Here is a 57,671-nt window from a genome sequence, read left to right as displayed (position 1 = left end):
AAAAGGTCATAAGGTGGGCTCAAATAGGGTACTATTGCGACGATTGAGTCGAAGGAAACGAACATGGCGATACAAGCGAGAGACAAGCGGCCGCGGAGTGTGCACGCTTGGGTGGCTTACGAATTGGGTACACGGATAGTCAGCGGAGTCTATGCTCCGGGCGAGTATATTCCCAATGAGGCCACCATTGGTGAAGAGCTGAAGGTCTCCCGGACGGCACTGCGGGAGGCGTTCAAGCTGCTCACCGCCAAGGGGCTGCTGGAGTCGCGTCCCAAGCTGGGTACGCGGGTGCGCCCGAAAGAGTCCTGGAACATGTTCGATTCCGATGTGCTCAAGTGGTGTTTTGAATCCCAGCCCTCGCCAGAATTTCTGCGCGCCCTGTTTGAGGTGCGTGAGGTCATTGAGCCCAGCGCCGCCGCCATTGCGGCGCAGCGGGCGAGCGAAGAGCAGATAGCTGCGATCGAAAAGGCCTACAATGCCATGACAGAGGCGGAAACCGAGACCGAAGATCACATTCTTGCGGATATTGATTTCCATATGGCCATCCTGCGGGCCACCAACAATGAATTCATGGTTTCCCTCGGCGAGTCCATCAAAACCGCGCTCACCGGCCTGTTCCGCATCAGCAGTTCACAGGAGTCGGAGTATGTCGGCTCGCTGCCCGGGCACAAAGCGGTCTATCTTGGTATCCGCGACCGCGACCCGGAGCGGGCCCGGTTTGAGATGAAGTCCCTGCTGTCCAAGTCTGTGCGCGGCGCCCTTGAGAGCCTGGGGCAGGAAAACCAGAATATGGATGTTGCGGTATAGATTTACCCATCCCTTCGGATTCCCTTGCTGTTATATGTAGGAGCGGCCGCTGGCCGCGATCGATCTGGGCTGCGAAGCGAGATCGATCGCGGCCAGCGGCCGCTCCTACAAAAAGCACACGTTACCTGAATCCCGCTACAGCGGCTTCACCTCGGGAATTGTTCTCTCGTCCACCACCAGCTGATTGCGCAGCGGCCGGCCAAAAACCTCGGCTTCAATTTCGAAGCGGTCGCCGGAGCGGGGCTGGATACCGTCGCCGAAACTCAGGGTGGCGGTGCCGAAAAAGTGTACGTGCACCTGGCCCGGGCGGCAGAAACCGGCGTATTTGAAGTGATGCGTCTCCAGGTTGGCGATGGTGTGCGACATGTTGTCCTCACCGCTCAGGAAGGCTTTCTCCCAGAGGACTTCGCCATCGCGCAGAATCCGCGAGACACCTTCTATATTTCCGGGCAACTCGCCGAGCAGCAGTTCGGGGCCAATGGCGCAGGGGCGCAGCTTGGAGTGGGCCAGATAGAGGTAATTCTGCCGCTCAGTGACATGGTCGGAGAGTTCGTTGCCCAGGGCGAAGCCGATGCGGTGCGGTACCCCCTCGCTGTCGTTGAGGTAAATCCCGGCGATTTCCGGTTCCTCTCCCGCGTCGAGGGCGAAGGACGGGCTCACCAGGTCCGCCTCCGGAGCGGCGATAATGCTGCCGTCGCCCTTGTAGAACCACTCCGGCTGTACGCCGATTTCCCCCGCTGTGGGTTTGCCGCCCTCGACGCCCATGCGGAACATTTTCATGGTATCGGTGAGGGATTCCTCGGTACCTTTCTGGTTTTGCGCATGCATGGCGGCGCGAGTGTCGGCACTGCCCAGGTGGGTCAGCCCGGTGCCGGCCACCAGTAGGTGGGCGGGGTCCTGATGGTCAATGGGTGCCAGCAGGCGGCCCTCTTCGATAATGCGCTGGTAGTCGAGGCGGGTGTCGGAGAGTTGCTCGCGTGCACGGTTCTCCAAAGTTGTCCCTGTCTCCAGGGCCTGCTGTGCCAACTGGTAGATGCTGTCGGCCCCGTTCAACTGGTAGATAGTGTCGGCGCTCTCGACGACACCCACTGCCCGCCGGCCGTCTTCAGTCAAAAACTGGATCAGTCTCATCTCTCTCCCTTCCTGCCTCTTGCTGTTTTTTGATGGTCTCGCACTAGCGAATTCTTATATCATACTATATGATATATTTCAATTAGCCCGATCCCAGCCTGGCTCGCCCGGGATGGTCACGGTGAATGCTTGTTTCGCAAAATATTAAGTCATACAATAATATCATTATGAATGAGAGCTGGGGCTAAGTTATGGCCAGTAATGACAAGAAAAAGACAGTGTTGCGGTCGGCCAGTTGGTTCGGGACGCGGGACAAAAACGGGTTCATGTACCGCAGCTGGATGAAGAACCAGGGCATTCCGGACCACCATTTCGAGGGTAGGCCGGTAATCGGCATCTGCAATACGTGGTCTGAACTGACCCCGTGCAACGCGCACTTCCGCAAGGTCGCCGAGCATGTAAAGCGCGGTATCTATGAGGCCGGCGGTGTACCGGTGGAGTTCCCGGTATTTTCCAACGGCGAATCCAACCTGCGCCCCAGCGCCATGCTGACCCGCAACCTGGCGGCGATGGATACCGAAGAGGCCATTCGTGGCAACCCCATCGATGGCGTAGTGCTGCTGGTGGGTTGCGACAAAACCACCCCGGCGCTGCTGATGGGTGCCGCCAGCTGCAACCTGCCCACGATCGTGGTCACCGGTGGGCCCATGCTGAACGGCAAACACAAGGGTAAGGATGTGGGTTCCGGCACCTTGGTGTGGCAGATGCACGAGGAGTACAAGGCCGGCAATATCTCCCTGCACGAATTCCTCAGTGCCGAGGGCAGCATGTCCCGTTCGGCCGGTACCTGCAATACGATGGGCACCGCTTCCACCATGGCCTGTATGGCCGAATCCCTGGGTACCAGCCTGCCGCACAACGCCGCCATTCCGGCGGTGGACTCGCGCCGCTATACCCTGGCGCACCTTTCCGGCATGCGCATCGTGGACATGGTACACGAGGACCTCACCCTGTCGAAGGTGCTCACCAAGGAGGCCTTCCACAACGCCATCCGCACCAATGCGGCGATCGGCGGTTCCACCAATGCGGTGATTCACCTGAAAGCCATCGCCGGCCGTATCGGCGTCGACCTGGAGCTGGAAGATTGGAAAGAAGGGCGCGGCGTGCCCACACTGGTCAACCTGCAGCCGTCAGGTGAGTATCTGATGGAGGATTTCTACTACGCCGGCGGCCTGCCCGCGGTGCTGCGGCGCCTGGGAGAATCCGGCAACCTGAACCGGGACTCGCTGACCGTAAACGGCAAGACCATCTGGGAAAATGTTGCCGACGCTCCCTGTTACAACGAGGATGTAATTCGCCCGCTGGACAATCCGCTGGTGGAAAATGGCGGTATCTGTATTCTCAAGGGCAATCTGGCCCCCCGCGGCGCGGTGCTCAAGCCTTCCGCCGCGAGCCCTAAGCTGATGAATCACCGCGGCCGCGCCGTGGTATTCGAGAACTTCGATCACTACAAGCAGCGCATCGTCGATCCGGACCTGGATATCGACGAGAACTGTGTGATGGTGCTGAAAAACTGTGGTCCAAAAGGCTATCCGGGTATGGCCGAGGTGGGCAATATGGGCCTGCCGCCGAAATTGCTGAAGCGCGGTATCAAGGATATGGTTCGCATATCCGACGCGCGCATGAGCGGGACCGCTTTCGGCACTGTGGTTCTGCATGTGGCCCCGGAAGCGATGGAGCTGGGCCCTCTGGCGGCGGTGCGCGATGGCGATATGATCCACCTGGATGCGGAGAGCGGCCGCCTACACCTGGAGGTTTCCGACGGGGAACTGGCTGACCGCCTGGAAACTCTGAAATCCCAGCAGGTCATCGCCTCCACCGGCGGCTACCTGGAGATCTATCGGGAGCGTGTACTGCAGGCGGACGAGGGCTGTGACTTTGATTTCCTCGTGGGTTGCCGCGGCGCCGAAGTGCCGTCGCACTCCCACTGAGTACAGACACAGATAACAAAAGTGAACGCACAATGACGCTAACCAACCAATATCCCAGCTTGAAAGGCAAAACCGTATTTATCTCCGGCGGCGGTTCCGGTATCGGCGCCAGCCTGGTGGAGTCGTTCTTTCGCCAGGGCTCCAAAGTGGCATTCGTGGACATCCAGGAGGATGTGTCCCTGGCGCTGGTGGAGCGGCTGCGCCAGGAGTCGGGCTCCCCGGGCAGTGTGCATTTCTATCCCTGCGACCTGCTCGATATTGAAAAGCTGCAGAACGCCATCGAGCGCGCGGCCGGGGAGCTCGGTCCTATTTCCGTCCTGATCAACAACGCCGCCAACGACAACCGCCACGACTTTCGCCAAGTAACGCCGGAACAGTGGGACAAATGCTCGGCGGTCAACCTGCGCCACCAGTTTTTCGCCGCACAGGCGGTCTACCCGCAGATGAAGCAGCTGGGCGGTGGCTCCATCGTCAATTTCGGTTCCATGAGCTGGCACGCGGGGCAGGGTGGCATGCCCGGCTATACCAGCTCCAAAGCCGCGATCGAGGGCCTGACTCGCGGCCTGGCCCGGGACATGGGGCCGGACAAGATCCGCGTCAACACCCTGGTGCCCGGCTGGGTGATGACGGAAAAACAGTTGCGCGAGCGGGTGGATGAGAATACGGCGGTGGAGATCGATCGCAACCAGAGTCTCAAGGAACGCTTGATACCGGAGAACATCAGTGCAATGGTGCTGTTCCTCGCCTCCGACGACAGCTGTATGTGTACTGCGCAAAACTTTATAGTCGACGGCGGCTGGATTTAAGCAGAGGAGAATCAAAAATGTCGATTACTGGTAAACAATTGATCGCCGGCGAGTGGAAAGCCGGCAACGCGGACAGCTTCCGTGCCGTGAACCCCGCCACCGGGGAGAGCCTGGAGCCGGAATTCATCGGCGCCGATGAACAGCAGGTGGCCGAGGCCGTAGCCGCGGCCAGTGCCTGCGCCGCGGAGTTTGCCAATACTGCGCCCTCGGTACGGGCGGAGTTTCTCAACCGTTGTGCCGACGAAATCATGGCCCTGGGTGACGAACTGCTGGAGCGGGTCACCGCCGAAACCGGCTACCCCCGTGCGCGGGCAGAGGGCGAGCGGGGCCGGACCTGTGGCCAGCTGAAACTTTTCGCCGAGTGGATCGTCTCCGGTGAATACCTCGACGCGCGTATCGATACCGCGCTGCCGGACCGCCAGCCGCTGCCGCGCCCGGATCTGCGCAGTTTCAACCAGGCGCTGGGCCCGGTGGCGGTATTCGGCGCGAGCAACTTCCCGCTGGCGTTTTCCGTGGCCGGCGGCGACACCGCCTCGGCCTTTGCCGCTGGATGCCCGGTGGTTGTTAAGGGGCACAATTCCCACCCGGGGACCAGCGAACTGGTGGCCCGGGCGGTCGGTCGGGCGGTGGAGAAATCCGGCCTGCCGGGCGGCGTCTTCTCGCTGATCCTGGGTGCGGGCAGCCGCGTGGGCGCCGAGCTGGTGAAGGCGCCGGGCATCAAGGCGGTGGGCTTTACCGGATCCTTCACCGGTGGCACCGCGCTCTTTAAACTGGCCAACGAACGGCTGGAGCCCATCCCGGTGTTCGCGGAAATGGGCAGCGTAAACCCGGTGGTGCTGCTGCCACAGGCGCTGGAGAATTCTGCGGAGACTATCGCCGAAGGTTTTATCACCTCCCTGAATATGGGCACCGGCCAGTTCTGCGTCAATCCGGGGCTGGTACTGTCAGTCGAAGGCGAAGGTCTGGACCGCTTTACCGCGGCGGCGGGGGAAGCCCTGTCAAAGGTCGGCGCCGGAGTAATGTTGAACAAGAATACCCTCAGCGGCTACCGCAGCGGCCTGGCCCATCTGCGCGACCAGGCGGGTGTGGAGCAGCTGGCGCAAGGTCAGGCGACGGAAGAGAGTGCCGGCGAAGACGGCGGTTTCACCTGCCAGGCTGGCCTGTTCACCGTCAGCGGAGCGGAATTCCTCGCCAATCCTGCACTGCAGGAAGAGGTTTTCGGACCGGTATCCCTGGTTGTGAAGTGCCGCGATCGCGAGGAGCTGCTGGCGGTTGTAGGGTCCCTGAAGGGCCAGCTCACCGGCACTCTCCAGTGTGCCGACGGCGAACTCGACAGCTACGGCGACCTGCTGCAACAGCTGCGCCAGCGGGTTGGCAGAATAGTGGTCAACGGTTTCCCCACCGGCGTGGAAGTGTGCCATGCGATGATGCACGGCGGCCCCTTCCCTGCGGCGACAGACAGCCGTTTCACCTCGGTGGGTACCATGGCCATCGCGCGCTTCGTACGCCCGATCTGTTTCCAGAACTACCCGGAGAACCTGCTCCCGGATGCGCTGAAAAACAGCAATCCCCTGGGCCTTTCCCGGCTGGTCAACGGCAGGAAAACCAGCGATGGCATCGGTTGAGACTTCCCTGAATTCCGCTGTTGCCCGGTTGCAGCTTGCGGTGGAAGGGCTGGAGGAGCCGCTACAGGTTTTTACCCTGGGCAACTGCCGCGGCACCCAGGTGCAGCTTGCTGACCTGGGTGCCAGCCTGCTATCGGTGCACACCGCGGATCGCGATGGCCGCCACGGTAATATCCTGCTGACTTACGGCGAACCGCGCAATTGGTTGGACAACAACTGGTTTCTCGGTGTCACCGTGGGCCGGGTGGCCAACCGGATCGGCAGGGCGCGCTTCCCCCTCGGCGAGGGGGAGGTACAGCTGCCGGCCAACGATGGCGAAAACCATCTGCACGGCGGTCCCGAAGGCCTGGGCACCCGGCGCTGGGCTGCCAGCCCGGGGCCCGGTGCCGCGGTGACCTTTCGCTGTGAGAGTGCGGACGGCGACGGCGGCTACCCGGGCCGGGTGGAAGCCGAGCTGACCTACCGGTTGAGCGAAGAGGACGAACTGACTCTCGAATACCGGGCCCGCAGTGATCGCCGTACACCGATAAGTCTTACTAACCACGCCTACTGGAATCTGGCGGCGGGGGGCAGCATTCTCGATCACGAGTTGCAGATAAACGCGGCGCAATACCTGGAATTGGACAGCGGACTGATTCCCACCGGCGAGCTGCTGGACCTGGACAGCACGCCGCTGGATTTCCGTCGGCGCAAACCGATTGGCCGGGATATCGACCGGCTGCCCGGTGGCTACGATAACTATTGGGTGGTGGAGCGGACGGGTGACAAAGCGCTGAAGTCCATCGCATCCCTGCGGGACCCGCTTTCCGGGCGATGCCTGGATGTGATTTCCAGCGAACCGGGAGTGCAGTTCTATAGCGGTAACTTTCTCGACGGCAGCCGCAACCGCGAGGACGGTTCGCCCATGGCGCACCGCAGCGGACTCTGCCTGGAAACCCACGGTTTTCCGGATGCGCCCAACCATAGCGAATTTCCTTCCATAATGCTGGAGGCGGGGGAGGAATACAGGCAAACGACCATTTATAAATTTTCTGCAAAGTAACAAAAGATTTAGTGCCGTAGGGTGCGCCGTGCGCACCGCCATGAAGGTGGCGCGAGCTTCGGATCTTTTGGTGCGCACGGCGCACCCTACGATTACTGCCGCGCCCAAAAAATAAATATAAACGAACGAACCTTTCGATGAGGAGGTTTCCATGAAAATCATCCAATCACTAACCGGTGGCTTGGCCCTGTTGTTTTGCCTGGTGCAGAGCGCCGCTGCCATTACCGTGGGTTTCTCCCAGGTGGGTTCCGAGAGCGGCTGGCGTACCAGTTTCAGCGAATCCGTCAAGGCCGAGGCCAAGCGCCGCAGTATCGAGCTGAAATTTTCCGACGCCCAGCAAAAGCAGGAAAACCAGATCAAGGCGGTACGCAGTTTTATCGCCCAGGGTGTGGACGCCATTATGATTGCACCGGTGGTGGAAACCGGCTGGAAGCCGGTGCTGCGCGAAGCCAAACGGGCGCGTATCCCAGTTGTGATCCTCGATCGCAATGTGGATGTCAAGAATGCCTCCCTTTTCCTCACCCGTATCGCCTCCGACTTTGTCGAAGAGGGTCGTCGCGCGGCCAACTGGCTGATGGAGGAGACCGGTGGCAACTGCAGTATTTTGGAACTGCAGGGCACCGTGGGGGCCACTGCGGCCATCGACCGCATGAAGGGTTTTAACGAGGTCATCGCCAAGTATCCGAACGCTAAAATCGTGCGCAGCCAGACTGGCGAATTCACTCGCACCAAGGGCAAGGAAGTGATGGAAGCCATGCTCAAGGCGGAGAACAGCGGCAAGGACATCTGCGCACTCTGGGCGCATAACGACGAGATGGCCCTGGGCGGTATCCAGGCGATCAAGGAAGCCGGCCTGAAGCCCGGCGCGGATATGCTGGTTGTATCCGTCGACGGCGTGCCGGACTATTTCAAGGCCATGGCCGACGGCGATGCCAACGCCACCGTGGAGCTCAACCCGCATCTGGGTGCGCCGGCGTTCGACGTCATCGAGCGCTACCTGAATGGCGATCGCAAGATCGACAAGCTGATCACCACCACCGGCGATCTCTTCACGCAGGAGACTGCGGCCGAGGAGTACAAGAAACGCGCGGCCAAGTAATTAGTGGCGGTAACCATGACACTGTTAAGTCTCAGTAAAGTCGAAAAGCGCTACCCGGGCGTGAAAGCGCTGGACGGTGTCGACTTCCATTTGCGCGCGGGAGAAATCCACGCGCTGCTCGGTGAGAACGGTGCGGGCAAGTCCACCCTGGTGAAGGTGATGACCGGCGCCCTGGAGGGCGACGGCGGTTCCATGACCTATCTGGGCGAGCCCCTGCGGCTGAAGAGCACCGCCCAGGCCCAGGCGCGGGGCATCAGCACCGTCTATCAGGAGGTCAACCTGCTGCCCAATCTCAGCGTGGCGCAGAACATCTACCTGGGGCGCGAGCCGAAGAAATTTGGCCTGATCGACTGGAAGCGTATCCACCGCCAGTCCGCGGAACTGCTGAAGCGTTTCGCACTGGATATCGATGTCTCCCGACCGCTGTCGAGCTATTCGGTGGCGGTACAGCAACTGGTGGCCATTGCCCGCGGCGTGGATATGTCGGCCAAAGTGCTGGTGCTCGACGAGCCCACCGCCAGCCTGGATGCCGGCGAGGTGGAGCAGCTGTTCGGGGTGATGCGTGAGCTGAAGGCCAGGGGCATCGGGATAGTATTTATCACCCACTTTCTCGACCAGGTGTACAGCGTCTGCGACCGCATTACCGTGCTGCGCAACGGCACGCTTGTCGGTGAATTCGAAACCGCCAGTCTGCCTCGGGAAGAGCTGGTCGCACATATGCTAGGCAAGGAGTTGCAGCGTGAGGCGCACCGCGGTGATGCCCGCGAACAGCGGGAGGGCGGTGAGGCGTTGTTGTCCCTGCAGGGGGTCAGCGTGCGCGGTTCCCTGGGTGAAACCGATTTGACGGTGAACCGCGGTGAGGCGGTGGGGCTGGCCGGTTTGCTCGGCTCCGGTCGCACCGAAGTTTGCCGCGCCGTATTCGGTGTGGATAAAAAATCCAGCGGATCGATAGTTTTCAACGGCCGCGAGCGGAGTTTCAAGCAGCCCGCCGACGCTATCGCCGCGGGCCTGGCCCTCTGTCCTGAGGACCGCAAGACCAGTGGTATCGTCGGCCCGCTGTCGATCCGCGAGAATATCGCCCTGGCGGTGCAGGCGCGGCGTGGCTGGTGGCGCCCAATGGGGCGGGCTGAACAGCAGAAGCTGGCGGAGCGCTTTATCGAAGAGCTTCAGATCGCCACGCCGGATGCGGACAAGCCTATCGAGCAGTTGAGTGGCGGCAACCAGCAGAAGGTGATCCTGGCCCGCTGGCTGGCCACTGATCCGCAGTTGCTGCTTCTGGATGAGCCGACTCGCGGTGTCGATATCGGCGCGCACGCGGAAATTCTCAAACTGATCAAGAAACTTTGCAGCGAGGGCATGTCGCTGCTGGTGACTTCCTCCGAGCTGGAGGAACTGGTGGCCTTTTCCGATCGCGTAGCGGTAATGCGTGATCGTCGCAAGGTGGCGGAGATCAAGGGCGAGGATATTTCCGAAAACACTATTATGCGAGCGATTGCCGAGGCCTAGCCTATTTTGGACAAAGCGCTTTCCTTGTAGGAGCCTGCTTGCAGGCGAACAGATACGAAGTCCTTTTCCATTCGCCTGGCAAATTTTTGCTCCTGCAAAATCTGCATTTCCGTTGGGCGGCACCCGCCGTCCGTGGCGGTCACAGCAGGCTCCTACGGAGTGGCATCCGGGCGATCGTGAATTAAATAAAAAAGAGGCGTGATGTGAGCGATTTACAAACCGCTGTCGTCGGAGAGCAGCCAGTTTCTCCCGCGGCCGGCCTGCGTGGCAAGCTGCCCTCTCTCTCCGGCCGATACCTGTGGCCACTGCTGGGATTGGGTCTGCTGCTGGCCATCAACCTGGTTCTGGCTCCGGAATTTTTTCATATTGAGATCAACGACGGCCGCCTCTACGGCAGCCTGATCGACGTATTAAACCGCAGCGCGCCGGTGGCGCTGCTGGCTATCGGCATGACCCTGGTGATCGCCACCGGCGGTATCGACCTGTCGGTGGGCGCCACCATGGCCATAGCCGGCGCGGTGTGCGCCAGCCTGATAGTCGGTGGTGTGGACAGCGTGTTTCTGGTGCTGGCCGCCGGTCTCGGCGCCGGGCTGATCGCCGGAGCGGTGAATGGCAGTCTGGTCAGCTACCTGGGAATTCAGCCGATCGTCGCCACGCTGATCCTGATGGTGGCCGGCCGCGGTATCGCCCAACTGATCAATGCCGGGCAGATCGTTACCTTCCAACACTCCGGCTTCGCCTTTCTGGGGACCGGCGATTTTCTCGGTGTGCCTTTTCCCATTGTGCTGGTCCTGATTGTTTTTGCCGCGGTGCAGTTGCTGATGCGCAAGACAGCGCTGGGGCTGTTTGTGGAGGCGGTGGGCTGCAACTCGGGGGCCAGCCATTATCTGGGCATCAATGCGCGCGCGGTAAAAATGCTGGTGTACTGTATTGCCGGCCTCTGCGCGTCGCTGGCGGGAATGATCGCAACAGCGGATATCCAGGGTGCCGATGCCAACAATGCGGGCCTGTGGCTGGAGCTGGATGCGATCCTCGCGGTGGTGATCGGCGGCGCCTCGCTAATGGGCGGGCGTTTTTCACTGCTGTTGTCGCTGGTGGGCGTGCTGGTGATCCAGTGCCTGAGCACCACCATCATCATGAGCGGGCTGCCGCCGAAATTTAACCTGTTGATCAAGGCCCTAGTGGTGATTTTCGTGTTGCTGTTGCAGTCGCCACGCTTCCAGGCGCAGATGGCGGCATTGTTGTCGATGATGAAACCGAAGGGGAGCCGGGCGTGATGCAATCGAAGTACACCACTCTCTATGTCACTGCGGGCCTGTTTGTACTGCTGTTCCTGGCTGGGTCACTGCAGTTTTCCGGCTTCGGCAGTACCCGTGTCTTTGCCAACCTGTTCAGTGACAACGCCTTTCTGGCGATTACCGCCATCGGCATGACCTTTGTGATTATCTCCGGCGGTATCGACCTTTCAGTGGGCGCGGTGATCGCGCTTACCGGGGTGGCCAGTGCCCTGTTGATCGGTGAGTACGGAATGCACCCGTTGCAGGTTTTCCCCCTGGTATTGGTCGGCGGTGGCCTGTTCGGCGCGGGCATGGGGGCGCTGATCCACTACTACCGGCTGCAGCCATTTATTGTCACCCTGGCGGGCATGTTCCTGGCACGCGGATTGGCCACCACATTGAGCGAAGAGTCCATTCCCATCGACCACCCCTTTTACGACACCGTGGCGGATTTCGGTCTGCTCCTGCCGGGCAACGCCTGGGTGGGAACCTCCACGCTGGTGTTATTGTTGGTGCTGGTCGCCGCGGTATTGCTCGCGCATTTCAGCCGGCTGGGAGGGTATATCTACGCCCTCGGTGGCAGTGCGCAATCGGCACAGCTGATGGGCGTGCCGGTGGCGCAAACCACTATCACCATCTATGCCATCAGTGGCTTTCTGTCGGCACTCGGCGGCATTGTTTATACTTTTTACACCTTCTCCGGCTACTCCCTGACCGGGGTGGGCCTGGAGCTGGACGCCATCGCCGCGGTGGTTATCGGTGGCACCCTGCTTACCGGTGGTTCCGGTTACGTAATCGGTACCCTGGTCGGCGTGCTGATCATGGGAGTTATCCAGACCTATATTTCCTTCGATGGCACCCTCAATAGCTGGTGGACAAAAATCGTTATCGGCCTGTTGTTGTTCGCCTTTATTGCCATGCAGCGCCTGCTGACCGGCAGCGGGAAAGGAGGGACAGCCCATGCATGAAGTACAGCTGCTCGATGCGTTCGAAGTGGGGAATACCCTCGGTGAGGGCGTTCAATGGAATAGTCAGGACCAGAGTGTCTGGTGGACGGATATTCAGGAGCGCAGACTTTACCGTCTGCACTGGCCGAGCCGGGAGCTGGAAGTTTTTGAGACACCGGAGCGGCTTTGCGCCTTCGCATTTACCGACCGGGAGGACTGTATCGTCGCCGCTTTTGAAAGGGGCTTTGCCCTCTACGACTACCGGCACAGGGAGACCCTTTGGGAGAAAGTATTACTGCTGTCCGATTCCGGTATGCGTTTTAACGATGGCAAGATAGATCGCCAGGGCCGTTTCTGGGCCGGCACCATGGTCGAAGACGACTCCCCGGATGCGAAGGCGAGTCTGTATCGCCTGGAGGGAGACGGCACTGTGACGCAAATGGCCGGTGATATCCATATTTCCAACGGCAGCTGTTGGAGCCCGGATTCCAGCCACTTTTATTTTGCCGATTCGGTGCGCAGAAGCATCTACCGCTACGATTTCGATGCGCGGAGCGGCGACATCGGCAACTGCCAACTCTTCGCCCGCACCATGGTCAATCGCTATCCCGACGGCGCTACAGTGGATACGGATGGATATCTTTGGTCGGCCCAGTGGCGCGGGGCGAGGGTCGAGCGCTACGCACCCGACGGCAGCACGGCGGGCGCTATTCCCATGCCGGTCAGCCAGCCCACCTGCGCGGCTTTCGGCGGCGAGAATATGAATCTGCTGTTTGTCACCTCCGCACGGGACTCCCTGAGCGAATGGACGTTGGACCAGGAGCGGCAGGCGGGCAACCTGTTTGTATTTCTGACACCATTTCGTGGGCTGCCCGACGGCCGGTTCGACGCGGCATCACTTATCGGATAAACCGGCGGTTTATCTCCCACGGTGTGGGCAGGGAAACCTGTCCACTGCCGCACCCCTCTTCATACCTGTCAATGATGTCATTCATAACAGCACATCCTTAGACAATTGGGACAAAAGTCTCAAATCTTTCGCTGGCGTGGTCCGGATTACTACGCTTCAGCTTTTCAGGAACATATAATAATACAAATAAACTTACGTCCCACCCATCCTTCAAAAATAAAGAAAGGTAAATGCAATGATGCTACGCACTCTAATCCGTGTGTTACTTCCCCTTTGCCTGAGTTTCCAGGCAATGGCGCTGGAGCTCACCGGCTTGGACAACTCCCACGATCCCGCCGCCCTGGTCAAAGATGGCAGTACCTATTACCACTTCACCACCGGTGACGGTATCTGGTACTCCACTTCCCAGGACCTGGTTCAGTGGACACCCGGTCCCCAGACAGTGTTTCCTCTCAACAGCTGGCCCTCCTGGATCGACAGCGCGGTGCCCGATTTCGACGGCGAGTTCTGGGCGCCGGATGTCATTTACATGAATGGCTATTACTATCTCTACTATTCGGTGTCGACTTTCGGTTCCTCGCGTTCGGCGATCGGTGTAGTGCGTACGCCGTCGCTGAACAACCCCAACTGGCAGGACCAGGGCATGGTGATCAGCTCCAATGGCGGGATCGACGAGATAAACGCCATCGACCCGGCGCTGTTCCGGAATGACGACGGCAGGGTCTACATGTCCTACGGCTCCTGGCACGGCGGCATCGGGATTATCGAAATCAATCCCTCCACCGGAAAGACCATCGGTAGCGTGACGCACCTCTACGGCGGCGGCCACCAGAGTATCGAGGCGCCCTACATCACCAAAAACGGTAACTATTACTACCTCTTCGTAAACCGGGGAGTCTGTTGCGATGGGCTGAACAGCACCTACTACATAGAAGTCGGCCGCTCCACCAGTGTTACCGGGCCTTACAGCGGCTGGCGCACCATATTGCCCAACCATGATGGCAAGTATCACGGGCCAGGGCATATCGGCCTGCTGCAGGAAGGCAGCTGCAGCTACGTGTCCACCCACTACTACGACGCCACCGACGGCGGCGCCGCCAAGCTGGATATCCTCAGCCTGACCTATTCCTCCGATTGGCCGGTCCTGTCCCGGGACTTTACCCCCGGAAATTGCCCTTCAGTCGCCGGCCCCCCCACCGACGGCACCTATATCATTGAGGCGCGGCACAGCGGCAAGGCGCTCGCGGTGGCAAACAACTCCTCAGACAACGGCGCCAATGTTGAGCAGGGCAGCTATGCCGGCTCCGCGGGCCAGCGCTGGCGGCTGAGCGACCTGGGCAACGGCTACTACAGCCTGATCAATGACCGCAGCGCCAAAAGCCTGGATGTATGGGAGGTCTCCATGGATGCCGGTGCCAATATCGCTCAGTGGGATTATTGGGGTGGTGAAGGCCAGCAGTGGCAGCTGGAAAGAGTCGGCGCCGGCTATTTCCTTATCCGTTCACGCCTGAGCGGCCATGTGCTGGACGTGAGCGCGAGGAGCCAGTCCGAGGGCGCCAATATTCTTCAATGGTCTGAGACAGACAGGAGCAATCAGGAGTGGTATTTCCGCAAGCCCTAGATCCCGTAAAGCTTTAAGGTGCTAGCTCTGTAGGAGCCCGCTTGCAGGCGAATATTTACGAAACGCCGCTGTTCATTTGCAAGCCGGCCCTACAGGGAGCACTGCACTTGTGATATCTGTGCGATAAAGGGACAGAAAATCCTTTCTGCCCTTTATCGCCGGCTGCCGTTGCGGTAGCCTCTGCCTAGCTGAGAGCAACCAACCGGCAATAGTGGGTATGAAAATATCCCGGTCAATATTCAATTCAGGTTTTCTTAATTTCCTCCCGCGTCTCTCCCTGCCAATACTGATTGGCACAAATGTCTTATTTCCCTCGGTTTCCCTTGCGTTTACAGAATCGCCGAAATGCCCGTCGTGGACAGGCGTGCAGGCGGTGGCGGAAATCAGTCAGCTTCAGCAGAAAATTGTGCAATGGGATGAGGCCTATTACTTCAGGCACAAGGCGCTGGTCGACGACGCGGTTTACGACCAGGCGCGGGCGAAGCTGGCGCGCTGGAATCGCTGCTTTCCGGAGCAGGCGCGAAGCGTAACACCGGTAAGCCAGGTGGTGGGGCGGAATGTGGCGCATCCCGTCTCCCAGACCGGCCTGGAGAAATTGGCGGACGAGGATGCGGTGGCGAATTGGCTCGCCGTACGCGAGGAGGTCTGGATACAGCCGAAGGTCGACGGCGTGGCCGTGTCGTTGGTGTACCGGCGCGGTAAACTGGCGCGAATGATCAGCCGCGGCGACGGCCGCCGCGGGCAGGACTGGACATCCCACGCCCGCAGGATTGCCGCGATCCTACCCGAGATTTCCGATACCCGAGCGCAACTGGTCCTGCAGGGAGAGTTGTATTGGCGCTTTGACGGGCACCGCCAGAAAAACGGCAGTGCCAATGCGCGCGGGCTGGCGAGTGGTGCCATGGCTTCGAAGGAGTTGTCTGAGGAGCAGGCGCAGAGACTGGCGGTGTTTGTCTGGGACTGGCCAGACGGTCCCGCGGCAGTGCCGGAGCGATTGCAAGCGTTGAAGACATTGGGCTACGACACCACGGGTTTTACCCATCGGGTGAGTGGGGTTGAGGAGGTCGCCCATTGGCGCAAACACTGGTACCGGGAGCCACTGCCGTTTGCCACCGACGGTATCGTGTTGCGCCAGGGCCAACGGCCTGCGGCTGAGCACTGGCGTGCCGAGCCGCCGGTTTGGGCCGCGGCCTGGAAGCATCCGGCGGAGACGGCGCTGGCGGAAGTGGTGGACGTGGAATTTCCTGTGGGTCGCACCGGCCGGATAGTGCCGGTGGTGGAGATACGCCCCACCCAGCTGGACGACCGGGAAATCCGACGGGTGAGCAGCGGTTCCTTCGCCCGCTGGAAACAGTGGGATATCCGGCCCGGCGACCAATTGCGCATCGCGCTGGCCGGGCAGACGATACCGAAAATTCTCGAGGTGATTTTGCCGGCTACCCGGCGTACCGAGCTGGATGTTCCCGATCCGGCCGACTACACCCCGCTGACCTGCTGGCACCCGTCATCGGGCTGCGAGGCCCAGTTTCTGGCCCGTGCCCAGTGGCTGGGCGATAACCTGGGATTTCGCGGAATCGGGGAGGGGCGCTGGCGCGCGCTGTTGGACGCAGGTTTTTTGCCTGATCTGGTGGCCTGGATGGATTTGTCTCGCGCATCACTGGGGGAAATTCGCGGTATTGGCGATAAACGTGCGGAAACCCTGCGGTGGAATTTCCGGCGCGCCGGAGAGCGCAGTTTTCGCGACTGGATGATGGCGCTGGGCATGCCGTCGGCGGGCAGCCTCAGTGAGAATTTCTGGCGCGGTGAGAATTTTGCCAGCCTGTCCGCGCGCGGCGCGGACGACTGGCGGCAGTTGCCGAATATAGGCCAGGGCCGCGCGCGGGCCCTGGTCGATTTTATGCAGCACCCGGAAGTCCTGGCGCTGCGTGACAAACTGGCCGCGCGCGGCATTGGTGGTTTTTAATCGGAGAGCGCCCTACGGATTGACGTAGCGCAACTCCCACTGCTGCCCCTCGCCGCCCCAGTAGGTCCACTGGCGGATATCGCCGCCGTCTTCCATGCTCTGTCCGTAAACGTCCAGCGATAGTTCGCTGAAGCGGGAGAGAATGCGGTAATAGCCATTGTCGAGGCTTTCGACCAGCCACTGCTGGTTGAGGTCACCGGTCCAGGGATGCTGGCGTATCTCTCCGCCCTCGGCACTGCTCCACTCGTGCACATCCATGGATTGGCCGCTATGCACCGGGCGCAGTGAGTAGTAGCCGTTGCCCAGGTGGGTGAGATCCCAGTGCTGGTTGGGTTTGTCCTTATAGCCCCACTGGATAATGTTGGCGCCGCCGTTGCGGCTGGCGGCTTCCACGTCCACGGCTTTATTGCTGAGCCGGGAGATGATGGCCACGCGGCCGTCGGTTGCTGTGGCCAAGCGGTCATAGCCGACCTTGAGGGTATAGTCGCGGGTGAAGCTGGGCCAGCCGCTGCTGAAGTCCAGCTGCAGCAGATCCAGGCGCGAGGGCCAGCCGGTATCGGTGGTGCCGTCGTAGTAGTGGATGGTGGCCAGGTCCTGGCCGTAGTTGTTGAAGTAACCGAAGTGGCCTGGGCCGATATAGGTGCCGTCGGTGGACAGTACCGTGGTACCGCCGTAATTCCACAGGTCCACGCCGTTCTGGTCCAAGTAGGGCCCGGTGGGGCTGCTGGAGCGGCCGGTCACTATATAGTAAGTGCTTTCGTTGCCGGCACAGCATTCGCCCAGGTTGACGAACATATAGTAGTAGCCGTTGATGTATTTCACCTGAGCGGCTTCGTATTCTTGCCAGTTGCCGCTGTTGCCCACTACCGGATATCGTTGGGAATCCATGCGCAGCCCGGTGTCGGGATTGACTTCCACCATGTAGATACCGCCGTAGTGGGAGCCGTACACCATCCACACCCGGTTGTCTGCGTCGACAAACAGGCCCGCGTCGATGGTATTGATTTTCCAGCCGGTGCTGGAAAGGGGTTGGGTCTTGGTGGACACCACCATACCCAGGTCCTGCCAGTTGGGATTGTTGAGGGAGTCGGTCACCGCGACGCCGATGGCGGACTCAAAGCTGTCGCTGGTCTCGGCAAAGGCAGAGTAGTAGAGGTAGTATTTGCCGTTCATATGGATCACGTCCGGCGCCCAGAAGTTGCCGGCGAAATTGCTCACCTGGTCGTTGATCCAGCTGGGCCAGCTTCCCGCGGGAAAGACGGTATCGCCGTAAGTCCAGTTCTCCAGGTCGGTGGAATAGCGGCTGACAATGCCGTCGCCGGTGCCGAAGGTCCAGTAATAATTGCCTTCTTTCTGGATGGTGGCGGGATCGTGAATGTCAGTATTGCCGCTGAGGGTAATGGCGGCGGCGCTGCAGGCGAAGGCCAGGGCGACCAGCGCGAACAGGCCGCGGAGGCATGTTTTTATCTGCTTCATTATGCTCACTAGTAGTGTTGTTTGTAGTAAAGTATTTTTAATTGGCCTAAATATAGAAAAAAATACCAATATTTAGGCCTCGCGCGCAGTATAAATACTACAAATACAGATTTCGAGCCTTTTGGTTATCAATTTCGCGGCAAGAGAGCGGGGGTCGCTGAGGGCAGTGGGCTGCCCTCTCGGGATACGGAGAATGCCTATTCCCGGGCAGTCTCCCGCAACAGTCGTACACCATAGATGCCCCCGGCCACGGAGCCGGGTTGGGCGGCAAACTTCAGCTCGATGATTCCATCGCGATTCTTCTCTCGCACCGCGTCGGGAATCGGGTAATCCACGGTAAAGAAGGTGTCGCCCTCACCGCCGTTCAGGGAGACCTGGGCCAATTCGACACCATTGGCAAGAATGTCGAAGTTGCGATTGTTGTCCAGCCCATAGTAGGTGATGCGGATTTTCGACGCCTCGCCTTTCGGGTCCTTCAGTCGATAGCTGAACCAGCCGCTGGCGTGGCGCCAGTGGCGCCCCTTGTGCACGCCCGCCTCGGTATTCTCGCCGGCAAAGAAGTGGTCCGCTTCCGGCTGTTGCTCGCCGGGCGCCACCTTGTCGATAGTTATTGTCTCCAGTGCTAGCCGGGTCTTATCGGCCTCGGCATTTTTCCGCTGGCGTTTCGCCAACTGCTGCGGCGTGCTGAAAGGCCAATAGAGCATATAGCGGGATTCGTGCAGGCGGAAAAAGGGAATCAGTTCCAGGTCGTCATCGCTTTGGGTGTGGAGTTCCTTCGGCGCGGCAAAGCGCAGCCGGGAGCCGGGCAGGCGCCGTAGTTTGTCGAGAAAATCGTGGCTGTCGCTGACGAACAGGGGCGCGGCCTCCAGGGAGCACATCGGCCCGCTGGCGATATGCCCCATGCGGCTGTCGTCGGCGAAGAAATCGAGTTTTTCGTCGGCAAAGGGCTGGGTCTTTGCCGCCAGCACCACCGGGCCGTAGAGCAGGGCATAGTAGTCCGAGCCGTCCGGCAACTGCTCCAGTTGCGGGTGCATGGGCAGTTTTATCTCAACGCGGTCGCCCGCCTTCCACTCGCGGCTGATGGGAATATAGCCGCTGGGCTTTGCGCTGTACGCAAAGGGTTTGCCGTTGATATGAATTGACAACCTGGCCCCGGATACCCAGACCGGCTGGCGTACTTGCAGGGTAAAACTGGCATCGCTGTCCAGGGTGATGGTGGTTGTGTCTTCGTCGGGGAAATGATTGGTTTGGGAGAGCGAAAGATTTTTCTCTTTCCAATTCAGGGTAGAGGGAATAAAGAGATTGACGAACAGCTCGCCGCCCCGGTGGGCGTAAATCATTTCGCCGTATTTGCTGTGGTTCTCGATGCCCGATCCCACGCAGCACCACATGGCCTGGTCCGGCTGCGAGTAGACGCGGTAGTGCTGCGGCCGCATGGGGGTAAAGTAGACCAGGCCGCCGGTGTCCGGGTTCTGTGAGGAGAGGATATGGTTGTACAGCGCCCGCTCGTAGTAGCGGATATAGCGGGTGTCCGGGTCCGTCTGGTAGAGCAGGCGGGTCAGCTTGAGCATATTGTAGGTATTGCAGGTCTCCGGCCCCTCCACGTCGCTGACCATTGAGGAAAAATCCCCTCGGTCGTGGAAGTGTTCACGCACGCTGTTACCGCCGATGGCGACAGTGCGGTGCTCCACCACCTCCCGCCAGAAATATTCCGCGGCTTCCTGCCAGTCGCTGTAGCCGGCCAGATCCCCCACGCGTTTGTAGCCGATCACCTTGGGAATCTGTGTGTTGGCGTGCAGCCCGGTCAGTGCGTCCCGGCGCTGTTCCAGCGGCTGGAGGATTTCCCGGTGGGAGAGGCGACGGGCGACGTCCAGGTATTTGCTCTTGCCGGTAATCGCCGCCACATCCGCATAGACTTCGTTCAGGCCGCCGTGTTCGCTTTTGAGTATCTGCTGGACCTGGCTGTCGGAAAGTTTCGAGACCAGGCGGGTGCCCCAGTCGGACAGTTTCACCAGCATATCCAGCGCCTGGCGGTTGTCGGTATACAGGTAGGCGTCGCGGAGGCCGGAAAAAATCTTGTGGATGTTATACAAGGGTACCCATTTTCCGTTCAGGGTAAACAGGTCCGCGTCAATTTCCCCCTCGGCGATCTGTTGCCATATCGCCGCGCCGCCAGGTATTCCGCCCAGGTAGCCATTACCGTTTTTGTCCTGTGCGCGTTTCAGTTCGTCCAGCATGTATTGGAGGCGCTCACGGGCCTGGCTGTCGCCGGTGGCCGCATAGGCGAGGCTGAGCGCAGACAGGTAGTGGCCGCCGATATGACCGTCCAGCCCAGTGGACTCCCAATTGCCGTAGCTTTCCGTGCGGGGCTCCAGGCCGGCTTCGCGCAGGAAGGGCGCGAGCAGGCGGTCCGGCTCCATGGCCATAATGTAGGCCAGGTTCTGTTCCTGGGCGTGCTTGAAGGGGCTGTCCAGCAGGCGGACGTCGGAGAGTGGGAACATCTGCACCTGTTGCTCTTGCGCTGCTGTATTACCGGCGAGCGCGAAGGTGGACAGTGCGAAGGATAGAATTATTTTTTTCATGGTTAAGTCATTTGTAGGATGGGCAAAGCGAAGCGTGCCCATCATCTGGAATTTGATGGGCACGCTTCGCTTTGCCCATCCTACGGGGTGGATACCTTTGATTGATGGGTTATTCCACCAACCGGCTTTGATAACTGTCCAACTGCGCCGCATCCACCACCGGCCACAGTTCCTTATCCCATTCCAGATCGAGAATTTTCAGCTTCTGCAGGCCGTTGTCTGCGGACTCATAGGCGTGCAGTACCAGATAGTCCCTGCCATCGAAGGTATAGGCGCTATTGTGCCCCAGGCCGGGCCAGCGCTGGTTGCCGGCGATCAGTGGGGTGCCGCCACCCCGGGCCATATCCACGCCTTCTTTGTCCAGGTAGGGGCCGGTGACCGATTTGGAGCGACCTACCGCCAGGCGATAAGTGCTGTCGTTGCCGCGACAGCAGAGGCCGCGGGAGACGAACAGATAGTAGTAGCCGTTCTTTGGAAAAATAAACGGAGCTTCCAGTTCCGCCGGGGCCGCTTCGTTGTCAGGGGTAAAGGCGGGGCGTTCCGCCCGCGCAATGGTGCGCCACTCCTGGGGTTCGGCGAGGGCGGTCCAGCTCTTGTCGAGCTTTACCAGCTTGAGCCCGTCCCAGAAGGAGCCGAAGCTCATCCACGCGTCGCCTGCTTCGTCCAGCACGATATTGGGATCTATGGCATTCCAGTTGTCGCGCCCCGGTACCGACTGCACCAGGATGCCCTGATCTTCCCAGCGATAATTCGGTGATTGGGGGTCCAGGGTTCTGTTGATGGCGACGCCGATGGCAGAGGTGTTTTTGCCGAAGGCGGATACCGAGTAGTAGAGGTAGAAGCGGCCGTTCCGGGCGATCACGTCTGGTGCCCATAAGTGCCCGTTGAAGCCGGGAATCGCATCTCTGGCCCAGTCCGGCTCGCCGGCGAAAACGCGGCCTGCGTGAGTCCAATTCACAAAGTCTGGGGAACGATAGATGGTGATTCCCGGTCCAGTACTGAACAGGTAGTAATCGTCGCCCTCCTCGGTCATCACCGGGTCGTGAATACTGACTTGCGGAGCGCGGGCGCTGATATCGGCCTGGGCGCAGGCGCAGAGCAGGGCGCTCAACAGCATGCCGGCGCCGGGGCGGACCAGTGAGGACAGGAAGTGGGGCATAGAAACTCTCTCTTCTTATATATAGATACAGACTCTTTCGGTCGCTGGTGGTCGCCAAGCATTTCCCTGTGTCCGGTTCGCTGCGCCAAATCGCTCCAGGCGATTTGGTCACCACTACCGGGGTTGTGACTCTAATAGTATTATAATAATATCGTTGAAAAGGCAGCAACAAGCATTGCCGCACCTGCCACAACAATAATCAAGGCGATGACAATGTCAGTTCAACTCCCGCGAAAAACCGCCCCCGCTCCCCGATTGGCATTCCTTTGCCTGCTGTTGGCAATAGTTTCAGGGAAAGCCATGGCCTATGACAATCCGCTGATAACCCAGCGGGCCGACCCTTGGGTTGTCCGGCATACGGATGGCTACTACTACTTCGTGGCCACAGTGCCGGAATACGACCGCATCGAGTTGCGCCGTTCCCGCACCGTCCAGGGGCTGGCCAGTGCCCGGGCCGGGGTGATTTGGCGCAAGCATGCCAGCGGACAGATGGGCGCGCATATCTGGGCCCCGGAGCTGCACTGGATCGACGGCGCCTGGTATATCTATTTCGCCGCCGGCGAGGTGGAGCGCCCCTGGCATATCCGCATGTATGCGTTGCGCAACACCTCCGCCGTGCCCACCGAGGGCAACTGGGAGGAGTTGGGGCGGATCACCACACCGCATGACACTTTTTCCCTGGATGCCACCAGCTTCTCTCACAAGGGCAAGCGCTACCTGCTCTGGGCCCAATCTGATCCCGAAAGCAACTACAACTCCGCCCTGCTGCTGGCGGAGATGGAATCCCCCACCCGTATCAAGGAACCGGTGGTCACCCTGACCAAGCCGGAGCTGGACTGGGAGACGGTGGGCTACAAGGTCAATGAGGGGGCCGCGGTACTGCAGAAGAACGACCGCGTGTTCGTCACCTACTCCGCCAGTGCCACCGATCACAACTATGCCGTGGGCCTGCTCTGGGCCGACGCGGATGCGGACCTCATGGACCCGGATGCTTGGCACAAGTCGCCGCAGCCAGTGTTCCACACCAATCCCGAGGTCAAGCGCTTCGGCCCCGGCCACAACAGTTTTACTGTGGCGGAGGACGGCGTTACCGACCTGATGGTGTACCACGCGCGGGACTACCGCGAGATAGAGGGCGACCCCCTGAACGATCCCAACCGGCACACCCGGGTTCGGGTGCTGCATTGGGATAAAAACGGCATGCCGGATTTTCGTCAGGCAGAGGGCGATTGATATTGCTCCTACAGAGCCTGTTGAAGAGCAGAGAGATTACGCGATGAAAAGAACGAGTTTTGCGAAATTAATGAGCGCCGCAGGCTCTGCGCTGCTTTCGGCTTTTGTCCACGCCGCCAACCCGGCGATCACCCACGTACTCACCGCCGATCCCGCCGCGCTGGTGCACGACGACACCGTGTATCTCTACACCGGCCACGACGAGGCGAAGGACAACAAAGACTTCTACAAGATGAACAAATGGCTGGTGTTCTCCTCCACCGATATGGTGAATTGGAAGGAACATGGCTCACCGCTTGCCGTCGGCGACTTCAAATGGGCCAAGAACAATGCCTGGGCCGGCCACGTGGTGGAAAAGGATGGCAAGTTCTACTGGTATGTGACCGTCAGCCACGCCACCATCGACGGTTTCGCCATCGGCGTTGCGGTATCCGACAGCCCCACCGGCCCCTTCAAGGACGCCTTGGGCAAGGCGCTGGTCACCAACGATATGACCACCGATACCGAAATCAGCTGGGACGACCTGGACCCGGCGGTATTTATCGACGACGACGGCCAAGCCTATATGTTCTGGGGCAATACCAAGCCCCGCTACGCCAGGCTCAAGGGCAATATGGTGGAACTGGACGGGCCCACCCACAGCCTGGACCTGCCGGAATTTACCGAGGCGCTTTATGTGCACAAGCACGGCGACTACTACTACCTGAGCTATGCCACCGGCTTCCCGGAAAAGACCGCCTACGCCATGAGCAAATCCATTGAGGGCCCCTGGGAATACAAGGGTATCCTCAACGAGCTGGCAGGCAACTCCAACACCAACCACCAGTCGATTATCGATTACAAGGGGCGCTCCTTCTTTATCTATCACAACGGCGGCACCCCTAAGGGCGGAAGTTTCCGTCGCTCCGTGTGTATCGACGATCTGCACTACAACCCGGATGGCACCATCAAGCGGGTGGTGATGACCTCCGAGGGTGTGGAGCCGGTGAAATAAAAGTTCTTTGTTCTCTCACAGGATGGACAAAAGTATGCATGTAAAGTATTGCTTTGCATGCAGGTTGGCGGACCGCCACGGACGGCAGGGCCATATCAGAATAATATTTCGGGGATAGCGATGAAAAGAATCCTTCTGATCAGCATATTGTTGCTGTTATCCGCCTGCGGTGCGAAACAGCAATATTCCCTGTCCAGTCCGGACGGAAGTCTGGCGGTCACCCTGGCGTTGAACGAAGCGGGGCAGCCGCAGTATCGAATAGAACGCAATGGCGAGGTGGTACTGAAGCCGTCGCAATTGGGTGTGGTACTGGACGGCGTCGACCTTAGCCGCGGATTGGCGGTGGAGTCCGTCGGCGAGCCCGATGCAGTCAGCGAAAACTACACCATGCTGCAAGGCAAACGCCGGCAGATTTTCTATACCGCCAAGGAGCAGGTGTTCAGTTTCCGCAATACCGGGGGCGTGGAACTGCAAATCGCCTTTCGCGTTTCCGACGACGGTGTGGCTTTCCAGTACCGCTTCCCCGGCCAGTCCGACGATATAAAAGTGGTCGAAGGGGAACTCACCAGCTTCGCCTTTCCCCCGGGCAGCAAGGCCTGGCTGCAACCGATGGCCGAGGCGCAGACCGGCTGGGCGAACACCAATCCCTCCTACGAGGAGCACTACCAGATGGACATCGACGTCGGCGAGGCTTCACCTTCCCCCGCCGGCTGGGTCTTTCCCGCGCTCTTCCACACGCCGGGTGGTTGGGCGCTGATCAGCGAGGCGGGCATGGATGGAAACTACCACGCCTCCCGCCTGCAGGCGGAATCCCCCGGCGGTGAATACCGTATCGACCACCCGATGGATGCGGAAGTGTTTACCGGCGGCGTACTCAAGGCGCAGTCCACACTGCCGTTTCACTCCCCTTGGCGTTTCATCGCCGTAGGCGAGCTGTCCACTCTGGTGGAATCCACCCTGGGCACCGACCTGGCGGAGCCGGCCGTCGCCGAAATGGACTGGGTAGATCCCGGCCTGGTGAGCTGGAGTTGGGCGCTGCTCAAGGACCCTTCAGTCAACTACGAAACTCAGAAAAAATTCATAGACTATGCGGCGGAGATGCGCTGGCCCTATACCCTGGTGGATGCGGACTGGGACCGCAATATCGGCTATGAAAAAATCGCTGAACTGGCGGACTACGCCGCGCAGAAAAATGTCCGCCTGTTGCTCTGGTACAACTCCTCCGGCAGCTGGAACAAAACCGAATTCACGCCCAAGGGTGTGCTGCTCACTCGCGAGCAACGCCGCAGCGAGTTCGCACGTCTGCAAAAAATGGGTATCGCCGGAGTCAAGATTGATTTCTTTGCCGGCGACGGCCAGTCGATGCTCGCCTACTACCGCGAATTGGCCCGGGACGCGGCGGATTTCGACCTGCTGGTCAATTTTCATGGCTCCACATTGCCCCGGGGTCTGCACCGCACCTTTCCCAACATGATGACGTCCGAGGCGGTGCGCGGATTCGAGATGATCACCTTTTTTCAGGAATCTGCGGATGTGGCGGCGACGCATATGACCATGTTGCCCTTTACGCGCAACGCTTTCGATCCGATGGATTTTACCCCCACGGCTTTTTCGGAAATTCCCAATATCGAGCGCCGCACCAGCAACGGTTTCGAGCTGGCGCTGCCGGTACTTTTCCTGTCCGGCCTGCAGCATATTGCCGAGACGGATGAGGGTATGGCCGCGGTGCCTGAATACGTGCGCGATTATATGCGTGGGGTGCCTGTCTCCTGGGACGAGAGCCGTTTTGTGGCCGGCTACCCGGGCAAATTTGCAGTAGTTGCCCGCCGCGCCGGCGACACCTGGTACCTGGCTGGCATCAACGGCGAGCCGGAGGAGCGACCGCTGACCATGGATCTGTCATTTATCGGTGCCCGAACCGGTGAACTGATTACCGACGGCGAAACACCGCGTTCGTTCAATCGCAGTGAAGTGGAAACCGGCAGCAACGTTTCCCTCAGCCTGCGCGGTCGCGGCGGCTTTGTAATGACGTTTCCAGCAGCAGGTTTGGCCAAGAACTGAACTAACACTGTAGGAGCGGCCGTTGGCCGCGATCGATTTTACTACGTAGCGCACGACGATCGCGGCCAACGGCCGCTCCTACAGCGCTCTTTCGTCATTCCGGCGAATTAATAAAGGCTTGATTCGAAACGGCAAATCTACAGGACAAATGAATCTTGCCGAACGAGGTAAATGAGTGATGAAAAGAACCAAAAATATGAAATGGCTTGGCGCCATCGCAGCCAGCTTGGCACTGACGGCTTGCAATCCCTCAGATCAAACCACCGAGGCACCGATCGCTGCGGCCAATGGAGAAAACAGCCAGCTGCCCGAAGGTACATTCGCCAACCCCCTGTTCAGTAACGGCGCCGATCCCTGGCTGGAGTACTATGACGGCAACTACTACCTCACCACCACCACCTGGACCTCCCAACTGGTGATGCGCAAGTCGCCCACCCTGGATGGACTGGCCACCGCGGCGCCTGTCAATATCTGGTCCGATACCGATCCATCCCGTTGCTGCAATTTCTGGGCGTTCGAGTTCCATCGTTTGAACGGTCCCTCCGGCACGCGTTGGTACCTGATGTACACTTCCGGCCAGCACGGCACCCTGGATCACCAGCATCTCTCGGTATTGGAGAGTGTCGGCGACGATCCCATGGGACCTTACGTCTACAAGGGTTCGCCGATGCCGGATACCTGGAACATCGACGGCTCCTATCTCGAGCACAACGGCGAACTCTACCTGCTGTGGTCCGAATGGGTGGGAGACGAGCAGCTCAACTGGATCTCCAGGATGACCAATCCCTGGACCATCGAAGGTCCGCGGGTGGTGCTTACACGCCCGGAAGAGGATTGGGAAAAGAGCGGGCGCAAGGTAAACGAAGGTGCGGAAATCCTCAAAAAGGACGGCCGCACCTTCCTGATCTATTCCGCCAGCTTCTGCAATACCCCGGACTATAAGCTGGCCATGAAGGAGCTTACCGGCGACGATCCGATGAATCCGGAACACTGGACCAAGAACCCCGAGCCGGTATTCCAGCGCGGCAACGGTGTTTTCGGTCCCGGTCACAATGGTTTCTTCAAGTCCCCCGATGGCAGCGAGGACTGGATCGTCTACCACGGCAACTCCAAAGGGACTGACGGCTGCAGCGCTACCCGCTCGGTACGCGCACAGAAGTTCACCTGGAACCCGGACGGCACCCCGAATTTCGGCGAGCCGGTCCCCGAAGGGGAACCGCAGCTGCTGCCCTCCGGCGAAAACGGCCCACTGACCGTCCAACTGCAGGGCGCCCGCTGGCAGCTCGCCGGTGCGGATGGCCGCTGTCTCACTGGCACCGGGCTGGACAGCTGTGCGGAAGAGAGCAGCTACTGGGTGCTCGACAACACTGCCGACGGCGCCTACCGCCTGGCCCACGCCGCCAGCGGCCAATTCCTCGGCGCCGAGGGTGAACTGGCTCCCTGGATCAACGGCGGCGCCCAGCGCTGGCAATTGAGTCAGGGTGAAGACGGCTGGGTAGGTGTGGCCAATATGCAAACCGGCGAGCCTCTGGCGGCACCGGGTTGCGAGGGTGATTGCACCCGCTGGTCCCTGCGTCCGACGGAAACCGTGGCCATCGCCAGCGTACAGAGTGGCCGGATGCTGCAGAGTTGTGGTGAAACCATAGACCAGGGAGCCTGGCGCGGTGACGCCTGCCAGCGCTGGGACTTCACCGCCGCCGATGACGGCTTCCTGCGTATCCGCGCTGGTGATCGATGCATGACGATAGAAAGCAATGCGGTAGTGCCGGGTGCCGGCGCAGTCCTCGGCAGCTGCGATTCCCCCAGCAGCCAGTGGCGGCTGGAGCCGCTGGCGGACGGCAGCCTCAATATCATCAACCGCGAGAGCAAACTCAGTCTCGACCTGGCCCACTGCGGCCTGGCCGAAGGCACGGAGCTCGCCCAGGCTCCTCGACAGGAAAATGACTGCCAAAAATTCCAGCTGCGACGGATACCGGTACGGTTATGATCAATAGGTTGTAGGAGCGGCGGGGCGGCCACCCGCCCATGGCCTCGATAGATCCTGGAAAATGGTTCCACATCTATCGGCTATCGACCAGTGGCCGTTCCCACAAGGTGAATGGAAAGATTGTATTGCGTGCGCCTGTTGTTATCGGGCTTGGGTGGTTGCATCATGAATGTATACCACCTTTTTTTTATCAAAATTCTAATAAATGATAGAGAGGAAACCCATGAAAGCGTCAATAAGAAGATGGTTGGCACTTGCCGCCTGCGGTTTGTCCCTGCCGCTGTCTGCGGCGGAAATCAGCCGGATTGAAATCGATAGTACACAGCCGGGCCCACGCATCCACCGGGATATCTACGGCCAGTTCGCCGAACACCTGGGGCGCGGTATCTACGAGGGCATCTGGGTGGGTGAAGATTCGGAAATCGAAAACATCCGCGGCTTCCGCACCGATGTGATTGAAGCGCTGCGGGAAATCAAGGTGCCATTGGTGCGCTGGCCAGGCGGCTGCTTCGCCGACGAGTACCGCTGGCGCGATGGCATAGGTCCGCGGGACCAGCGCCCCGTGCGAGTCAACACCCACTGGGGCGGCGTACCCGAAGACAATGCCTTCGGCACTCATGAGTTTTTCGAACTGGTGGAACTGCTCGGCGCCGAGGCCTATGTCAACGGCAACCTGGGCACCGGCACCCCGCGGGAAATGGCCGAGTGGCTGGAATATATGACCGGCGACAGCAATTCGGCTGTGGTGGAAGAGCGCCGCAAAAACGGCCGCGACAAGCCATGGAAAGTCACTTACTTCGGTGTCGGCAACGAGGCCTGGGGTTGTGGCGGCAATATGCGTCCCGAGTACTACGCCGATCTCTACAACCACTACGCCACCTTCCTCAAGAGCCCGCACGGCACGCGCCCGAAACTGGTGGCCAGCGGCGGCACCGATGTCCGCACAGACTGGACCGAGGTGCTGAGTGCGAATATCCGCGATGCGGGCGGTATCAGCCACCACTTCTACACACTGCCCACTGGCAATTGGAACGACAAGGGCGAAGCCACCGGTTTTGGCGAAGACATGTGGATCTCCACCCTGTGGCAGACCCTGCGCATGGATGAATTTATTCGCAAGAACAAAAAGGTACTGGACAAGAACGATCCGGAGAAAAAACTGGACTTCTATGTGGACGAATGGGGCACCTGGTACAACCCGGAAAAGGGTCGCGAGCCCGGCTTCCTGTACCAGCAGAACACCCTGCGCGACGCATTGGTAGCAGCGCTCAACTTCAATATTTTCCACGACCACGCCGACCGGGTGACCATGACCAACATCGCACAGATGGTGAATGTGCTTCAGGCCATGATTCTCACGGAAGGCGAACAAATGGTGCTGACGCCCACCTACCATACTTTCGGTATGTACAAGGTTTTCCAGGACGCCACCGCGCTGCCACTGGAGATCGAGAACCCGCTGAGCTACAGCCACGGTGACGTTATCGTCCCCGCCATCAGCGCCTCCGCTGCCCGCGGTAAGAATGGGCGCCTCTACCTCTCCCTGGTCAACCTGAACCCGGACTCCGCCCAGCAGGTAGCGGTGCGCGTCAAGGGCGAGGAAGTTAAAGAAGCAGAAGGGCAGTTGCTGACCGCCAATCAAATGGACGCACACAATACCTTCGCAAAACCACAAGCTATTAAGCCTGCGGGTTATCGGGCCAAGGCGAATACCGGAAGCCTGACTCTCGAAGTGCCGGCCAAGTCGGTACTGGTGGTTGCCTTGAACTGATTCCCACGACGTAGGGGCGAACTTATGTTCGCCCCTACAAGGCGCTCTCGTCATTCCGGCGCAGGCCGGAACCCAGGTGCTGCGGAACTGGATACTGGACCGGATCAGGTCCGGCATGACCTTCCTGCACCTGCACTGGTATGACGAGAAGCTGTTTCAGAGAAGTCTTCTCTCCACCCACTCCCCGACCTCATCCATCCGCGCGAATTTCTCCCTTGCCCTGGAAAAGTCGTGGTGCATGGACATATCGTTCGGAACCACCAGGCAATCGATGCCGGCCTCGGCGGCCGCGTTCAGGCCGGCTTCCGTATCCTCGACGGCGAGGCATTCCTTCGCGGACAGGCCGAGACGTTGCATGGCCAGCAGGTAGCCTTCCGGGTGCGGCTTGTTGCGCTGCACATCGTCCCCGGACACTACGGTTGCAAACAGGGACAGCAGAGAGTGGGTGCGCGTTGTGGCGGTTACCACTTCCTGCCCGGAACCGGTAACTATGGCCAGCTGCAGGCCCAGCGCGTGAAAACGGCGGACTGTCTCCCGGGCGCCGGGCATCAGTGGAAATGACGTCCGGGATATAAAGTCGCTCATTGCGAGCACTTTTTCCCTTACGAGAGAATCCGGCTCCGCTTCGATGGAAAAGCGGGAAACCATATCGACCGCATTCGCCCGGCTTGGAACACCTGCGTAATGGTCCCTGTACTGCTGCTCACTCAGGTCTACGCCGTAGCCCGAAAGCACCTTTCTCCATATCCTGAAATGTTCGGGCTCCGAGTCCACGAGGGTTCCGTCGTGATCGAAGAGGATGGCCTTGATTGACAAGAGTACACCTATGTTTGGTTGGTAGCCTTAAGTCTGAATTGAACGGAAGGGGATGGCATTCGGTTTATAAAAATACAGGCCACTGTAATTATTGGCAAGTTTCCATGTCAGGCAGTTCTGCGTAAAAGTAATACAAATGCTGTCTTGAGATGTTTGCGCCGAACGAAATTTCACTCTGACACCAATATTCAAAAGTATTAAAGGCTACACAGCACTATTGCTTCTTTTGGTTGGGCACCGCTAAAAATTTTTCTCTCGTCACCCCCGCCTTGGAGTCCAGTAATCGGGGATTTCTGGATTTCGCGTGAATTTCGCTGCTCTGACGAGTCGCGAGAATGGCCATTTTTTGGAGGTCCCTGTTAGTCACATAAAGGAAGTATGAACAAATACATTGATTTATTTATGCAAGGCTGCTGCAGTCTGAAATGGAAGAGTCTTGGATTGTGGTAAAGATGAATTTGGTGACACTTTGCTTGGGTCTCTCGAATGAAGCTCTGGACTTAAAAGGTATAAGCGGGGATAGTTGCTTGGCCTCTAGCGGCGTAAATGGATAGACACCGGCAGATGACATGCTCTGGTTTCCATCTTCAGTTCATCATCTGATATTAAAGTGAGGTAAGTTGACGTGCCAATTTTTGCCTATCAATCCCTGAACTCCAACTCCAGCACTGAACACGGTATAAGCGCGTCAAACTCGCAGCATTTCACCAGGATGACCCACAATCATCTGGCATCGAGCGGCGGCCGCTGGGCGTTGGGAATGCCCACCGCTGAGGGGGCATCGCCCGATGTGCCGGTGCAGGGGCCAGCGGAGCTTCTGTCGACGGCATCGCAGGGCTATATGAATAAAGGCCAGAACGACAATGCGGGCTTTCTCAGCATGATAGAGGGCAAAGCGCGGCAGACCCACCAACACCTTATCCGGGCGCTCGGTGGATGCGACCTGTTGGTTTACGGCGAGCTGGACGGCAGCCACAGCCAGTGGAGTTCCATGCAGCAGAATGCCGGCCAATTGTTTTCCGCTTCGTCGGCCAGCAAGTCGTGCAACTGTTTCAGCGTCCATAAAAGCAATGGGAGTATGCACAAACTCCTTGGCGAGGGCACAGGATGGATAGCCATCAAGAGCAACAATGTAAACGCCGTTTTCGTGCATGTTCCGAATGCCATCGCGAAAAGTGAATCGGATACTGTTAATTTCTACAGGGCGATCAACAACCACCTGATGCATTCGGGGGCTGGCCAGATCGATATTATTATGGGGGATACCAACCAGCCCAGGGATGGATTTACCCAGGGAGCGGCAAGCAAAGCCGTAGGGCAGGTATTCGCCGATGCGCATCCAGGTACAACCATACAGCCCTACGATTCATATCAAAGAAGCTTTGGCGGCACTAATAGTACTGGTACGAGTAAATACGATGTGGCGGTGTACAACACCGGTACTGTAAGAGTTGGCAATATGATCTACCTGTCACAGTGCACACCGGTATCGGATCAGAGCAGCAGGCATGTCGCGGCGGTTACCGATCATATGGGTATTGGTGTAGAGGTAACAAAGTAGCCGATAGGAAGTGCTGCGCGGCTGGGTATTTTATGTTTGCTGGAGGGATAGGACCGGGCACTGATAAGTGCCCGGTTCAAGTAGTGTGACTATATTGTGGCCGACGATGTTTCCGGACGGGACGTTTCCTGTGGATCTGGCCAGGCCCGGCTGGAAACTATAGCTGGCGAACTTACGGCACAGCGTTGGCTTTGACTGTGGCCTGGAATTCCTTGACCTGCTGTTCGTCATTCAATGTCAGGGCGGCGGTGAGAGTGACTTCCGTATCCACGCTTGGTTGGGTGACCCTGCCGGTTTCGCCGTGAATACTGATTATCGACGGATTTGATGAGCTCCAACTGATGGCGCTGGCGTAGGCGCTACTCGTCGGCAGGAAGAGGTCTTCGCGTACAGTGCTGAGGTCGCCCAGATCCAGCAGGTTGACCGCGGACGACAGCAGTTCGCTGTTGGGTTTGGGTGTTATATCCATAAACTGGATTTCCTCCGCGGAGAGGGCGCTGTCGTAGATCTTCAGTTCGTCGATCAAACCATTGTAGGGTGTATTCCAGTAGTTGACGCCGAGAGCGAATTTGCCGGTGGCGCCAGTGAAGAAATCATTCAGGGTGCCTCCAGAGAATTTCTGTACACCATTCAGGTAAACATTGACCTGCCCTTGTTTTACCGCAAAGGCCATATGAGTCCACTCCCCAGTGGGAATGCGTTCACCGGCAGAACCATCGAACCACTGTTCACTGCCGCTCCAGACCATGGTGTTGTCGTCCCAGCTCTGGGGTAGGAAGCTGATCCAGCGGGTGGAGTAAGGAATGCTGCCGCTGTCCAGCTGCTCGTCCACTGCACCGAAGAAGGCCGTGGTGGAGGTGCTGATGCTGGTGGGATTGGCCCAGAAGGATACGGTGTACTCGTAGTTGTCGATCAACTTTTGCGGCAACAGTACGCCATTGGTGCCATTCAATTGTAGGGCCTGGCCGCTTTGGCCAGTGCCGTAAGTGATATTGCCAGAGTTCCAGATACGGTCGGCTGTAGCAGTCCCGGTGCCAAAGCGGCCGAGGGAATCCGCAAGGTCATTTTCAAAGGTGAAGTGGGCGCTGCGGTTATAGGGCAGCCGCTGCGGCACTTGTACGGTGAAGGACTCGCTGAGGGTCTCGCCGTTCAGGCTGATGATGGCGGTGAGGATGGCGCTGGCGTCGCCGCTGCCGACATTCGGGCGGGTGACACGGCCGTCGCTGTTGATCACCAGCTCGTCACTGCTGCTCCAGTCTATTTCCGCTGCGAGGTTACCGCGTTCGGGCAAATCGAGGGCGCTGTCCTTGGCTATGGCGGGTTGCTTCAGGTCCGCGGCGATATCCGCCAGCACTTCGCCGGTACTGCGGGGTGTCATGCGGCTGCCCCAGATGGATTCGCCCTGGCTGTTAAGCGCAGTGAATATCGGCACCAGCTCGCCGGCGCCGTTGTTCCATTGCCACTGCATTACGCCGCGATAGTTTTTGCTTTCGCCATCGACGGTGAGCTCCAGGTCGATGCGCTTCGGATCGTCCGCGAAAAGCGTGTAACGGCCACTGGCCTCGCCGGTAATGCTGCCGTCTTCGTCCAGAGTGATGTACAGGCTTTCCCTGGCGGTGCGGTTGATGTCCTTGCCGTGATTGATGAACTTGTAGTTCCCCGGCAGGTCTCCGGCGTCCACGACGTTATTGCCGTCGATGGGCGCGTAACGGTGGGGCGATACCACCGGCCAGCCGTCGACGTTGATAAACATTTCGTGCACGCGGATCGCGTGCTGCTCGCCCCGGTTGGGGAAGCGGGTATGGGCAATCAGGAAATGCCGGCCGGTATCGGCATCGTAGTAGGCGGAGTTGTGACCTGGGGACAGATAGCCGCGGCCGGGCTCCGGGTCGCCTGGAGCGGATTCAAACTCAAAACCACCCATCAGCTTGACGCCGTAGGGCGTGATGCTGGATAAGCCCCCGCGAGCGGCGACCATATCCCGCCCCTCGGCATCAAGGAAAGGCCCGTCGGGGTTGCGCGAGCGGGCTACGCGGATATTGTAGCCGTCGGTGGAAACGTAGCCGCCGAAGGACATGAACAGGTAGTAGTAGTCGCTCTCCGGGCTGTAGAGCATGTAACTCCCTTCAATGGCGCTGTGGTTGCCTCCGGCCAGGTGTTTGCCGTAACCCTGGCCGGGTTGGGGCATGGCGGTGGCCTCGTTCATTTCCAGGATAAAGATGCCTCCGGAGTAGGAGCCATAGGTCATCCAGAGTTTGCCGCTATTGTCATAGAAGACATCTGGGTCAATGGTATTTGGATGAATAGTGGGGTCGTAGCTCTCGACGCCCTCGGGACCGTAGCCCTCGGTGATTTCTCCGGCGGTCATGCCGGAACGAAGGAAGATGCCGAGATCGATATAGGGCCCCTCGATACTGTCGGACGCCGCCACGCCCAGGTAGGAGCGGGGCAGGTTGCAGTCACCGGCTTCGCTTTCGGGGTTGGCGCAGTGGTTGTAGTAGAAGTAGTAGCGTCCGTCATTCAAGCTGATAACGTCCGCGGCCCAGGAGCCCTGGTGGCCTACCCACTCGATCCCTTCGGATACCTCGCTGGCGTAGGTATTGAACAGTGGGTTGGTATCGTTCGCCCCCTCTGCAACCCTCTTCCAGGTCATTAGGTCGGTGGATTTGGCGGCGGCCAAGTGGGAACCGAAGACATAGAAGGTGCCGTCCTGGTCGCGGATCACCGAGGGGTCGTGAACCGCCATATCGTTGTAGCTGATGGCCGCAGCGTTTTCGGTCGGGCCCGGCAGATCTTCGGCTGGAGGCTGGTCGATAGGGGGTTCTCCCGCAGGAGTTGCACTTTCATTGGACTTGCCGGAGCCGTCGCAACCGGCAATGACGAGAACGCCCGCCAGTAACGCCATTACTGGTGTTTTCATGATTATTTCCCTTGGCACCCTTTCGTTATTATTAAGAATATCGTATTACAATATTATTGAGAGATAAATAAAGAGTAGAAATTGACCTAGATGAGATCAATTTGTGGACTAGCGGACCACTAAATGTCCCGATTTGTGACGTCTAAACCTTTTATAGTATATAAATGTGATAAGTTTGATCAAAGGAAGAAAATTGGGTCATAAATTCCAGTGGAGTGCTGACAAGATCGTGGGCAGGAAGTTGATGGCAGTCATGAAAGTCACAAAAGTTCTGCTCAATAATCATAAAATATAACAAAAAAGCGTTTTTTAACCATTGACGCCAAAAATTTTGCTGGATAATATGCCCAATTGTAATACAAATTAAAACCACGCAGGCTGTTTCAGTGGTAGTGGCCAGCTACCTGACCATGACAGCGACGGTGCGCGCCGCGGCCTCAGTGTGTACCGGATAATAATGGGAGAGGAGCAAGCGATGATCGAATCGCGTTTATTCCGCACGCCTGCCGTCGTACCCGCCACCCCGACAGGCTCCTGCGCCGAGCTGTTTGGCGGCGCCCTCCCCGATACCGAGACAGACTGTGTGCTCAGTGAGCGCCATTCCGACCTTGAAAGCCACCAACCTTTTTTGTGCGACAAAGCTGTTCAGTTGGCAACGGCGTTGCGCATGGGCGATGTTGGCAGGATCTCACGCTGATCTTGCGGGGCTGCAGCTAGCCAGGGCCCTGCAATTTCGGCAACAAAAATAAACTCAAATGGGAGATGATTGTATGTTCAAACAGCGTTTACTCTGTTCCTCCATAGCCACGGTAACCGCGCTGGGCGGCCTACAGGCTGCCCAGGCGCAGGATGCGGAACTGATGGAGGAGATCGTGATTACCGGTGTTCGCGCCAGTGTGAATAAGGCGATCGACATCAAACAGCAGGAAAAGCAGATCGTCGATTCCATCGTCGCTGAGGATGTCGGCAAGCTACCCGATAACAGCGTCGCCGAGGCCTTGCAGCGGGTCACTGGTGTGCAGATTGCCCGCCAGAACGGCGAAGCGTCCACTGTGCTTGTGCGCGGTCTGCCGGATGTGGTTACCACCGTGAATGGCCGCAATATCTTTACCACCACCGGCCGAGGCATCGCCCTGGCCGACATTCCCGCCGATTTGCTACAGCGGGTAGATGTCAAGAAATCTGCCAGTGCCGCAGATATAGAAGGCGGCATTGCCGGGGTCGTAGACGTTCATCTGCGCCGCCCCTTTGACTTCGATGACGGTTTTACCATTGCGGGTGGCTTGCGCAATGTGTACAGCGAGCAGGCCGAGTCCAACGACCCGGTGGGCAGCGTAACCATGAACAACAACTGGAGCAGCGGCAACAGTAATTTTGGCGCGATGTTTAGCGTGTCTTATCAGGACCGTGGTTACATGGACCAGGTGAATTTTGTGACGGCGCCTTTCGCCACTGAAATCACCCACCCCGATTCCGTCGAGCCGCCGATTGCCGGTGAGCCTACGCTGATCCCCAATGTGATCGGCTCCTATTTCCGCTATGGCGACCGCAACCGCACTTCCTATAACGGGGCCTTCCAGTGGAGCCCGAACGAGGACGCCGAGTACTATGCGGAGTTCTTCCATGTGGGTTACGAACAGGATTCCCAGTTGAATTTCTGGGTGCCGATTCCCTCCTGGGGTGGGCAGTTGGGCTATGTGACCGAATACAAGCCGGGCACCAACGTGGCCAAGGAATATGTGCGTGATGACGCGCCGGGCACCATCACCAGTAATCAGGCGTTTTTCAACAGTTCCGATACTACCCAGATTGCCTTCGGCGGCGAGTGGAGCTTTGACAACCTGACAGTGAGCAGCGACCTGGCTTACACCACCAGTGAGGCGGACAACGAATCCTTTATTCTGGATTTGGCCTTCTTTGCGCCGCGCATCACTTACGATTTTTCAAAAAATGGTAGCGGAGCATCAGACGTCACCATCGAAAATGCCGATGGCACGCCCTATGACCTGAGCGATCCCTCGCAGTATGTGCTGAACCAGTTCTTCGACCAGCGCAGTCGCCAAGAGGGGGATGAAATTTCCTGGAAAACCGATTTCAACTATGCGTTCGATCAGGGTGCCATTACTTCTCTGGATTTCGGTCTACGCCTGAGCCAGCGCAATGCCTTTAATCAGTCTGCGGATACCGGTGGCCGCCCGAATATTTCCGGTAGCACCGTGTTTTTGAGTGATTTTCCTGGCCTTGAGGACATGACGCCGTCGGGATTCCTGAGCGATGTGGTCAGCCTCAATACCTCCCAGTGGCTGACGCCAAATCGCGAATACCTTCTGGCCAATCGCACCGAGATTCGGGAGGCCCTGGGTTACGAGCCGCTGCCCGGGGGGCCGGAGTATATTCCCGAACTGTTTTTCGATAACGACGAGAACAACTACGCTGCCTACGTCAGCGCCAACTACGATGTATCACTGGGCGGCATGATACTCGACGGTCAGGTAGGCGCGCGCCTGGTCCGCCTGGAGTCGACGCTACGGGGCACCAGTGCCATTCAGGAGGATGGGGCTGTGGTACTGCAGAGCGTGGATTCCGATACAAGTACCACCAAACTGCTTCCCAATGCGAGTGCGCGCCTGGCCATACGCGATGATCTGTATCTGCGTGGAGCCATCAGTCAGACCATCACCCGCCCGGGTTTCGCGGATCTGAACCCTTCAACCGCCTATTTCCAGCCGACGCCCACACAGCCGGATTTCGGTACTGGCAACGGTGGTAACCCGGAACTGGACTCCGTCGAGTCCGGCAACCTCGATGTCTCCCTGGAGTGGTATTTTGCCGATTCCAGCTCGCTGACCGCCGGGCTTTTCTACCGCGATATCGACGGCTATATCCAGTTCTATTCCTCTCCGGAAATGCGCGACGGCGTACGCTACCAGGTCACCCGCCCGCAAAATACCGGTTCCGGTTCCCTGGAGGGGGTAGAACTGGCCTATACCCAGTTTTTCGACAACCTGCCCGGTTTCTGGTCCGGTTTCGGTATCCAGGCCAATGCCACCTTTATGGATGGCGAAGCCGAGTCCCCGCCCGATGCAGAGGGCAATACCGAGATGCAGAATCTGGCCAACGTTTCGGATGAGTCCTACAACCTGATTCTACTGTACGAAAAAAACGGCTTTTCTGCGCGCCTCGCCTACAACTGGCGCAGCGATTACTACTCCAGCTTTGACGAAGCCGGTGATCAGCCTGGTAACTCAGTGGTCGTGACCGATACGGATTCATTGGACCTGGCGTTGAACTACGATCTCAACGACAACTTGACCCTATCTGCGGAGGCCACCAACCTCACGGATTCGGTCTACAGTGACTACTTTGGTGGCGGCTCCAGTGCGGATGAGTCTCTTTACCCAAGGGACACCTTCGCTCGCGAGCGCACCTATTCGCTGGGAGTTCGTTTCCGGTATTAAATAAAATGGCAGCCCAAGGGGGCTGCTTTTTTTTTGCCTGTAGGAATGAGGTGGCTGCGGGACGACAGGAGTATTTAGCAAGATCTATCGCGGCCAACGGCCGCTCCTACGAGAAAGGCATTTTCCACTACTGTTGTAGGAGCGGCCGCTGGCCGCGATCGGCAGCCGCAATTGATTTGCTATAAATTGTAATACAAACAGGGGTTGAGGGTCTGGCCTGTGGACAGGCCGGAGAAGAGTACCCGACAACACAAGAAGTGCGTAGCGGCCAAGGCCGCAGTATGCACCGGATAATAACGAGAGAGGAACAAGCGATGATCGAAGCCGCGCTCACACCGCGTGCAGTTGCCATCGAGCCGTGCAATTCCTCCTGCGCTGAGCTGTGCACAGGCGCTCTCCCCAATACCGAGATGGGTTATGTGCTCAGCGAGCGCTATTCAGGCCCTGAAAGCCACCAAAGACTCCCACACCGTTTGTTTTGCCCTTGAGGGCCGGGCTGTGCGTGGGTGATGTTGGCGGGATTGCGTTCCGGGGCTGCAGGTAGGGCCCAAGGTTTCGGCAGTAAAATAATAAAACTCAGATGGAGATGAAAGTATGTTCAAACAACGTTTACTCTGTTCGTCCATAGCCACGGTAACCGCCCTGAGCGGCATGCAGGTGGTCCAGGCGCAGGATGCGGAACCGGTGGAGGAAATCGTAGTAACCGGCGTGCGCGCCAGTTTGGAAAAAGGCATCGAAATCAAGCGGGAAAAAATCCAGATAGTGGATTCCATCGTCGCCGAGGATATCGGCAAGTTCCCGGATAACAACGTGGTGGAGGCGCTGCAGCGGGTGACCGGTGTGCAGGTGACGGATCGCGGTGCGGGCGAAGTGAGCGGTGTATCCATTCGCGGCCTGACCGATGTGGGTACCACGATCAATGGACGACAAATATTTACCGCTTCTAGCAGAGATGTTTCCCTGCAGGATGTTCCCGCGAGTCTGCTGAGCGGCGTAGATGTGTATAAAACCCGTTCCGCCAGTCAACTTGAAAGCGGTATTGCCGGCCAGGTCGATATCCACACCCACCGTCCCTTCGACTTCGATGGCAGCAAGGTTTCCCTGGCAGGCCGCGGTATCTATCAGGAGCAGGCAGACTCCACTGATCCGAACCTGAGCGCACTATTCAGCAATCGCTGGGAGACTTCCGCCGGTGAATTCGGTGCTTTGGTAAACCTTTCCTACGCAGAGACCAATTTCCGAGACCAGAGTGTGACCGCCGGCGCAGGGGTGCTTTTTGTAGGTGCCGATGCCCCCGATGGCTTTGTGCCTTACCAGAGAATATTTAACGGCAGCCCGGAAGTTGGCGGCGAACAGGTCTGGCAGGAAGGCCTGGAAAAAGGGATGCCCTTCGCCCCAGGCTCTACCGTGAATATCAACGGTGAAGATGTGGAGTACCTGATCGGTCGCGACGCCGTGTTCGCAGTGGATGGCAGTGGCGAGCGCGAACGTCCGGCGGCGAATATCTCCCTGCAATGGGCACCTAACGATAGCTCCGAATACCTGTTCGAGGCCTTCTACAACGGCTATCGCAGCGAGCGATTCAACTCCCTGAACTTTACTTTTGTGGACTCTTGGGAAGACAGCTCTCACCTGCCCCGCGGCGGTGAGATAGAAGTCTTCGACGGTACCAATATCGTCAAAACCCGCGACGTGGCTGCATCCTACGGCTTTACTAGCGGCGACCTGCTGGTGGGCAAAACCGACAGCTATCTCTACGCCGTCGGCGGAAAATGGGACATAGGCGACAGACTGCAACTGAGATCGGAACTCAACTACCAGAAGAGCGAGTACAAAGAAACCTTCTTCGCTATGCGCGCCGAGCGGGTGGCCTATGGCCTGGGGGTGGACTTCAATGCGGGAGACGGTGTTCCGGAAGTGGAGTTCTACGACGACCCGAACACGGAAGTGGACGAAAGCAATCTCGCCGATGCCTCCCAGTGGAATGCGGCTCAGCTGTATGACCAAGGGGCCAGCAGAAAAGGCGATGCGTTCACCTGGACATTCGACGGCGACTTGGAGCTGGATTTGGGCGCATTCCACAGGCTCAGCTTCGGTGTACGCGCCGACAACCGCACAGCCAACGAGGCCAGTAAGGCCCAAGACGGCGGTATTCTCGGCGTTCCACTAGGAGATTTGGATCCGGGCCTCACTTATACCAGCCGTGGCTTCTTCGATGGCCGTGCAGACGTCGCCACCAGATGGGTGGTGCCCGACGGTCACCATATCGCCTCGAACGCCGGCACTTACCGCGAGATGTATGGGCTGACCAAGCAGCCGCTGGAAGAAACCTTTGAGATTGATGAGCTGACGACTTCTCTCTATGCCAAAGCGCTGTATGAGGCAGGCCCCTTCGATGGTGAAATCGGCCTGCGCTATACGCGTGTAAAAAGGGACATGGAGTTTTACGACGTGGAGTTCGAATCGGGGGAAGACGGGTATTTTAGTTCCGCATCTACCAGCGATGGCAAGCTACTGCCCACCCTGGTGGCCCGCTGGCACATCAACGACGATTTGATGGCCCGTTTTGCCTATACCCAGACCTTGCGACACCCGGGTTTCGCTTCCCTCAATTCCCATATTTCTTGGGGTGATGACGTGACAAACATTGGGCTCGCTGAAGCCAGCGGTGGAAATCCCGATCTCGAGCCCACCGAGTCGCAGAACTTCGACCTCTCTCTGGAGTGGTATTTTGCCGAGTCCAGCGCCCTCTACGGCACTCTGTTCCGCCGTAATATTGATGGCTTTGAGGTCACTTCGCGGCGGGTGGTCTGGCACCAGCCGGAGGGTGAAACGGAAGAGCGGCGTTTCGCGCTCACCCAGCCCACAAACAGCTCCGACGGCGTTTTGCAGGGCCTGGAATTGGGTGTTGTTTACTTCCCGGAGAATCTGCCGGACTTCCTTGATGGGCTGGGTGTACAGGCGAGTTATACGGCGTTGGATTCCGAGCAGAAGGTTGATGACTTCGACAATAACGGTGACAAGACCGGCCAGGTGGAAGTCCCCATGTTCGGTGTTTCCGACAGCTCCTACAGTGTCGTGCTCGCTTATGACAAGAGCGACCTGGATATGCGTCTTTCCTACGTGTGGCGCGATGATTTTCTGCACCACCACGAAGCGCGCCTGTTCGCCAACCCGGTGGGTGTCTACAATGGCGAGGAAACCAGCCTGGATTTCCAGGCCAGCTACAGCCCGATGGAGAACCTGACGTTCACCTTCGACGCAACCAACCTGTTGGACGACTACTACCAGAGCTATTACGAGTACCCGGATATCTACAACTTCGGCTCGTCCATCTACAGCCGCACCTTCGCACTGGGCGCGCGCTACTCCTTCTGATACAGCGCTACCACGCGGCACGTTTGAGGCAGCTTTTGGGCTGCCTTGCTTGTTTTTAGGAAGGGAACCGGTAAGCTTTTCGGTGGCAACGAAAGTGGGTAATTGGAGCCAGCTTGCTAACCCGATATCAGGTGTCAGATTTCCCGCGGGCCGCTATTTATTTTTCGCACGATAACGCCTTGTCAGTGCGCCGAGAGTGCCGACCACAAGCCCCGGAATCAGAACCCAGAAAAGTTCTGAAGATATCACTCGCAGCCCTTTTTCCGTAAAGAAGGCGCCAACCCCAATCGGGGAAACCTGGATAGGCCGGTAGGGAAGGAAAATCCTTTCCGAGCTGAACGGCCAATACAGGGCTACGCCGAGTCCGCCATTGGTCATCGCGTCCAGGATTGCGTGGGAGACGCTCGCCGCAAAGCATACGGCAAATACAGTCAGTGGCTTCGAGCGGATTTTCCGGTGAAAGAAGACTACCAGCAGGGAGATCGCTGCGGAAAACACCAGCGAGTGCGTGAATCCCCGGTGCCCCCATTGCGATTCGTAGGGAATGCCAAACTTAAAGGCAACAACGTCCAGGTCGGGAAGTACGGAGAGCGCGGCTGCGACGACGAGTAGTCGGATATTGATCGAACCGCTTTTAAAAGCGGCGTAAATCACAGCGGGAATGACGACATGGGAAAAGGCTGATGCCATCTTGCGACCTCGAATCTCCCGGTCTGTATTTCTGGCTTATACCTCTATTTGACGAGGTAGTCTGCAGGAAAGTCGTTATCCCTGTCCACTGCGATTTGGAGGCTGTACAGAACCCAATGGAGGGATGCCCTACGGCTGCGAAAGCCCGTGCGATTGGCGAGATCTGATCGCGGCCATGAGCCGCTCCTACAGCGGTTGGGATGTGCGGAGCGCATCCCAGAGATCAGCCGTTGCTGGGAAATGTAAACTGCACTCCCTCCCGCACCCCACTCGCCGGCCAGCGCTGGGTTACGCTTTTGCGTTTGGTGTAGAAGCGCACCGAGTCCGGGCCGTAGGCGTGCAGGTCGCCGAACAGGGAGCGTTTCCAGCCGCCGAAGCTGTGGTAGGCGACCGGTACCGGCAGGGGTACGTTGATGCCCACCATGCCCACTTTGATATTGTCGGAGAAGTAGCGTGCGGCCTCGCCGTCGCGGGTGAAAATGCAGGTGCCGTTGCCGTATTCGTGGGCGTCGACAATATCCATCGCCTCCTGCATGGTTTTCGCGCGCATCACACACAGCACCGGGCCGAAGATCTCGTCGGAGTGAATGGTCATTTCCGGGGTGACCTTGTCGAACAGGCAGGCACCCAGGTAGTTGCCGCTTTCGAAGCCGGGCACTGTCAGGCCGCGGCCATCCACCACCAGTTCAGCACCTTCCTCCAGGCCCTTGGCGATATAGCCTTCGACTTTTTTCTTGTGTGCGCGGGTGACCAGCGGGCCCATATCATTGCCGTTGTCCATGCCGTCGCCCACTTTTAATTTGGCGATCTGCTCTTTGAGTTTTTCGATCAGCGTATCGGCGGTGGCATCGCCCACGGCGACGGCGACGGAGATGGCCATGCAGCGTTCGCCGCAGGAGCCGTAGGCGGCGCCCATCAGGGCGTTGACCGCATTGTCCAGGTCCGCATCCGGCATTACGACGGCGTGGTTTTTCGCCCCGCCGAAAGCCTGTACCCGCTTGCCGTTGGCGTTGCCGGTGGTATAGACGTATTCGGCAATCGGCGTGGAACCCACGAAGCTCACCGCCTGTACGCGGGAATCGGTGAGCAGTGTGTCCACCGCCTCTTTATCGCCGTTGACCACGTTGAGCACGCCGGCGGGTATGCCCGCCTCCAGCCCCAGTTGGGCGATAAACAGCGCGGAGCTGGGGTCACGCTCCGAGGGCTTGAGCACGAAGGTGTTGCCGCAGGCGACGGCCATGGGCCACATCCACAGGGGCACCATGGCTGGGAAGTTGAACGGGGTGATGCCGGCACAGACGCCCAGGGGCTGGAATTCGCTCCAGGAATCGATTGCGGGGCCGACGTTTTTGCTGTGCTCGCCTTTTAATAGCTCCGGTATGCTGCAGGCGTACTCCACATTTTCGATACCGCGCCGCAGTTCGCCCATGGCGTCGTTGAATACTTTGCCGTGTTCGCGGGTGATGAGTTCGCAGATTTTCTCTGCATTCTCTTCCAGCAGGTCCTTGAGGCGGAACATGAGCCTCGCCCGCTTGATCGGCGGTGTGTTACGCCAGGCGGGGTAGGCGGCCTGGGCCGCGGCGATGGCTTCGTCAACGGTGGCCCGGCTCGCCAGGCATACGCGCGCGCTCACTTCATTGGTGGAGGGATTGGCAATGTCCTGATGGCGATCGCCTTCGCGGTTGACCTGTTCGCCGTTGATCAGATGGCCGATGGTGTTCATGGTTTTCTCCTTCGGATTTTTCCAGTTCCGAATTCGTTTTCGTGGGAGCGGCCGCCCCTACAGGTGTTTAATCCAGGCTGTGCAGAATTTCTGACAGGGTCTGCGCAATCTGGTCTATCTGTTCCGGTTGAATAATAAACGGCGGTGCCACGGCGATGGTATCTCCGGTCCAGCGCAGCAGTACACCGCGCCGGTAGGCCTCCAGCACCACTTCCATCGCGCGTTTGCCGGGCTCGCCGTCGCGGGGTTGCAGTTGGACTGCGCCGGCCAGGCCGTAGTTGCGAATGTCGATCACATGGCGCTCGTCTTTCAGGCCGTGCAGGGCGTCCTCGAAATGCGGCGCCAGTTCCCGGACCCGCGCGAACAGGTTTTCCCTTTCGTAGATATCCAGGGTCGCCATGGCCGCGGCGCAGGCCACCGGATGCGCGGAATAGGTATAGCCGTGGGCCAGTTCGGGAATATGTTCCGGTCCCTGCATAAAAGCGTCATAGATGCCCTCGCGGACAAACACCGCGCCGAGTGGAACGGCGCCGTTGGAGATACCCTTGGCGGTGGTCATGATATCCGGCTGTACGCCGAATTCCTGCGCGGCAAACGCGGAGCCGGTGCGGCCGAAGCCGGTGATTACTTCGTCGAAGATCAGCAGGATATGGTGCTGGTCGCAAATTTCCCGCAGGCGCTGCAGATAGCCTTTCGGCGGCAGTATCACCCCGGCGGAGCCGGCGAAGGGTTCCACCATCACTGCGGCGATATTTTCCGCCCCCTGGAGATTGATGATATCCATCAGCCGCTCGGCCATGTCCGTGCCGCCGTGTTCCGGCAAGCCGCGGGAAAAGGCGTTTTCCGGTAAGAGGGTATGGGGGAGGTGATCCACGTCCAGCGCCGGGCCGAAGGTTTTGCGGTTGCCCACCATGCCGCCCACGGAGATGCCACCGAAGTTCACCCCGTGGTAGCCCTGGGCGCGGCCCACCAGGCGGTTCTTTTCCGGCCGCCCAGCGACGCGCCAGTAGGCGCGGGCGATTTTCAGCGCGGTGTCCGCGGCCTCGGAGCCGGAGTTGCAAAAGAAGACCCGGTTCAGATCGCCCGGCGCTATGTCCGCCAGGCGCCTGGCCAGCTTGAACGCCAGCGGGTGACCGAATTGGAAGGCGGGAGAGTAGTCGAGGGCGGTGAGCTGCTGGGCTACCGCGTCGGCGATTTCCTTGCGGCCGTGGCCGGCGTTGCTGCACCAGAGGCCGGAGAAGCCGTCCAGCACCGAGCGGCCGTCCGCCGTGGTGTAGTGCATGCCCTCGGCGCTGACAAACAGCCGCGGTTCGGACTTGAAGTGGCGGTTGCCGGTAAACGGCATCCAGTGGGCGTCGAGTTCCTCGTTGCTCAAACCGGCGCGAATGTCGATCTGGGCCATGATTAACCTCTGTTTTTGTTTGCTTGAGGTGAGTCTAGGGGCGGTTAATAAAGTTTACAATAGTCGAATGATTGTTCGGTTATAGACTCGAATGACTGGGATGTGTTCGCTCCCCTCTCCCCTCCGGGGAGAGGGGTTGGGGGAGAGGGGAAGGCGTTGCTGGGAGCCCCCTCCCCCAGCCCCTCCCCCGCAAGCGGGAGAGGGGGACCAAAGCGGGAAGCTTTGCCGTGCGTTAAATATATTAATCGACCGTTGCGGACTGATATTCCTGCAAAACCGCCAGAAAGGCATCGCCAAACCGCTCCAGCTTGCTGTCGCCCACCCCGGAGATGGCCAGCAGTTCCTCCGGAGTTTGCGGCTTGGCGCTGGCCATTTCACGCAAGGTTGCATCGTGGAAGACCACATAGGGCGGCACGCCGTTTTCTTCCGCCAGTTGCTTTCGGCAGGCGCGCAGGGCCTCCCAGAGAGGTTCGTCGGCGGCGGTGAGTTCCGTCGCCGGGGCGGAAGCCCTGCGCGTTTCCGCGCGGGCGGCTTTGGGCGGCAGCTTGCGCAACTGGATGGATTCCTCGCCGCGCAGCAGTGGGCGACAAGCTTCGGTCAGCCGGACGCTGCTGAATTCCCCCTCCACCTCCAGGTAGCCGCGCACCACCAGTTGACGGACAACACCTCGCCACTCGACAGCGGATAGATCCGTGCCTATGCCATAGGTGGAGAGGTTCTGGTGGCCAAACTTGCGCACCTTTTCGTTTTCCGAGCCGCGCAGTACGTCGATCACGTGGGCGGCGCCGAAGCGCTGGCCGGTGCGGTAGACGCAGGACAGTAGTTTGGCCGCCGCCTGGGTACCGTCCCAGGTCTGCGGCGGTTCCAGGCAGGTGTCGCAGTTGCCACAGGGCTCCGCAAGTTCCTCGCCGAAATAGCGCAGCAGGGCTTGGCGACGGCAACTGGTGATTTCGCACAGGCCGAGCATGGCGTTCAGTCGCGCTCGCTCCTGCCGCTTGTGTTCCTCGCTGCCCTCGGAGGATTCCGCCATCTGCGCCAGCTTCACCACGTCCTCCAGGCCGTAGAGCAACAGCGCGGTGGCCGCTTCGCCGTCGCGCCCGGCGCGGCCGGTCTCCTGGTAGTAGGCCTCGACACTCTTGGGTAGATCCAGGTGGGCCACGAAGCGCACGTCCGGTTTGTCGATGCCCATGCCGAAGGCGATGGTGGCGACGATGATCACGCCTTCTTCGCGCAAAAAGCGCCGCTGGTGTTCCGCGCGTAGCGGCGCGGGCAGGCCGGCGTGATAAGGGAGGGCGGTAAAGCCCTGCTGGCACAGCCAGTCGGCGGTGTTCTCGACTTTGTTGCGGGACAGACAGTAGACGATACCGGCGCTGCCCTGCTGTTCCGCGCGCAGGAATTGCAGCAGCTGGCGGCGGGGATTGTCCTTCTGGGCGATACGGTACTGGATATTGGGGCGGTCGAAGCTGCTGACAAAATGTCGCGCGCCTCTTTGTTCCTGCAGGTCCAGGCGGTGGGCGATTTCCCCCCGGGTGCGCGCGTCCGCGGTGGCGGTGAGGGCGATGCGCGGTACGCTGGGGAACTGCTCGTGCAGGCAGTTCAGATGCAGGTAATCGGCGCGGAAGTCGTGGCCCCACTGGGATACGCAGTGGGCCTCGTCGATGGCGAACAGCGACAGTTCAATTCGCTGTAGCAGTTCCAGAGTGCGCGGCTGCAGCAGGCGCTCCGGGGCCAGGTAGATCAGGTCCAGCTCATTGCGCAGCAGCGCGCCCTCGATGGCCTGGGCCTCGTCGAAGGGCAGGGAGGAGTTGAGGAATGCCGCGTTGACCCCCGCGGCCCGCAGCGCTTCCACCTGGTCCTGCATCAGCGCGATCAGCGGCGAGATCACGACCCCGCAGCCGGGCCGCGCCAGCGCCGGGATCTGGTAGCAGAGGGACTTGCCGCCGCCGGTGGGCATCAGTACCAGCGCGTCCCCGCCGGTCATCAAGGTGTCGATGATCTCCCGCTGCGGGCCGCGGAAGGCGCTGTAGCCGAAGACGTGTTCGAGGATTTGTTGTGGGTCTTGTGGGATGTTTTGCATGGGGGTGGAGTATAACGTTTTGGTGGCGGGAGCTGGCGATGTTTGCGGGTTATTACCCTGTAGGAGCGGCCGCTGGCCGCGATCGGCATTTACTAGGTAGCGAGGCCGATCGCGGCCATGGGCGGATGGCCGCCCCGCCGCTCCTACAAAGAGAAAGGGCAATGGAACCCCTTCACAATTTTGTCGCCGTTTTCCTTCTGGAACAAAAGAGAGCACCTATAATCGGCGGACCATAGTCATAGCATGGATAACGCTATGCGTGCCCCGATAACACTCTCTTTGCTGTTGGCAGTTGGTCTCGCCGGATGCGCGACCACGGCGCCCCGTCACTCCCTGGTGCAGTCCGCCCTGGCGGACACCCATCTCGGCTGGCAACCGGCGCCGAAAAATCAACTGTCTTTCTCTGTCGCCACTGCCAGTGGTATCGCGCGGGTGGAGCTGCGCCCGCTGCCGGCGGACCTACAGGTCCTGACTTTGCATCTGCCCGGAATGCGCCGGGTGGAAGGAGTGCAGTGGTTGGGGGGCGACGGTGACAATAAGCAGCTCTACGACGGCGCCAATGGTCCCGAAGGCGTCAGCCTGCAGCCGCAGGGCCACGGCTTCCGCCTGCAGATCTCCGGGGAGGCACTCGAACTGGTGCGCGGCGGCGGGGTGCTGACTGTTATCGATGTTTATCGGGGCTGATGCCGGGAACGCGGAGCTCCAGCTCCGCCCCTGATGCGGAGCTGGAGCTCCGCGTTCCCGGGGCATCAAATCCCAGGCCCTGGGGTCGAATCAGGTAGAGCTTCGGCCAGTATTTCCCCGTCACCCAGAGCCCGTTGCGCTTTTCATCCCAGGCGATGCCGTTGGCGACAACGTCCGGGTGGCGACTCTCCGGCGCCAGGGATCGCAGGTCGACCAGCCCGCGCACTTCGCCGCTGGCGGGATCGATGGCGATGATGCGCGAGTCCTGCCAGATGTTGGCCCAGATCAGCCCCCGCACATATTCCAGTTCGTTCAGGCGCGTCCACTCCTCCCCGCCGCCGTGCACTTTTAAGCGCCGCTCGACTTCGAAGGTGTCCGGGTTGCGAAAGGTGAGTTCGTCGGAGCCGTCGCTCATAATCAGCTGCTCGCCGTCGCTGGCGAGCCCCCAGCCTTCGCCCGAGTAACCCAGTTTGTTCACGGGGGCGAGGTCTTTGCGGCGATAGACCTGCAGTTCGCCGGCCCTGTAAGTGAGCAGGTACAGTTTGTCGCCGTGCACCGCCAGGCCCTCTGCGAAGCGGTTCTCAGCCAGCCATTTGCGCCTTAGGGGATTGCCGCCGGGGTCGGTATACTCGGCCAGCCAGGAGCGCCGGTAGAGCCCGCTGCTCTCCCACCAGCGCTCGCCGTCGAAATAGAGACCCTGGGTAAAGCGATCCGCCGGGCGGCTGCGCTCACCCAGCAGTTCGAACGGGGTTTCCGGCAGCGGAGCCGCCGCGGCCAGGGCCGCAACGGGCGCCAGCGCCAGCAACAGTGCTTTCAGTATTCGCATTGGAAAATTATGACCAGAGTAAAAACCTTTATCACCTTGACCCTTTTGGGCGGGCTGGCGGTGGTGCTGCCCATCGCTATTTTCATTCTGCTGTTCCAATGGCTGTTTGGCCAGATCAGCGAACTGGTGGCGCCGGCCACCCAATGGATGGAAACCCACACGACGATCAAGGATACCCTCGCCCAGCTGGCGGTGATAGGGCTGATTCTCGGCGGCTGCTTCCTGATCGGGCTGGTCGTCAAGACTGGGGTGGGGCGCTGGATGCACAATCAAGTGGACCGGTGGCTGAGCCGCCTGGCGCCCGGCTACAGTACCATCAAGGACCTGGTGCTGCAGTTTATCGGTGGCGGTGGCGAGGGGGTGCTGTCCGGGCCGGTGGCGCGGGTGCGCATTCACGGCGCCGACAACCCGCTTTCAGTCACCGCCATCGTCACCTCCCGGCACGCCAATGGCGACTACACCGTGTACGTGCCCACAGCGCCGGTGCCCACTTCCGGTTTCGTGTTCCATGTGCCGGCGGACTGTGTTGAGATCCTGCCCAATGTGACCGTGGAGGCGGCGATGAAGTCGATTGTGGCCTGCGGTTCCGGCAGCGGCAGTTTGCTGGCCTCGACCGCACCGGAGGCTTGACGGTGCGGGGGAGGTCTTCCACCACTCCGACCCACTATTGATCGCGGCCAACGGCCGCTCCTACAGGGGAAGTTCAATTTCCCTTCTTTTTGCCCAGGGCGCGAATGGCAAAGCGCGCCGGGTGCAGTGCCTTTACCAGATCGCAACTGACCGGCATCACTTCCCCGCACAGCCAGGCGGTGAGCACCTCCGCCGTCAGCGGCGCATAGGTGAATCCGCGGGAACCCAGTCCGCCGAGGACGAACAGGTTCCGCTGGTAGTCGGCGGTCTGCGCGATCAGCTGTTTGCGGTTTTTTCCCAGTGCCGCGTAGGTGTTGTTTAGTGATTCCCAGTCGGGCACAGGCCCGGTCACCGGCAGGTAATCGGGGGTGGCGGCGCGCACCGCGGCGCGGCCCTGCATCGGGCCGGTGGAAAACTCCCCGGCTATCTGTGGCAGCAGCTCGGCCAGGTTGGCCAGGTTTTCCCGGTGCTCCGATTCGCGCAATTCGGTCTGTGTTTCCTTTAACTTGAAAGTGGCACCGAAGGTGTGGCGGCCGTGAAAAGCGGGGGCCAGATAACCCTCGCCGCAGAGCACGGTTTCGAGCTTCTGCGACTGTTGGCCTGCGGCCGCGCTGGAAACCTGGCCGCGAATGGGGCGGAGGGGCAGGGGACTGGTTTGAGCAAACTGTGTCATACCGTTGGCGGTGCAGACAACCACCGCGTCTGCTGAAAATTCTTCGTTATCGATGTAGGAGCGGTCCGGCCGGGAGCGGTCCGGCCGGGAGCGGTCCGGCCGGGAGCGGCCGCTCCTACAGGTTTTCAGCAACCACCCGTTTTCTCGTTGCTGCAGTTCCTCGATTGCCGTATTGCAATGCAGTTCGATATTTTCGTGCCGCAGCAGCGTCGCGCAGACTTTTTGCGGTTCCAGCCAGCCGGCGGAGGGGAAATACAATCCGCCGAAATCCAGTGGCAGGCCGGCGATTCTGCCGGCTTCGACTGCGTCCACGGCCCGGGCCAGCTCCCCGGCCCGGTGAAAGTCGAGCCACGCGGCGACCTGCCGCTGCAACTCCCGCTCTTTGTCGCTCTGCGCCAGTTGCAGCAGGCCGCAGAAATGCGCCGCATCCGCGCAGTAATTGCGGTAGTAGCGCAGCGCGAACAGCAGCGCGTGGAGGTTGAAGTCGCCGTTGGGGCCGGGCTTGGGAGACAGTTTGGCGTAGAGGATGCCCTGGTCATTGCCGGAGGCCCCGCTGCCGGGCTCCGGGCCCTGCTCGAAAACCCTGACCTTCCGGCCGCGTTCCGCCAGGGCGCGGGCGGCGGTGGCGCCGGAGATGCCGGCGCCGATAACGGCGATGGTCTGCTGTGAGGACGGTTCGCGGCCAGCGGCCGCTCCCGGCCGGACCGCTCCCGGCCGGACCGCTCCTACAAGGGGGGGAACAGGCTGTAGGAGCGGCCGTTGGCCGCGATCGGACTCGCTGTCTGGCAAATGCCAGGGAGTGGAAGTAATTTCGGCAGGCCCGGTTTTTTCCAGTACACCCCGCAACATCTCCCGCTTGCGCCCGTAACCGGGTACCTTCTCCAGCCCAAAACCGGCGTCCTTCAATCCGCGCTTGACCAGGCCCGCGCAGGTAAAGGTGGCGAAAGTGGCTCCCGGTTTGCTGAGCGCGGCCATATTCCCGAACAGTTCCGGTGTCCACATGGCCGGATTCTTGGCCGGCGCGAAACCGTCCAGGAACCAGGCGTCGACAAGCCGGTCGCTGCGCTCGTCCTCCAGGCAGAGGGAGCGGAGCGCTGCGCTGGCCTCGCCGATCACCAGGGTCAGGCAGATACGCTCGAAGTGCAGCCGGTGCACACCGGCGGCGAGCAGGGGCGGGTAATCCCGCAACAACTGCCCGGCCAGCGGCTGAAGCTGCGGCCAGAGATCGAGGGCGCGTTGCAGGTCTGCGCTGTGGAGGGGGTATTTTTCCACCGAGATGAAATGCAGGCGGGCGCTTGTTGGCGCTGTGTCCAGCCACAGCTGCCAGGCGGCGAGGAAATTCAGGCCGGTGCCGAAGCCGGTTTCGCCGATGGTAAAAACGGCGCCTTTCGGCAGCTCCGCCCAGCGCTCGGGCAGCCGGTTCTGTTGCAGGAAGACGTAGCGGCTCTCTTCCAGGCCCTCTTGCGGAGAAGAGCTGCTGGAGAAGTAGATATCGTCAAAGGCGCGGGAAAGGGGCTGGCCGTCGTCGCGCCACTCGATATCCGCGTGAAGTTTGTCTTTGCTCACTGGCTCAAGCCGAACTCGCGCATCACCTGGGCACACCACTGGTCGATGCGCTCGTCGGAGAGCTCGAACTCGTTTTCCTCGTCCAGGGCCAGGCCGACAAACCGGCTGCCGTCCTCCGTCAGTCCCTTGGATTCCTCGAACTGGTAACCCTCCGCGGGCCAGTAGCCCACCGCCCGGGCGCCCAGGGTCACCACCTGCGCATGCAGGTAGCCGAGAGCGTCCTGGAACCACTGCGGATAGCCCTCCTGGTCGCCGAGGCCGAACAGGGCCGCTGTCTTGCCGTGCAGGTCGAGCAGGGCCAGCTCGTCCCAGCAGTTTTCCCAGTCCTCCTGCAGTTCGCCGTAATCCCAGGTGGGGATACCGAAAATCAGGAAGTCGTAGTTCTCCACTGCGGCGATATCGCCGTCGGCGATATTGTGCAGGTCCACCCACTCGGCGCCGAGGCGCTCGCGGATTTTCTCCGCGGCCATTTCTGTGTAGCAGGTGCTGGAGCCGTAAAAGAGTCCGATCGGTGCGTGCATGGTCAGTCTTTATTGCGCTTCGGGAAATCCCAGTTGCCGCCAGGCTTCGTAGACGACCACGGCGGCGGCGTTGGAGAGGTTGAGGCTGCGGCTGTCGGCGCGCATGGGGATGCGCAGTGTGTGCTCCGCGCCCACGCGGGCGAGGAATTCCGCCGGCAGGCCGCGGGTCTCGGGGCCGAAGACGATAACGTCGCCGGGCCGGTAATCTATTTCCGCGTGGTTCCGACGGCCCTTGGTGGACAGCGCCAGCACCCGCGCGGGTTGCTCCGCATCCACAAAGGCCTGCCAGTCCCGGTGGCGTTCCACACGGCTGTACTCGCGGTAATCCAGCCCGGCGCGGCGCAGCCGCTTGTCGTCCATGGCGAAGCCCAGCGGCTCAATCAGGTGCAGCTCGGCGCCGGTATTGGCGCAGAGGCGGATGATATTGCCGGTGTTTGGGGCGATTTCCGGTTGATAGAGGACGATTTTGAACATGGAGCCCTGAGCGCCTGTTTGGAATCTTGCACTGAGTTATCAGGCCGGGTGCGGGGCCTTTTTCCGGGACGTTGACTTGGGCCATCCATGGCCCTCGCCCTGCGGGCTCCTCCGGCGTCCAAAACGGCAATCCTGCCGCTTTGTCTGCGGCCAGGGATGGCCGTGGAGAGCGTACAGGGACGTATTTAAGGGGGGCGCCCAGCCCGTGTCCCGGAAAGAGGCACCGTACCCGGCCCCGGCACTGAGTATCGATGACTGAAGACTTCAAACAGGCTCTGATTTGGTGGCCAGGACGGGGAGTGGACCCCCCGTAAATCGGCGCGGATTATTTCACAGTTGCGGGGGCGAAGTCTCCTCGCAGTCGATCTCCACCCCCAGTTCGTCGGCGATCTCGTCCAGTTCGTCGCGCAGGCCGTCGAGATCCATATCCTCCGCCACGCCGATTGTGCATTCGGCGGTAAACAGCGGCTCGCCGCTGCCGGGCACACTGCTGCAGCCGGTTTCCAACTGCTCCATATTGATCTGGCGCGCGGCCAGGGCGCGGGAGATCTCCCGCACAATACCGGGGCGGTCGTTGCCCACCAGTTTCAGCTTCAGGATCTGGAGGGGGCCACCTGCCACCGCCAGCGACTCCTCGACCTGAATCCTGTAACCTTCATCGGCGAGAGCTTCCAGGGCTTCCCGCAGCCCCTGACAGGCGTCCGCGGGCACGCTGACGCGCAGGATACCGGCGAACTTGCCGGCGAAGTGCGCCATGCGGCTGTCCTCCCAGTTGCCGCCGTTTTCCGCCACCGCGGCGGAGAGTTTCTCGACTACGCCGGGCTTGTCATCGCTGATCAGGGAGATTACGAGATGCTGTTGCATGGGGTATTCCTTAGCTGCGGGGTGTGGTTACACTGTGCTGCATTGTAGCGACTGGCGCTTTACCTGATAACTCCATCGGGCTGCCTGAAACTGGGAACCCGTACCGACCGCACGCAGTCCCTGCAGGATAAGATCGACAGTGTGGAATCGAAGCTGGATTCATAATCAATAAAAACGGAGACTCTATGAAAATGCAAAAATGGCTGGGAGCACTACTGTGCTCCGCAATGATTGTCGGTACCGCTCAGGCCGCCAGCCTGAAATCAGCGGTCGGCGGTGACCACCGCACTCCCGCCTATGCGGAGAGGGACCAGTACCGCCACCCTGCGGAGACGTTGGAATTCCTGGGTATCGAACCGAATATGACAGTGGTGGAGATCTGGCCCGGCGGCGGCTGGTACACGGAAATTCTCGCCCCCTACCTGATGGAAAAGGGCACCTTCTACGCCGCTCACTTCCCCGCGGATACCAGCTCCGATTACTTTCGCAAATCCCGCACCGCCTTCGAGAAGAAAATTGCCGCCGATAAAAAGGTCTATGGCAGTATCCGGCTGACCGCCTTCGATCCCGCCGGCGGCAGCGAGATTGCGCCCGCCGGCAGCGCCGACGCGGTGCTCACCTTCCGCAATGTGCACAACTGGATGCGTGGCGACAACGAACAGAAAGCCTTCGAGACCTTCTTTGCCGCGCTGAAGCCCGGCGGTGTGCTGGGTGTGGTGGAGCACCGGACCAAGCCGGGCACCAGCCGCGAGGATATGATGAAGAGCGGCTATATGACCCAGGACTACGTGGTTGAACTGGCGAAGAAGGCCGGTTTTGAGTTGGAAGCCACCAGCGAGATCAACGCCAACCCGAAAGACACCGCCGATCACCCGAAAGGCGTGTGGACCCTGCCGCCGTCACTGCGCCTGGGCGACCAGGACAAGGACAAGTACCTGTCGATCGGCGAGAGCGATCGTATGACATTGCGTTTCCGCAAGCCCGCCGCTGAGTAATAGTGAGTGGCCGGTGGTTGGTGGATAGTGGTTAGAATAGCCATCTTTAGCCACTGCCACCCCACTACTATGAAGATTCCCTACCGACAACTGGACTCCGGCACCCTGCAGAACCTCCTCGAGGAATATGCCACCCGCGACGGCACCGACTACGGCGAACGGGAGGCGAGCCTGGAGGACAAGGTGACCAGCCTGCGCCGGCAGTTGCAGTCCGGCGAGGTGGTGATCTGGTTCGAGCCGGGGGAGGAATCGGTCAACCTGGTGCTGGCGCGGGACCTTCCCATAGATGACTGAAATGCTGGTCGACAGGCCGGAAGGGAAGGCCGCGGCGCGTTTCCTGTTCGCTCACGGCGCCGGCGCGCCCATGGACAGCGAATTTATGCAGGCGATTGCTGCCGGTCTCTGTGCACGGGGTATCGAGGTGCTGCGCTTCGAGTTCCCCTATATGGCCGAGCGCCGCAACGGCGGGGGCAAACGGCCGCCCAACAAAATGGAAGTGTTGCTGGACTGCTATCGGGAACAGATCCGTGAGCTGGCCACCGGCAGGGAGAGGCTTCCGCTGTTTATCGGCGGCAAGTCCCTCGGCGGGCGGGTGGCGAGTCTGCTGGCCGCGGAGGAGTATCAGCAGGGTCGCATCGGCGGACTGGTCTGCCTGGGCTATCCCTTCCATCCCCGAGGCAAGCCGGACAAGCTGCGCACCGAGCATCTCTATTCCCTGGATTGCCCGGCGCTGTTTGTGCAGGGAACCCGGGACCCCCTGGGCAATTTCGACGAGGTGGCCGCTTACCGGTTGCCGGATTCCATCCGTTTCGAGTGGCTGGCCGACGGCGATCACGATTTCAAATCGCGCCGTGCCAGTGGCTTTACCCGTGAGCAGCACTGGCGGGCGGCGGCTACTGCTGCTGCGGACTTTATTCTGCGTTTTCCAGGATCGTAATGCGCTCCTCGGCGGCCAGCAGGGGAGTCAGCAGTGTCATCTGGGCGCGGCGTTCCTCGCTGGTGTACCAGTGCTGCCAGTGCAGTGTCGACTGCCATTTGGAGAGGGTAAATCGGCGCAGCGGATTGTCCTGCGCGCGATAGGTATGCCCCTCGATAAATCCCACGGTGCGGTAGGCGCGGGTCAGCAGCTGGCGCGCCGTCTCCTCGTAGGTACTCTCCATATCCTCGGCAATTTCCCGCTCGATCAAGACGTAAATCATTTTCCACTCTTCTTGGCTTGGATTTGGAAATTTTAGCCGGACTACCGCTTCCGCAGATAGGCAAATTGGCCGCGCATAGCGGCAAATAAGATGACGGTGTTGGGAAAATCCCGGACAATGGCCCCCATGAAGTCAGATCATATATTGGATGCCCGCGGCCTCCTGTGCCCGGAGCCGGTCATGATGTTGCACACAGCGGTGCGCAAAGTGGGCCCCGGCGAGGTGCTGCAAATGATGGCCACCGATCCCTCCACCCAGCGGGACGTGCCCAAGTTCTGCCAGTTCCTCGGCTACGAACTGGTGCAGCACGCGGAGGAAAACGACGAGTTTATCTACTGGATCAAAAAGGCCGAGCCTTAGATACTTTGTTTCAGGCAGGCTTGCCCTGACTCGTCATACCGGCGCAGGCCGGTATCCAGCCTTGTGGCGCCTGGATATCGGCCTGCGCCGGTATGACGAAGAGCATGTGGGAGCGAACCTTGTATTCACCCCACAGCGTTAATCAGGGAGAAGTCACCAGCGCCGCAATGGCCGCCAGCGCTTCCGGGTCTTCGGATTTGATCTTGTTGGCGATATGGTGTTGGAAGAAATAGCGAAAACCCTCCGCCTCCTGTGCCGGATAGAGGCAGTGATCGCCTGGGAGCACCGGCGTGGTTTCCACATTGTCGTGGTCGATCAGCATGCCGTGAATATCGCCGTTGGCATACAACCGCCAGCTGACGACCTCGGTGAGCGTGAGATTTTCCCGCTGCGCGTCCATAAACACCCCGTGGGTGCCGATGGTATCGGGGATCTCCTGTATCACTTCCTCGGCCCGGCTGTTTTCAAACTCGAAATACTCCGCCGCCGTCTCCAATTCGACGATTTTGTGGATGGGAGCATCGTGGAAGATCTCCTCGATGCCTGGATCGTAGTAGCCTTCGAAGCGCCCGTCCAAGGGATCCTTGATGTCCGGGCAGGGGACGATGGCATTCAACCAGGGGACGAGGCCGACGACCTCGCCATTCGCTTTGAGGCCCCAGCACAGGATTTTCAGGCTGTAGAGGTCTGAGCCGCTGGAGCTGTTGGAGTAGAGCATTTCCAAGCCGTCTAGCTCCGGCGAAAGGCGGATGAAGCGCCTGCTCGCAGAAGTTTCGATCGGCTCGCCGGTGAAGAGGTCAACCACGTTGCTGACGCTGTGGTCGGTCATAGAGCACCTCCTTGCAGGGCCGGTTGTGGTGCAGGAGGGCGTTGAACTGCTTATTCCCCCCTGGGGAACCCGGGACCGGGTGGGGGCCTGTTCCAGG

45 protein-coding genes are annotated in these 57,671 nt (G+C 59.8%); 27 read left to right on the top strand and 18 right to left on the bottom strand.

Features of this window, described 5'->3' with window-relative positions; all coding sequences use genetic code 11:
- Nucleotides 1–63: 63 nt before the first annotated feature.
- Entirely contained in the window at nt 64–807 is a 744-nt protein-coding gene (locus FHS09_RS08470; protein ID WP_183458725.1) for a FadR/GntR family transcriptional regulator, read from the top strand.
- 135 nt (nt 808–942) lie between these two features.
- On the opposite strand, the gene araD1 is transcribed toward FHS09_RS08470, so the two are convergent.
- Nucleotides 943–1,938 carry an AraD1 family protein gene (gene araD1, locus FHS09_RS08465; protein WP_183458724.1) on the bottom strand — a complete coding sequence of 332 codons (996 nt, stop codon included), beginning with the start codon at nt 1,936–1,938 and terminating at the stop codon, nt 943–945.
- 191 nt (nt 1,939–2,129) lie between these two features.
- On the opposite strand from araD1, the gene FHS09_RS08460 reads away from it, so the two are divergent.
- From FHS09_RS08460 to FHS09_RS08435, 6 genes are all read left to right on the top strand, one after another.
- On the top strand, nt 2,130–3,869 hold the full coding sequence (locus FHS09_RS08460; protein WP_183458723.1) for an IlvD/Edd family dehydratase: 1,740 nt from the start codon (nt 2,130–2,132) through the stop codon (nt 3,867–3,869).
- A 32-nt stretch (nt 3,870–3,901) separates the two neighbouring features.
- The gene (locus FHS09_RS08455; RefSeq protein WP_183458721.1) at nt 3,902–4,675 is read left to right on the top strand and encodes an SDR family NAD(P)-dependent oxidoreductase; all 774 of its coding nucleotides are present in this window, start codon (nt 3,902–3,904) and stop codon (nt 4,673–4,675) included.
- A gap of 17 nt (nt 4,676–4,692) precedes the next feature.
- A complete protein-coding gene (locus FHS09_RS08450; RefSeq protein WP_183458719.1) occupies nt 4,693–6,300 on the top strand; it encodes an aldehyde dehydrogenase (NADP(+)) in 1,608 nt (535 codons plus the stop codon).
- A complete protein-coding gene (locus tag FHS09_RS08445; RefSeq protein WP_183458716.1) occupies nt 6,287–7,342 on the top strand; it encodes an aldose epimerase family protein in 1,056 nt (351 codons plus the stop codon). The genes FHS09_RS08450 and FHS09_RS08445 overlap by 14 nt, the downstream gene beginning before the upstream one ends.
- Before the next feature lie 151 nt (nt 7,343–7,493).
- On the top strand, nt 7,494–8,441 hold the full coding sequence (locus tag FHS09_RS08440) for an ABC transporter substrate-binding protein (protein ID WP_183458714.1): 948 nt from the start codon (nt 7,494–7,496) through the stop codon (nt 8,439–8,441).
- A gap of 15 nt (nt 8,442–8,456) precedes the next feature.
- Complete coding sequence (locus tag FHS09_RS08435; RefSeq protein WP_183458712.1) at nt 8,457–9,947, top strand: sugar ABC transporter ATP-binding protein; 1,491 nt, start codon at nt 8,457–8,459, stop codon at nt 9,945–9,947.
- On the opposite strand, the gene FHS09_RS08430 is transcribed toward FHS09_RS08435, so the two are convergent.
- A complete protein-coding gene (locus FHS09_RS08430) occupies nt 9,944–10,090 on the bottom strand; it encodes a hypothetical protein (protein WP_183458710.1) in 147 nt (48 codons plus the stop codon). The two genes, FHS09_RS08435 and FHS09_RS08430, sit on opposite strands and share 4 nt — an antisense overlap.
- A gap of 60 nt (nt 10,091–10,150) precedes the next feature.
- On the opposite strand from FHS09_RS08430, the gene FHS09_RS08425 reads away from it, so the two are divergent.
- The 5 genes from FHS09_RS08425 to ligB all read left to right on the top strand — a co-directional run bounded on the left by FHS09_RS08425 (nt 10,151) and on the right by ligB (nt 16,665).
- Nucleotides 10,151–11,224 (top strand): ABC transporter permease, encoded by a 1,074-nt coding sequence (locus FHS09_RS08425; protein WP_343057445.1) that lies wholly within the window; start codon nt 10,151–10,153, stop codon nt 11,222–11,224.
- Nucleotides 11,224–12,192: a galactofuranose ABC transporter, permease protein YjfF gene (gene yjfF, locus FHS09_RS08420; RefSeq protein WP_221191884.1), complete on the top strand. Its 969-nt coding sequence runs from the start codon at nt 11,224–11,226 to the stop codon at nt 12,190–12,192. The genes FHS09_RS08425 and yjfF overlap by 1 nt, the downstream gene beginning before the upstream one ends.
- On the top strand, nt 12,185–13,081 hold the full coding sequence (locus FHS09_RS08415) for an SMP-30/gluconolactonase/LRE family protein (RefSeq protein ID WP_183458706.1): 897 nt from the start codon (nt 12,185–12,187) through the stop codon (nt 13,079–13,081). Before yjfF ends, FHS09_RS08415 begins: the two co-directional genes overlap by 8 nt.
- Nucleotides 13,082–13,316: 235 nt before the next feature.
- Nucleotides 13,317–14,702: a family 43 glycosylhydrolase gene (locus tag FHS09_RS08410; protein ID WP_246394667.1), complete on the top strand. Its 1,386-nt coding sequence runs from the start codon at nt 13,317–13,319 to the stop codon at nt 14,700–14,702.
- A 217-nt stretch (nt 14,703–14,919) separates the two neighbouring features.
- Nucleotides 14,920–16,665, top strand: coding sequence for an NAD-dependent DNA ligase LigB (gene ligB, locus FHS09_RS08405; RefSeq protein ID WP_183458704.1), 1,746 nt, complete (start codon nt 14,920–14,922; stop codon nt 16,663–16,665).
- Nucleotides 16,666–16,677: 12 nt separating this feature from the next.
- On the opposite strand, the gene FHS09_RS08400 is transcribed toward ligB, so the two are convergent.
- The 3 genes from FHS09_RS08400 to FHS09_RS08390 form a co-directional block, all read right to left on the bottom strand.
- The gene (locus FHS09_RS08400; RefSeq protein ID WP_183458702.1) at nt 16,678–18,141 is read right to left on the bottom strand and encodes a family 43 glycosylhydrolase; all 1,464 of its coding nucleotides are present in this window, start codon (nt 18,139–18,141) and stop codon (nt 16,678–16,680) included.
- A gap of 197 nt (nt 18,142–18,338) precedes the next feature.
- A complete protein-coding gene (locus FHS09_RS08395) occupies nt 18,339–20,723 on the bottom strand; it encodes a glycoside hydrolase family 127 protein (protein ID WP_183458700.1) in 2,385 nt (794 codons plus the stop codon).
- A gap of 109 nt (nt 20,724–20,832) precedes the next feature.
- Nucleotides 20,833–21,882, bottom strand: coding sequence for an arabinan endo-1,5-alpha-L-arabinosidase (locus FHS09_RS08390; protein ID WP_183458699.1), 1,050 nt, complete (start codon nt 21,880–21,882; stop codon nt 20,833–20,835).
- 300 nt (nt 21,883–22,182) lie between these two features.
- Here FHS09_RS08390 and FHS09_RS08385 point away from each other — a divergent pair, with 300 nt between their 5' ends.
- From FHS09_RS08385 to FHS09_RS08365, 5 genes are all read left to right on the top strand, one after another.
- On the top strand, nt 22,183–23,115 hold the full coding sequence (locus tag FHS09_RS08385; RefSeq protein ID WP_221191868.1) for a glycoside hydrolase family 43 protein: 933 nt from the start codon (nt 22,183–22,185) through the stop codon (nt 23,113–23,115).
- Nucleotides 23,116–23,158: 43 nt separating this feature from the next.
- Nucleotides 23,159–24,109 (top strand): glycoside hydrolase family 43 protein, encoded by a 951-nt coding sequence (locus FHS09_RS08380; protein WP_183458695.1) that lies wholly within the window; start codon nt 23,159–23,161, stop codon nt 24,107–24,109.
- A 120-nt stretch (nt 24,110–24,229) separates the two neighbouring features.
- Nucleotides 24,230–26,170, top strand: coding sequence for a glycoside hydrolase family 97 protein (locus FHS09_RS08375; RefSeq protein WP_183458693.1), 1,941 nt, complete (start codon nt 24,230–24,232; stop codon nt 26,168–26,170).
- Between the two features lie 178 nt (nt 26,171–26,348).
- A complete protein-coding gene (locus tag FHS09_RS08370) occupies nt 26,349–28,157 on the top strand; it encodes a family 43 glycosylhydrolase (RefSeq protein WP_183458691.1) in 1,809 nt (602 codons plus the stop codon).
- Nucleotides 28,158–28,380: 223 nt separating this feature from the next.
- The gene (locus FHS09_RS08365) at nt 28,381–29,928 is read left to right on the top strand and encodes an alpha-N-arabinofuranosidase (protein WP_183458689.1); all 1,548 of its coding nucleotides are present in this window, start codon (nt 28,381–28,383) and stop codon (nt 29,926–29,928) included.
- Nucleotides 29,929–30,084: 156 nt separating this feature from the next.
- Here FHS09_RS08365 and FHS09_RS08360 read toward each other — a convergent pair whose 3' ends face one another.
- A complete protein-coding gene (locus tag FHS09_RS08360; RefSeq protein WP_183458687.1) occupies nt 30,085–30,744 on the bottom strand; it encodes an HAD family hydrolase in 660 nt (219 codons plus the stop codon).
- A 625-nt stretch (nt 30,745–31,369) separates the two neighbouring features.
- On the opposite strand from FHS09_RS08360, the gene FHS09_RS08355 reads away from it, so the two are divergent.
- A complete protein-coding gene (locus tag FHS09_RS08355; protein WP_183458685.1) occupies nt 31,370–32,305 on the top strand; it encodes a hypothetical protein in 936 nt (311 codons plus the stop codon).
- 172 nt (nt 32,306–32,477) lie between these two features.
- Here FHS09_RS08355 and FHS09_RS08350 read toward each other — a convergent pair whose 3' ends face one another.
- Nucleotides 32,478–35,225, bottom strand: coding sequence for an immunoglobulin-like domain-containing protein (locus FHS09_RS08350; protein ID WP_183458683.1), 2,748 nt, complete (start codon nt 35,223–35,225; stop codon nt 32,478–32,480).
- Between the two features lie 475 nt (nt 35,226–35,700).
- Between FHS09_RS08350 and FHS09_RS08345 the strand changes: the two genes are divergently transcribed.
- The 3 genes from FHS09_RS08345 to FHS09_RS08335 all read left to right on the top strand — a co-directional run bounded on the left by FHS09_RS08345 (nt 35,701) and on the right by FHS09_RS08335 (nt 42,061).
- The gene (locus FHS09_RS08345; RefSeq protein ID WP_183458681.1) at nt 35,701–35,922 is read left to right on the top strand and encodes a hypothetical protein; all 222 of its coding nucleotides are present in this window, start codon (nt 35,701–35,703) and stop codon (nt 35,920–35,922) included.
- A gap of 73 nt (nt 35,923–35,995) precedes the next feature.
- The gene (locus FHS09_RS08340; protein WP_183458679.1) at nt 35,996–38,683 is read left to right on the top strand and encodes a TonB-dependent receptor; all 2,688 of its coding nucleotides are present in this window, start codon (nt 35,996–35,998) and stop codon (nt 38,681–38,683) included.
- A 594-nt stretch (nt 38,684–39,277) separates the two neighbouring features.
- Entirely contained in the window at nt 39,278–42,061 is a 2,784-nt protein-coding gene (locus FHS09_RS08335; RefSeq protein WP_183458677.1) for a TonB-dependent receptor, read from the top strand.
- 153 nt (nt 42,062–42,214) lie between these two features.
- On the opposite strand, the gene FHS09_RS08330 is transcribed toward FHS09_RS08335, so the two are convergent.
- The 4 genes from FHS09_RS08330 to recQ all read right to left on the bottom strand — a co-directional run bounded on the left by FHS09_RS08330 (nt 42,215) and on the right by recQ (nt 47,953).
- Nucleotides 42,215–42,751, bottom strand: a complete 537-nt coding sequence (locus FHS09_RS08330; RefSeq protein WP_183458675.1) for a metal-dependent hydrolase — start codon at nt 42,749–42,751, stop codon at nt 42,215–42,217.
- A 223-nt stretch (nt 42,752–42,974) separates the two neighbouring features.
- Nucleotides 42,975–44,474 carry a CoA-acylating methylmalonate-semialdehyde dehydrogenase gene (locus FHS09_RS08325; protein ID WP_183458673.1) on the bottom strand — a complete coding sequence of 500 codons (1,500 nt, stop codon included), beginning with the start codon at nt 44,472–44,474 and terminating at the stop codon, nt 42,975–42,977.
- A 67-nt stretch (nt 44,475–44,541) separates the two neighbouring features.
- Nucleotides 44,542–45,876: an omega-aminotransferase AptA gene (aptA, locus tag FHS09_RS08320; RefSeq protein ID WP_183458671.1), complete on the bottom strand. Its 1,335-nt coding sequence runs from the start codon at nt 45,874–45,876 to the stop codon at nt 44,542–44,544.
- A 241-nt stretch (nt 45,877–46,117) separates the two neighbouring features.
- The gene (recQ, locus tag FHS09_RS08315; protein ID WP_183458669.1) at nt 46,118–47,953 is read right to left on the bottom strand and encodes a DNA helicase RecQ; all 1,836 of its coding nucleotides are present in this window, start codon (nt 47,951–47,953) and stop codon (nt 46,118–46,120) included.
- A gap of 255 nt (nt 47,954–48,208) precedes the next feature.
- Between recQ and FHS09_RS08310 the strand changes: the two genes are divergently transcribed.
- Nucleotides 48,209–48,637: a hypothetical protein gene (locus FHS09_RS08310; protein ID WP_183458667.1), complete on the top strand. Its 429-nt coding sequence runs from the start codon at nt 48,209–48,211 to the stop codon at nt 48,635–48,637.
- Here the strand turns inward: FHS09_RS08310 and FHS09_RS08305 are convergent.
- Nucleotides 48,615–49,463 (bottom strand): glutaminyl-peptide cyclotransferase, encoded by an 849-nt coding sequence (locus tag FHS09_RS08305; protein WP_183458665.1) that lies wholly within the window; start codon nt 49,461–49,463, stop codon nt 48,615–48,617. The genes FHS09_RS08310 and FHS09_RS08305 overlap by 23 nt on opposite strands.
- Nucleotides 49,464–49,472: 9 nt before the next feature.
- On the opposite strand from FHS09_RS08305, the gene FHS09_RS08300 reads away from it, so the two are divergent.
- Nucleotides 49,473–50,093 (top strand): DUF502 domain-containing protein, encoded by a 621-nt coding sequence (locus tag FHS09_RS08300; RefSeq protein ID WP_183458663.1) that lies wholly within the window; start codon nt 49,473–49,475, stop codon nt 50,091–50,093.
- A 73-nt stretch (nt 50,094–50,166) separates the two neighbouring features.
- Here the strand turns inward: FHS09_RS08300 and mnmC1 are convergent, their stop codons facing one another.
- From mnmC1 to FHS09_RS08280, 4 genes are all read right to left on the bottom strand, one after another.
- Nucleotides 50,167–52,332 (bottom strand): FAD-dependent 5-carboxymethylaminomethyl-2-thiouridine(34) oxidoreductase MnmC1, encoded by a 2,166-nt coding sequence (gene mnmC1 / locus FHS09_RS08295; protein WP_343057444.1) that lies wholly within the window; start codon nt 52,330–52,332, stop codon nt 50,167–50,169.
- On the bottom strand, nt 52,329–52,853 hold the full coding sequence (gene fldB, locus FHS09_RS08290; RefSeq protein WP_183458661.1) for a flavodoxin FldB: 525 nt from the start codon (nt 52,851–52,853) through the stop codon (nt 52,329–52,331). Before fldB ends, mnmC1 begins: the two co-directional genes overlap by 4 nt.
- A gap of 9 nt (nt 52,854–52,862) precedes the next feature.
- Nucleotides 52,863–53,327 carry a tRNA (uridine(34)/cytosine(34)/5-carboxymethylaminomethyluridine(34)-2'-O)-methyltransferase TrmL gene (gene trmL, locus FHS09_RS08285; RefSeq protein ID WP_183458659.1) on the bottom strand — a complete coding sequence of 155 codons (465 nt, stop codon included), beginning with the start codon at nt 53,325–53,327 and terminating at the stop codon, nt 52,863–52,865.
- A 330-nt stretch (nt 53,328–53,657) separates the two neighbouring features.
- A complete protein-coding gene (locus FHS09_RS08280; RefSeq protein ID WP_183458657.1) occupies nt 53,658–54,191 on the bottom strand; it encodes a glycine cleavage system transcriptional repressor in 534 nt (177 codons plus the stop codon).
- Nucleotides 54,192–54,376: 185 nt separating this feature from the next.
- Here FHS09_RS08280 and FHS09_RS08275 point away from each other — a divergent pair, with 185 nt between their 5' ends.
- From FHS09_RS08275 to FHS09_RS08265, 3 genes are read left to right on the top strand one after another with little or no spacing between them, the layout of a single operon-like run.
- On the top strand, nt 54,377–55,186 hold the full coding sequence (locus FHS09_RS08275) for a class I SAM-dependent methyltransferase (RefSeq protein ID WP_221191867.1): 810 nt from the start codon (nt 54,377–54,379) through the stop codon (nt 55,184–55,186).
- A gap of 27 nt (nt 55,187–55,213) precedes the next feature.
- Complete coding sequence (locus FHS09_RS08270; protein WP_343057443.1) at nt 55,214–55,480, top strand: YheU family protein; 267 nt, start codon at nt 55,214–55,216, stop codon at nt 55,478–55,480.
- A complete protein-coding gene (locus FHS09_RS08265; RefSeq protein WP_183458654.1) occupies nt 55,473–56,123 on the top strand; it encodes an alpha/beta family hydrolase in 651 nt (216 codons plus the stop codon). The genes FHS09_RS08270 and FHS09_RS08265 overlap by 8 nt, the downstream gene beginning before the upstream one ends.
- On the opposite strand, the gene FHS09_RS08260 is transcribed toward FHS09_RS08265, so the two are convergent.
- Nucleotides 56,098–56,385: an antibiotic biosynthesis monooxygenase family protein gene (locus FHS09_RS08260; protein ID WP_183458653.1), complete on the bottom strand. Its 288-nt coding sequence runs from the start codon at nt 56,383–56,385 to the stop codon at nt 56,098–56,100. The genes FHS09_RS08265 and FHS09_RS08260 overlap by 26 nt on opposite strands.
- Before the next feature lie 126 nt (nt 56,386–56,511).
- Between FHS09_RS08260 and tusA the strand changes: the two genes are divergently transcribed.
- Nucleotides 56,512–56,745 (top strand): sulfurtransferase TusA, encoded by a 234-nt coding sequence (gene tusA, locus FHS09_RS08255; RefSeq protein WP_183458651.1) that lies wholly within the window; start codon nt 56,512–56,514, stop codon nt 56,743–56,745.
- A gap of 142 nt (nt 56,746–56,887) precedes the next feature.
- Here the strand turns inward: tusA and FHS09_RS08250 are convergent, their stop codons facing one another.
- The gene (locus FHS09_RS08250; RefSeq protein WP_183458648.1) at nt 56,888–57,574 is read right to left on the bottom strand and encodes a hypothetical protein; all 687 of its coding nucleotides are present in this window, start codon (nt 57,572–57,574) and stop codon (nt 56,888–56,890) included.
- Between the last annotated feature and the right edge of the window lie 97 nt (nt 57,575–57,671).

It is taken from the genome of Microbulbifer rhizosphaerae, from assembly GCF_014191725.1.
In the GTDB taxonomy this organism is placed as follows: domain Bacteria; phylum Pseudomonadota; class Gammaproteobacteria; order Pseudomonadales; family Cellvibrionaceae; genus Microbulbifer; species Microbulbifer rhizosphaerae.
The sequence above is the reverse complement of the archived record's forward strand: the minus strand, read 5'-3'. Positions and strand labels throughout refer to the sequence as shown.

What these genes read in the sequence shown, in the direction of transcription:
- recQ (WP_183458669.1), bottom strand. Translation starts at nt 47,953, where the DNA reads ATGCAAAACATCCCACAAGACCCACAACAAATCCTCGAACACGTCTTC.
- fldB (WP_183458661.1), bottom strand. Translation starts at nt 52,853, where the DNA reads ATGCACGCACCGATCGGACTCTTTTACGGCTCCAGCACCTGCTACACA.
- FHS09_RS08325 (WP_183458673.1), bottom strand. Translation starts at nt 44,474, where the DNA reads ATGAACACCATCGGCCATCTGATCAACGGCGAACAGGTCAACCGCGAA.
- FHS09_RS08455 (WP_183458721.1), top strand. Translation starts at nt 3,902, where the DNA reads ATGACGCTAACCAACCAATATCCCAGCTTGAAAGGCAAAACCGTATTT.
- FHS09_RS08275 (WP_221191867.1), top strand. Translation starts at nt 54,377, where the DNA reads ATGAAAATGCAAAAATGGCTGGGAGCACTACTGTGCTCCGCAATGATT.
- FHS09_RS08330 (WP_183458675.1), bottom strand. Translation starts at nt 42,751, where the DNA reads ATGGCATCAGCCTTTTCCCATGTCGTCATTCCCGCTGTGATTTACGCC.
- tusA (WP_183458651.1), top strand. Translation starts at nt 56,512, where the DNA reads ATGAAGTCAGATCATATATTGGATGCCCGCGGCCTCCTGTGCCCGGAG.
- FHS09_RS08395 (WP_183458700.1), bottom strand. Translation starts at nt 20,723, where the DNA reads ATGAAAAAAATAATTCTATCCTTCGCACTGTCCACCTTCGCGCTCGCC.
- FHS09_RS08335 (WP_183458677.1), top strand. Translation starts at nt 39,278, where the DNA reads ATGTTCAAACAACGTTTACTCTGTTCGTCCATAGCCACGGTAACCGCC.
- FHS09_RS08440 (WP_183458714.1), top strand. Translation starts at nt 7,494, where the DNA reads ATGAAAATCATCCAATCACTAACCGGTGGCTTGGCCCTGTTGTTTTGC.
- FHS09_RS08400 (WP_183458702.1), bottom strand. Translation starts at nt 18,141, where the DNA reads ATGAAGCAGATAAAAACATGCCTCCGCGGCCTGTTCGCGCTGGTCGCC.
- FHS09_RS08300 (WP_183458663.1), top strand. Translation starts at nt 49,473, where the DNA reads ATGACCAGAGTAAAAACCTTTATCACCTTGACCCTTTTGGGCGGGCTG.
- FHS09_RS08415 (WP_183458706.1), top strand. Translation starts at nt 12,185, where the DNA reads ATGCATGAAGTACAGCTGCTCGATGCGTTCGAAGTGGGGAATACCCTC.
- FHS09_RS08410 (WP_246394667.1), top strand. Translation starts at nt 13,317, where the DNA reads ATGATGCTACGCACTCTAATCCGTGTGTTACTTCCCCTTTGCCTGAGT.
- FHS09_RS08350 (WP_183458683.1), bottom strand. Translation starts at nt 35,225, where the DNA reads ATGAAAACACCAGTAATGGCGTTACTGGCGGGCGTTCTCGTCATTGCC.
- FHS09_RS08345 (WP_183458681.1), top strand. Translation starts at nt 35,701, where the DNA reads ATGATCGAATCGCGTTTATTCCGCACGCCTGCCGTCGTACCCGCCACC.
- aptA (WP_183458671.1), bottom strand. Translation starts at nt 45,876, where the DNA reads ATGGCCCAGATCGACATTCGCGCCGGTTTGAGCAACGAGGAACTCGAC.
- FHS09_RS08250 (WP_183458648.1), bottom strand. Translation starts at nt 57,574, where the DNA reads ATGACCGACCACAGCGTCAGCAACGTGGTTGACCTCTTCACCGGCGAG.
- FHS09_RS08365 (WP_183458689.1), top strand. Translation starts at nt 28,381, where the DNA reads ATGAAAGCGTCAATAAGAAGATGGTTGGCACTTGCCGCCTGCGGTTTG.
- FHS09_RS08260 (WP_183458653.1), bottom strand. Translation starts at nt 56,385, where the DNA reads ATGATTTACGTCTTGATCGAGCGGGAAATTGCCGAGGATATGGAGAGT.
- FHS09_RS08370 (WP_183458691.1), top strand. Translation starts at nt 26,349, where the DNA reads ATGAAAAGAACCAAAAATATGAAATGGCTTGGCGCCATCGCAGCCAGC.
- FHS09_RS08375 (WP_183458693.1), top strand. Translation starts at nt 24,230, where the DNA reads ATGAAAAGAATCCTTCTGATCAGCATATTGTTGCTGTTATCCGCCTGC.
- FHS09_RS08390 (WP_183458699.1), bottom strand. Translation starts at nt 21,882, where the DNA reads ATGCCCCACTTCCTGTCCTCACTGGTCCGCCCCGGCGCCGGCATGCTG.
- araD1 (WP_183458724.1), bottom strand. Translation starts at nt 1,938, where the DNA reads ATGAGACTGATCCAGTTTTTGACTGAAGACGGCCGGCGGGCAGTGGGT.
- FHS09_RS08385 (WP_221191868.1), top strand. Translation starts at nt 22,183, where the DNA reads ATGGCCTATGACAATCCGCTGATAACCCAGCGGGCCGACCCTTGGGTT.
- FHS09_RS08280 (WP_183458657.1), bottom strand. Translation starts at nt 54,191, where the DNA reads ATGCAACAGCATCTCGTAATCTCCCTGATCAGCGATGACAAGCCCGGC.
- FHS09_RS08265 (WP_183458654.1), top strand. Translation starts at nt 55,473, where the DNA reads ATGACTGAAATGCTGGTCGACAGGCCGGAAGGGAAGGCCGCGGCGCGT.
- FHS09_RS08310 (WP_183458667.1), top strand. Translation starts at nt 48,209, where the DNA reads ATGCGTGCCCCGATAACACTCTCTTTGCTGTTGGCAGTTGGTCTCGCC.
- FHS09_RS08450 (WP_183458719.1), top strand. Translation starts at nt 4,693, where the DNA reads ATGTCGATTACTGGTAAACAATTGATCGCCGGCGAGTGGAAAGCCGGC.
- yjfF (WP_221191884.1), top strand. Translation starts at nt 11,224, where the DNA reads ATGCAATCGAAGTACACCACTCTCTATGTCACTGCGGGCCTGTTTGTA.
- FHS09_RS08435 (WP_183458712.1), top strand. Translation starts at nt 8,457, where the DNA reads ATGACACTGTTAAGTCTCAGTAAAGTCGAAAAGCGCTACCCGGGCGTG.
- ligB (WP_183458704.1), top strand. Translation starts at nt 14,920, where the DNA reads ATGAAAATATCCCGGTCAATATTCAATTCAGGTTTTCTTAATTTCCTC.
- FHS09_RS08470 (WP_183458725.1), top strand. Translation starts at nt 64, where the DNA reads ATGGCGATACAAGCGAGAGACAAGCGGCCGCGGAGTGTGCACGCTTGG.
- FHS09_RS08305 (WP_183458665.1), bottom strand. Translation starts at nt 49,463, where the DNA reads ATGCGAATACTGAAAGCACTGTTGCTGGCGCTGGCGCCCGTTGCGGCC.
- FHS09_RS08380 (WP_183458695.1), top strand. Translation starts at nt 23,159, where the DNA reads ATGAAAAGAACGAGTTTTGCGAAATTAATGAGCGCCGCAGGCTCTGCG.
- FHS09_RS08460 (WP_183458723.1), top strand. Translation starts at nt 2,130, where the DNA reads ATGGCCAGTAATGACAAGAAAAAGACAGTGTTGCGGTCGGCCAGTTGG.
- FHS09_RS08340 (WP_183458679.1), top strand. Translation starts at nt 35,996, where the DNA reads ATGTTCAAACAGCGTTTACTCTGTTCCTCCATAGCCACGGTAACCGCG.
- FHS09_RS08445 (WP_183458716.1), top strand. Translation starts at nt 6,287, where the DNA reads ATGGCATCGGTTGAGACTTCCCTGAATTCCGCTGTTGCCCGGTTGCAG.
- trmL (WP_183458659.1), bottom strand. Translation starts at nt 53,327, where the DNA reads ATGTTCAAAATCGTCCTCTATCAACCGGAAATCGCCCCAAACACCGGC.